This is a genomic window from Caulobacter sp. BK020 (genome assembly GCF_004342605.1).
Lineage (GTDB): Bacteria > Pseudomonadota > Alphaproteobacteria > Caulobacterales > Caulobacteraceae > Caulobacter.
Map to the genome: position 1 here is coordinate 1 of NZ_SLZL01000018.1, position 57,671 is coordinate 57,671.

The window sequence follows — 57,671 nt, forward strand, 5'->3', positions numbered from 1 at the left end:
GACCTGGAATGGTTCGCCATGCCCGCCATCCTGCTGGAGCAGTTTCGGATCTGGAACGGGCCAAACAGCCCTGCGGCCGTGGCCTTCTGGGCCTTCGTCTCCGACGAGACGCAGGCGCGGCTGGAGGCTGGCGCCCACAAGCTGCGGCCCGACGAATGGCGGGCCGGCCAGAACCTGTGGCTGATCGAACTGGTCGCCCCGTTCGGCGCCACCGACGAGATCCTCGTCGACCTGTCGGCCAGCGTCTTCGAAGGCGCGCCGTTCAAGTTCCACACCATCGGCCCCGACGGCCAGCGCCGGATCAGCGTCTATCCAACCCCCGCCAGCGAAGGGTGAAAACGCGCCCATGATCGTTGTCGATAGCCGGGCGAAGCGGCAAGCAGACCGGCCACGAGGCAAGCCGTGCGGGACCAGGGGATACGAGCGATGACCAAGGCCATACTGTCCAAGGCGGCGCACGCTGCAGCCATGCTGGGTCTCTGCGTTGGTCTCGCCGGCTGCCTCACCGCGCGCGCCACCGCCTCGACCGACCTGGAGCCCCTGGTCTCGGCGCTGACCGATCCGGTCGACGACCTGCGCGACCGCGCCGAGACCGGCCAGGCCGGCGCCCAATACGCCATGGCCGTGCTGCATGCCTACGGCGTGCGGGGCGTAACCCCTGATCCGGACCAGGCCGCCGTACTGCGTCGCCGGGCGCTGGCCGCCCGCGGCTATACGCCGATCACCACCTATATCGCCGGCCTGCGCGGCAAGCCGGGCCGCGTGGCGATCATCAACACGCCGCGTTACGAACTGAACGCCGTACAGGCTCTGCGGGCCGACCAGTGTGCGGCGGCCCTGGCGCGCGGCGACCAAAGCCCGGCCGCGGTCGAGGCTTGCGCGGGCCTTGCAGAGTTCGGGCGCCTGGAAGCGCTTTGGGCCGAGGCCAAGACCGGACGCTGACCGGCCGGCCCGCCTCCCATCGCAACGCCTGGCTTCGCCAGGATTGCCGACAGGTCCTGACCGACATCAAAACCGCGGTCCTCCCCTCGAAGGACATGCTTTTTCCGTAGACGACTTGCGATCGCGGGTCACGAATATCGCGCCCGGCGCCCGCTCTCTCTTTGACCTGGAGCCGGCGCAGGGCTGTAAGGACCGAAACCTCGTCCTTGACGGATACACAGACGAGGCGTTGCTGGAGCGTCTGCAGCGGCTGCGCCACGCGCAGGGTTACGTCTCCTACGAGCTGGTCTACGAACCGATCGGCGTCCGAAGCCCCGACCATCCCCGATCCCTGGAGAGCTCCGGACGAGCTCCAGGCGCGGCTTAGTTTTCGCATCGCTTTTGCGGAAAACCGGCGTCCACTTTTCCGCGCGATGCTCTAGAATTTCACGACCTTCGGCTTGCCGTCGTAGAGGATCTGGCGGTCCACCGGAGCGCTCTGCGTACCCGCTCCCTTGCCAGGCGCGACCAGGACGACGTTCAGTTGGCGCTGCCGGATCATGCCCGGAAACGACCCCTGCCGCGGACCGACCGTTAGCGTACGGGCCCGGTCATTCCATGTCAGCTCATAGGTGGCGCGCTCGCCCTTCTCGTAGGCGTAGGTCTCGTTGTCGTCCTCGTAGATCGTGAACCGGGCGTCGGCGCCGGGATAGATGCGGATTTCATAGGGCGCCTCGGGGCGTTCGGTGGCGTACTGCACCGCCGGGCCCATCGGCACGATGGAGCCGGCCCGGACATAGAGCGGCAAGATCTCCAGCGGCGCTTCGCGCGACACGGTCTTGCCGCCGGCGTGACGCTCGTTGCTCCAGAAGTCGTACCAGTCCGCGCCCCTGGGCAGATAGGTGCTGACGGTGAGGTCCCGGGTCGCCTCGGCAAGCTTGGCGGCCGCCGCCACCTCGGCCGGACGACGCCAGGTCAGGCGCAGGCTTCGATCACCGCTGCCCTGGTAGTAATCGATGCGCACCTTCAAGCGGTCTCCCCGCTTCAGCTTGCGCTTGACGCCGTGGTGGCGCTCCGCCGACGTCGTCCAGTCATCGACCACCTTTTCGCCGTCGAGGAACAGGCGCATGCCGTCGTCGGCGGCCACGCCGATCTCATATTCGCCGTCCTCGGGCGCGAGGATCACCCCTTCCCAGCGGGCGGAGAAATCCTCGAGCTTGGTAAGTCCGCCGGGGATTTCGGCCAGCGGCGGACCGGGCCAGGTGTGGTCGATCTTCTCATCGACCAGCTTGCCTTTCGGGACCTCGAAGTTCACGCCCTCGAAATACTGCACCGCCAGGCCGGTCTTCCCGTCGGGCGTGCGCAGATACTGGCTGGGGATGGTCGCGGCCGGCGGCGGGCTGACATTGTACATCGCCCGGGTGACGGGATGGACCAGGAACGACGGCCCGAACATGAAGCTGTCATCGACCTTGTCGGTCGCCCGGTCGTCCGGGAAGTCCATCATCAGCGGCCGCATCAGCGTGTAGTGGTCCGACGTGACCTTCCAGCTCAGCCCATAGGTATAGGGCAGCAGGCGATAGCGCAGGCGCACGCTGTCGGACAACGAGGCGTACACCGCCGGATCCAGCGTCTTGAACAGGTAGGGCTCGCGCTCGACGCTGGTGCCGTGGATGCGCATGATCGGGTTGAACGCGGCGAACTGCATCCAGCGGGCATAGAGTTCGCGCCATTCGGCGTTCTGCTCACCGCCGACGAATTCCGTCACGAAGAAGCCGCCGGTGTCCTGGGTCCAATAGGGATTGCCGGTGACCGTGACGTCGACGCCGCCGGCGATCTGCTGCTTGAAGGTCTTCCAGCTGGCGAAGATGTCGCCGCTCCACGAGGCCGCCGCCGTGCGCTGCGCCCCGGCCCAGGCCGAACGGGTCAGCGTGAAGACCCGCTTGTCGCTGGTCGCCCGCTGGCCGTCATAGGTCCCCTGGGTGGTGACCAGCGAATAAGGATTGAGATAGCGCGTGAAGTCGCCCAGGGCGTTCGAGCCGAGCGCCTTGGTGTCGCGGATATTGTCGGCGGCGTTCCACATGGCGCTGCTCACCTCGATCTCGGTGCCGTCCATCCAGAGCGCGTCCACGCCCTTGTCCAGCAGGCCGGACTTGATGTGCTTGAAATAGATCTGCCGGCCGATCGGGCTGTAGGCGTCGTAGACGCGCGCGTGTTTCGAAATCCAGTGCAGCGGCTTGAAGCGCAAGCCTTGGGCGTCGAGCTCGTGGGCGAGCGCGGTGTCGTCGCCAATGGACGGCCAGATCGACACCATCAGCTTGAGATTCATGTCGTGAAGCTGACGCGCCATGCCCGCCGGATCGGGGTAGCGGACCGGGTCCCAGGTCATCCCGCTCCAGCTGCCGTCCTTGTCCGAGCCCCAGTACTGCCAATCCTGGACGATGTAATCGAGCGGGAACTTGTCCTCGCGGAACCTGCGCGCGACCTCCAGCAGCTGGTCCTGGGTCTTGTAGCGCTCCTTGCTCATGAACAGGCCGAACGCCTGCTTGGGATACATGGGCGCATCGCCGGTAAGGGCGCGGTAGGCGCCGACCACCGCGTCGGGCGTGTCGCCGGCCATGAAATAGTAGTCGACGCCGCCCGGGGCGCTCTCGGCCCAGAGAGAGGCGTCGCCCGCCTCGTCCTTGAAGCGCATCTGCGAGTAGGTGTCCCACAGCACGCCGTAGCGCCGCGAGGACATCATCACCGGAATGATGATGCCCACATTGGTCTGGACCAGCAGCAGATCCTTGCCGCGCCGATTGCTGGCGTCGTCGCCCGTGAAGCCGAAGCCGTAGACCGCCTCGTCGGGTCGGAGCACGAAACTGTTGACCGCCTCATAGCTCGGCGCCCCGGAGATGGTCACCGGCTTGAGGCTTTGCGGGTTCTCGGCCTTCTCTTCGGTGTAGAGCTTGCCCTTGGGATCCAGGAAGCGAAGCGCGCCGGTCGCCTTGCTGATCTCGACGCGCAGCTTCGCGCTCTTCAGGACCAGCGTTGTCGCCGTGTCCTCCACCGCGAAGGTCACCGGGCCCGGCGCGGTCGGCACGACCAGGCTGGGCGCGGTCCAGTAGTTTCGGCCGAGATTGGCGTTCACCCGCAGCGTGTCCGGCGCGTAAAATACGACGTTCTTCGTCACGCCGTTGAGCTGGATCTGAACGCCGTTGCGCAGCCTGGCGTAAGTGAAGCCGGGAGCCTGGGCGACCGGCACAGCCTGGAGATGACCGTTCGCATCAAGCCCAACGGGCGCGGACGTATCCGCCGGCGCCTGAGCGTGGGCGGCGGAAACCAGAATGCAGGCCGCAGCCAGCCCGCCCATGACCAGACGTCGCGACGCGAACCCCGCCACCAACCTCGTCCTTCCGGCTCGCCCCATGGCCGCACTCCAATCCTATCGCCGACGCCTCAACGCTCACGCCATCCTTTACTCCTACAAATTACCGCGACTACCGTCCAGCTACACCACGTCCAGGGACACGATCCCCATGGGTCGCGACTTCCTGACTGGCGTGAAAGGCTCTGATCGTCCGAACTCCGTGCCGCACGCGCACCAGGCGCTCGCCTTTGAGCGGATCGCAACCAAGCCCGGCGGGGCCTCAACCACAAATTGGAACAGCGCTGTCATTTCCAATTGTCTAATTAATGCGTTTTGTCCTATTGATCCGAAAGACCGAAAGATCGGCTTTGCAGGGGAGAGACGAATGAGGAACCGCCAGAGATCGCGCGTCCACGCCCTGGCTTGTGGCGCGTCACTATTAGCGCTCTGGTCGGCGGCGCCGGTCCTGGCGCAAACCACCGGGCCGGTCGCCATCGACGACAACACGCTCGACGCGGTGGTCGTCACCGCCCGGCGCCGCGCGCTGGAGAACGCCACCGAGATCAAGCGCAACGCCGATACCGTCGTCGACTCGATCGTGGCGGACGAGGCCGGCAAGCTGCCGGACACCTCGATCACCGAAATCCTCCAGCGCATCCCCGGCGTGACCATGTCGCGCTTCGCCAGCCTGGGCAGCCCCGACCAGTTTTCCTGGGAAGGAACCGGGGTCCAGATCCGCGGGTTGTCGGGCGTCACCGGCCTCCTGAACGGCCGCGAGATCTTCTCCGCCAATGGCGGCGGCGGGCTCAATTGGGGCGATGTCACGCCCGAGCTGATGGCGGCGGTGAACGTCTACAAGGCCACCACCTCGGATTTTATCGAGGGCGGGACCGGCGGCGCGATCGACCTGCGCACGCACATGCCGTTCGATTACAACAAGCCGCAGATGGACGTTTCCCTGAGCGCGAGCTACGGCGACTTCATCAAGAAATGGTCGCCGGCCGGATCGATCCTGCTGACCAAGCGATGGGACACCAATATCGGCGAATTCGGCGCCTTGGTGGATCTGGCGTCGACCCGCTATCGGTCGGCCGACAGCTTCATCCGCGCCGAGCCCTATTACCAGACGACCTACAACGGCAAGACCGTCTACGCCCCAGGCGGTTTCGACTACGGGAACGATGACTTCGACCGCAAGCGCAAGGGACTGTACGCCGCGTTCCAATGGCGGCCGGTCCAGGAACTGACGCTCTGGCAAACCGACTTCGTCTCCAAATACAAGACCAATGTCGGCGGCGGCGGCGTGTTCATGGTGTCCGGCGGCAGCCAGGACGTGAGCAGCGGCGAGTTCGATGACGCCGGCGTGTTCCAGCGGGGCGTGCTGCGCGGCGCGAACGCGGGCGGTTACTCCCCCGGCAACTCGAACAACCAGAATCCGGGGGAAAGCTGGACCGCCGACTACAGCGGCGGCTTCATCCTGGACGCCAGCAACCGTCTTCGCGTCAACGGCGCGATCCAGGTGGTCAACTCCAAGACCAAGAACCGCAGCTATGGCCTGGGCGTCGGTGCGGCCGGCATTCCGGAAATCGGCTTCGACACCGGCGGCGATATTCCGACGCCGACCCTGAGCACCACCGCGCCGCTGCTCGACGCCAGCCAGGCCAACATCAACAACCTGATCTTCAACCAGACCCATAACAGCGGCCGGATGACGGCCGCCAACCTTGACCTCGAGTACGATCTTGGCGAGGGCTTCTTCAAGTCGCTGAAGGTCGGCGCGCGGATCGCCGATCGTTCGGAGAACGACAGCTTCACGGGCACCTATTGGTCGCCGACCGGACGGGGCTGGAACGGGGTCCCGCAATCCACCGTGGCCAGCTCGCCAGCCGACGACTTCTACGTCTACGAGTTCCCCGACTTCTTCAAGGGCGAGCGCGAGGTTCCAGGGCCCTACATCTTCGCCAGCCCCGGGGCGGCCACGCCCGAAAACCTCCTCAACTACACCGCCTGCGGCCCCCAATACGCCATCCGCTGCAGCACCGACCCGGCCAGCGCCGACTACAACGCCACGCGCACCCTCTACGGTGATCCGGTGAACCTGAACTTCGGGAACCCGCCCAACGAGGTCCGAACAAAGGTCGAGACGACCAATTTCTATGGCTTGCTTCGCTTCGGCAGCGATGGCTTGGGGTGGGCGCCAGCCTTCTCGGGCAATATCGGCGTGCGCGTCGTGCGCAACAAGATCGACAGCACGGGCACCTTCACCTTCTCGGGCGGAACGGAATTCTATCGTTCGCTGGCCGACGCCCAGGCGTCCCTGGCCCAGGTCGGCGGCCTGGACAATGTCAACGCCTATCGCCTGCAGAACGGGACCTTGCCCCTGAGCTATCTCACGCTGCCGAGCACTGCGACGCGCACCGAGACCAATGCCTATACGCGCGTCCTGCCCTCGCTGAACCTGGCGTTCAAGCCCAACGACACCTGGGTGGTGCGCGTCGCCCTCAACAAGACCTTGAGCCCACCCAGCTACAAGGACATCCAGGCGACCGGCTCCGGCGGCGTCGCCACCACCCCCAACCCGCTGAACGGCACGACCTCAGGCGGCGAGAACATCTCCCTGCCGGCGATCTTCAGCGGCTACACCTACACGGCCGGCAACACGAAGTTGAAGCCAGCCGTGTCCACCAACGCCGATCTCAGCGTCGAATGGTATCCCAGGTCGGGAACGACCGCCCACATCGACGTCTTCGCCAAGAACATCAAAGACCTGATCATCTACAACGACGTCAACACGCCCGCCTCGATCCTGTTCGGCTCTTCACAGCCTCTCATCGTCGCGAACGGCGCCTTGACCACCGTCCCCGGGGCCGTCAGCGGCCAAGCCAACTTCAACGCCACGGAGACTTCGAAAATCCGAGGCGTCGAGATCGGCGGCCGAAGCTATTTCGACGCTCTGCCGGGCGCCCTGCGCGGTTTGGGCCTGGAGGCCAATTTCACCTATATCGACAGCGAGTCGCCCAGCACCCGTTCGCGGGACATGAACGGCGCCGCGATCGGCGGCCTGCCGATCGTCGGCCTCTCCAAGTACAACTACAACGTCAACCTGCTTTATGACTATGGTCGCTGGAGCGCGCGTCTGGCCTACAACTGGCGCAGTCAGTACCTGGCGACCACGACAGGCAACGGCACCACCGGAACCTACACCAACCAGGCCGGGACGAGCATCTCCTACGCCCTGCCGGTCTATGTCGCCGACATGGGCCAGCTGGATGGGAGCGTCAGCTACAAGCTGAACGACCACACCCAGCTGGCGGTGGACTTCACCAACCTGCTCGATGCGATCTCGCGCACGGAGATGGAGATCCTGCCGGGCCAGATCGTCACCCGCAGTTGGTTCATCAACGATCGCCGGATGTCGGCGAGCGTGCGCTTCACCTTCTAGATCGAAGGCCGGCGTTGGGGGCGCGAGGTTCACGGAGCTTTGCGCCTTCCAACATCCAAGCACGGATCGACTCCGGCGCCGGGCCGGCTGTGCGACCACGGGCAAAAACCATTCGGGTCTTCGCGGCATGACCAAGCATATCGTGATCGTGGGCGGCGGAACCGCCGGCTGGATGACCGCCTGCTATCTGGCGCGCATGCTGGCCGGTCCCGACGCCCAGGCCGTCAAGATCACGTTGGTCGAATCCGAGGACATCGGCATCATCGGGGTCGGGGAAGGGACCTTTCCCAGCATCCGAAAGACCCTCAAGCGTATCGGCCTGGACGAAGCCGCGCTCGTCCGCGAGGCCAACGCCACGTTCAAGCAGGGCATTCGGTTCGCCAACTGGCGCCATGCGCCGAGCGTCGATCCCAGCGACCACTACTATCATCCGTTCCAGATCGCCGAACAGCACACCGACCTGGACCTGCTGCCCTACTGGCTGCTGGGCGAGGCTGGCGAGGCTCCGTGGGCGCGGGCCAGCACCGTCCAGCAGGCGGTCATCGAGGCCAGGCGCGCGCCCAAGCTCATCGATCATCCCGACTATGCGGGGCCCCTGTCCTACGCCTACCATTTCGACGCGGTCGCCTTCGGCCAGGTGCTGCGCCGACATGCGATCGGCCAGGGCGTCGTGCGGATCGCCGACACCATCGGCGAGGTCCGCCTGGCGCAGGACGGAGCGATCGCCGCACTGGTCGGAGCCGCCAGCGGCGAGCTGCGCGCCGATCTCTATATCGACTGCACCGGGTTTCGGGCCCAACTGATCGGCCAGGCCCTGAAATCGGAGTTCACCTCCTATCGCGACCAGCTGTTCTGCGACCGGGCCCTGGCCGTCCAGCTGCCGTACGAGCAGCCGGACGCGCCGATCGCCAGCTGCACGATCTCGACCGCCCAGGAGAACGGATGGACCTGGGACATCGGACTGCAGGAGCGACGAGGCGTCGGCTATGTCTATTCGTCCCAGCATACCGACGACGAACGCGCCGCCCAGGTGCTGAGCGCCTATGCGGGCCTCGCCCCGGACAGGCTGGAGCCCAGGCTCCTGAAGTTCGAGGCGGGATTTCGCAAGACGCAGTGGCGCAAGAACTGCGTGGCGATCGGCCTCTCGGCGGGGTTCATCGAACCGCTGGAAGCCACCGGCATCGGCTTTTCCGAGATCGCCGCCCTGATCCTGGCCAATCTCTTTCCCTGGTCGGGGGAATATGAGCAGGCCGCCAGGCAGTTCAACGCCCAGATGCAGCGGCGCTACGCGCATGTGATCGACTTCATCAAGCTGCACTATTGTCTGAGCCAGCGTGAGGACACCGCGTTCTGGCGCGACAATCGGGCCGCCTCGTCGATATCCGAAACCCTGAAGGAGAAGCTCCAGATCTGGCGGCACAGGCCGCCCTCCTTCCTCGACGTGGATCTCAACCACGACATCTTCGTCGAGCAGAACTGGCAGTACATCCTCTATGGTATGGGCTTTGCGACGGATCTCACCGGCCGGGCGCCGGCCCTGCGCTTCTCCGCCGCCGCGCGGGAAGAGTTCGCCAGCATCGCCGAGCAGGCGCGGTTCGCCCTGACCGTGATGCCAGACCATCGCGCCCTGATCGACGAGGTGCGCAGGAGCGGCTTCCAGCGCCCTGCGCCCGCCCGAAGGGCAAGCCGATGAGCGCTTCGGCGAGCGAAAGGGCGAACCTGCGAGGGCAGCCCATCCGGCGGGTGGTAATCGTCGGCGGCGGGACCTCCGGCTGGATGGCGGCGGCGGCGCTGGCCCGCATGGCCCCGCCCGACCTTTCGATCACCCTGGTTGAATCCGACGAGATCGGCACCATCGGGGTCGGCGAGGCCACGATCCCGACCTTGGCCGACTTCAACGCCTTTCTCGGCGTCGACGAGGACGATTTCGTTCGGCAGACCCAGGCGACCTTCAAGCTGGGGATCGAGTTCGTCGACTGGGGTCGGATGGGCGAGCGCTACCTGCACCCTTTCGGCGTGCACGGCCACCCGACCCCGGAATTCAAGTTCCACCAGCTTTGGCTCAGGCTCGTCCATTGGGCGGGAGACGATCCTGAACGCCGCGCGTTGGTTGGCGATCTTGGCGACTACAACGTCGGGACCGTGGCCGCGCGCCTTGGTCGGTTCTCGCGCCCGCAGGCCGGAGTGCACAACGTCCTGAGCACGATTCGCCACGCGTTTCACTTCGACGCCGGCCTCTATGCCCGTTACCTGCGCGCCTATGCCGAGGCGCGAGGCGTCGTGCGGCTGGAAGGCATGGTCGTCGGCGCTCAGCAACGGCCGCAGGACGGCTTCTTCGAAGCCGTGCGACTACGTGACGGCCGTGTCATCGAGGGCGACCTGTTCATCGACTGCAGCGGCTTTCGGGGCCTGCTGATCAATGGCGTCCTGGGCGCGGGCTTTATCGACTGGAGCCGCTATCTGCCTTGCGACAGGGCGGTCGCCGTCCCCTATGAAAGAACCGCGCCGCCCGATCCGTTCACCCGCGCCACGGCCGATCTGGCTGGATGGCGATGGCGCATACCCCTTCAGCACCGCATGGGTTCGGGGTACGTCTATTGCAGCGATCACCTCAGCGACCAGGCCGCGACCGATCGCCTGGTCAGTCAGGCCGAGGGCAGGCTTCTGGCCGACGTGCGGCCGTTGCGATTCACCGCTGGCCTTCGCGAGCGGTTCTGGGTCAAAAATTGCGTGGCGATCGGCTTGGCGGGCGGGTTCCTTGAGCCGCTGGAATCCACCAGCATCCATCTGGCCCAGATGGGCGTGGCCAGGCTGATCCTTCTATGGCCCGACCTCGCCTTCGGCCAAGCCGAGATCGACGAGTACAACACCGCCGCCCGCCTTGAGTACGAGCAGATCAGAAACTTCATCATCCTGCACTACAAGGCCACCCGGCGCGTCGATACCGAGTTCTGGCGACGTTGCGGCGCGATGCAGATTCCCGACGGCCTGGCGCACAAGATCGAGCTCTTCGCCTCCAGCGGCCGGGTTTTCCGGTTCCAGGACGATCTGTTCACCGAGGACAGCTGGCTGGCTGTGATGCTGGGGCAAGGGGTGCGCCCGCAGGGCTACGACCGGCTGGTGGACCGCATCGCGCATGACGAGCTGTTGACCAACATGGGCCGTCTCAAGGACGTCGTTCTGAAGTCCGCCCTTTCCCTGCCCGCCCACCAGACCTTCATCAACACCCACTGCCGCGGCGCGACGGGGATCGCCCCGGCATGAACCGCACGCCGCCGACACTCAGCGGTCAGCGACCGCTATAGAAATCCGAGGGAGAACACCGATGCGAATTTTACGGAAGCGCCATGGCGGCGTCGTGGTCGCCAGCGTCCTGGCGCTCGCCTTGAGCGGGGCTCCGGCCGCCTGGGCCGCCGACCAGGACCCGCCGCCGCGGGTCGCCAACGGCTTGGCCAAGACGCCGCCGATGGGCTGGAACAGCTGGAACAAGTTCGCCTGCACCATCGACGAGCAGACCGTCCGCCGCATGGCCGACGCGATGGCCTCGAACGGCATGAAGGACGCCGGTTACCAATATGTGGTGATCGACGACTGCTGGCACGGCCCGCGCGACGCCGGCGGCTTCATCACCTATGACGCCAAGCGCTTTCCCAGCGGCATCAAGGCCCTTTCGGACTATGTGCACGCCAAGGGCCTGAAGTTCGGCATCTATTCGGACGCCGGGCGCCTGACCTGCGGCGGCCGGCCGGGAAGCCAGGGGCACGAGTTCCAGGACGCCAAGACCTATGCCGACTGGGGCGTGGACTATCTGAAGTACGATTGGTGCTCGACCGGCACGCGCAACGCCGAGGAGGCCTACACCCTGATGGCCGACGCCCTGCGCGAGACCGGCCGCGACATCGTCTTTTCGATGTGCGAGTGGGGCACGGCCAAGCCCTGGCTGTGGGCCGACAAGGTCGGCAACCTGTGGCGCACGACCGGCGACATCACCGACAAGTGGGACGGCAAGCACGGCTACTCGCTGGGGGTCCTGCCCATCCTCGACGCCAACGAGCCGCTCCATCCGTTCGCCGGCCCGGGCCACTGGAACGATCCGGACATGCTGGAGGTCGGCAACGGCGGCCTGACCGACACCGAGTACCGCGCGCACTTCAGCCTCTGGGCGCTGATGGCCGCGCCGCTGATCGCCGGCAACGACATCGCCAACATGGACGAGGCGACGCGCGCCATCCTGCTGAACACCGACGTCATCGCCGTGAACCAGGACCCGCTGGGCGTCCAGGGCCGCCGCGTCCGCGACGACGGCGACCTGGAGGTCTGGTCCAAGCCGCTGGCCGACGGCGGCCGGGCGGTGATCCTGTTCAATCGCGGCGCGGCGCCCCAGACCATCGCGGTGAACTGGACCGAGCTGGGCTACCCGGCCAGCCTTAAGGCCGAGGTCCGCGACCTGTGGGCCAGGACGTCGCTGGGCAAGATGAAGGAGCGGTTCGCCGCGCCGGTCGCCTCGCACGGCGTGGTGATGGTCACGGTGAAACCCTGAACGACGGCGCTGACCACGCCTTGCCAACCCGGGTCGCGGCGCGCGCCGCGACCCACGACGCTTCCTCCATCAATGGACCTGCAGCCGTGATGCGATCTCTGTTCCTTGCCGTGGCGGCCGTGATCGTCTTCGGACTGGCCACGCCCTCGACCGCGGATGCCCAGGCCTCGGCGCCCTCGGCGACGGCGGCCACGAGAACCCGCGTCAACATCGACGCCGATTGGCGCTTTGCGTTGGGCCACGCCACGGACGCCAGCCAGGATTACGGTCACGGAACCGCCCCCTTCTTCTTCGCGAAGGCGGGATATGGCGATGGGCCGACCAGCCCGAAGTTCGACGACCGGGCCTGGCGAAAGCTGGACCTTCCCCACGACTGGGCCGTCGAAGCGCCGTTCGACGGCAGGGCTTCGGGCAATCACGGCTCCAAGGCCGTGGGTCCGGGATTTCCCGAGCGCAGCATCGGCTGGTACAGAAAGTCCCTCCAGATCGGCCCGTCCGACCTGGGCAAGCGCATCGTCGTGGAGTTCGACGGCGTGTATAGAAACGCCGCCGTCTGGTTCAACGGCCACTACATCGGACGCGAGCCGAGCGGCTATTCCAGCTTCGCCTACGACCTGACCGACTATGTCGACTATGACGGGCCCAACATCCTGGCGCTGCGTGTCGACGCCTCGATGGAGGAGGGCTGGTTCTATGAAGGGGCCGGCATCTATCGTCACGTCTGGCTGACCAAGACCGCGCCCCTTCACGTCGCGCGATGGGGGACATTCGTCAGCAGCACGCTGCGCGACGGCGTGGCCACGCTGTCGGTCCAGACCAGGCTGGAAAACCAGGGCGTGGATCCTGGCTCGGTCAGCATCGATCATCAGGTCGTCGACAGCGACGGTTCGGTCGTGCTCTCCAGCACGGGTCAGGCGCGACAGCTCGAGGCCGGCGCCTCGCTGCGTGACGACCAGCCCCTGCGGCTGCCCCGGCCCCGGCTCTGGTCGATGAGCGATCCTCACCTCTATCGCCTGGTCACGACGGTCCGCGACGGCGCGGCGGTGATCGACCGGTACGAAACCCCGTTCGGCGTGCGGGACGTGCGCTGGGATCCCGACAGCGGCTTCTGGCTCAACGGCGAGAACGTCAAGCTGAAGGGCGTCAATATTCACCAGGACCATGCCGGGGTCGGCGTGGCGCTGCCCGATCAATTGCAGACCTGGCGGCTGCGCCAGCTCAAGGCCATGGGGGTCAACGCCATTCGCACCTCGCACGGGCCGCCCTCCCCCGAATTGCTGGACGCCGCCGACAGGCTTGGGCTGGTGGTCATCGACGAACATCGCATGATGGGGACCTCGCCCGAGATCACCGACCAGCTGACCCGGTTGATCGAACGCGACCGAAACCATCCTTCCGTCGTGCTCTGGTCGGTCGGCAACGAGGAATGGGCGCTTGAGGGCAACGCGCTTGGCGCCCGCCTGACCAAGCTGATGCAGGCCAAGGTCAAGGCCCTGGACCCGACACGCGCCACGACCGTCGCCATTTCCGGCGGCGCGCCGCGCGGCAGTTCGTCGACCACCGAGGTGGCCGGCTTCAACTACCGCTCGCAACACGACGTCGACGCCTATCATCGCCTCTTTCCGCGCGTGCCGGCGGTGATGACGGAGGAGGGCTCGACCTTCGCGACGCGCGGCGTCTACATCTCCGACCCCGCCAGGCAGCATATCGCCGCCTATGATCGGCCGCAGCGACCGCAAGGCTCCAGCAGCATCGAGCAGGGCTGGACGGCGGTGGTGGAACGGCCCTGGATGGCGGGCATGTTCGTCTGGACCGGCCTGGACTACCGCGGCGAGACGACGCCCTTCGGCTGGCCGGCGATCAGCTCTCAGTTCGGCATGCTCGACACCACGGGGGCGTTCAAGGACAGCGCCTACTATCTGCAAAGCTGGTGGACCGACAAACCGATGGTTCACATCGTGGGCCATTGGACGTGGCCTGATCGGCCGGGAGCCGAGATCCCCATCTGGATCTATTCCAACGCCGAGCAGGTCGAGTTGCTGTTGAACGGCAAGAGCCTGGGCCGCAAGACCATGCCACGCCAAAGTCATCTGGAATGGGCGATCGCCTACGCGCCCGGGAGGTTGGTCGCGCGCGGCTTCCGAGGCTCGACCCTGGTCGCCGAAGACAAGGTCGTCACCACCACGGCGCCACGGACCCTGCGCCTGACGCCGCCGTCCGACCGCCTGGAAGCTGGCGGCGGAGGCGCGGCCGCGATCGGCGTCAGCGTGCTCGACGCCGCCGGCTCGCACGTGCCGACCGCATCCAACAAGGTCACGTTCGAAATCGAACGGGGCGGCCGGATCATCGGCGTTGGCAACGGCGATCCGTCCAGCCACGAACCAGATCAGTTCGTCGACCAGTACGCCGCGCTCGCCACGTCCGATTGGCGGGTCGCGGATCTGTCGGCGGCGCCGGGCGCCGGTCTTCCCGACCTCGGCGCATTGACCTGGCGCAATCCGTTCACATGGTATCCGCCCGGCAGCGAACCGGCCGTGCCCGCCGCGTTCATTCTGAGGGGCGCGGCGACGGCCCCGCCGGTCGATGGCGGCCGATCGACGCTCTTCGTCCCCCTGCTGAGCGCCACGCAGCGACTGTTCGTCAACGGGCAGGAGCTGACGTCCCGCGCGGTCGCCGACGCCGGGGGCTGGAGCGCGCCTTTCACGCCGGCGGCCGACGGGCGGGTGGAGATCGCCATCGTCGTGCCCTCCGACGCCGGAGCGGCGCTCAAGACCTTGCAGGACAAGGGGCTGAACGGCTCCAACGTGGCCTTCATCAGGGTCATCCGACCAGCCGCCCCCTGGGCGCGAAGCCTCTTCAACGGCCACGCCCAGGTCCTTGTTCAGGCCGATCCCGACGCCCCCGAGGTCGTGTTGACCGCCACGACTCCTGGCCTTCCCCCCGCGCGGCTGGTGCTCAAGTCAGCGGCGAATTGAACGCCAGGGCGCGCGGACAGCGGTGGTGACGACCATGGCCGCGAAGAGGTGGCGGAAACCCGCCACCTCGCGCGATGTCAGAAGCTGTAGGCGACCGTCGCCTGGAAGCTCCTTGGCTTTTCCGGCAACACGATCGTGCTCCCGAACAACTCCGTGAAGTTGGCCCGGAAGTAGGTCGCGTCGGTCGCGTTCTTCACAACCGCGCGGAACAGCCACTGGTCCTTCTTATAGGACGCGCTCAGGTCGACCAGCGTATAGGCCGGCAGGCGCACCACCTGGGACTGGCCCGACCATACCGACTCTACGTGCGAAGCGCTGGCGGCGAAGGCCAGGCCGTTGTCGAAGGCGTAGGTGGCCGTTCCCGAGATGACATTTTCAGGAATGCCCGCGCGGCGCGAGGCCTCCCGGGTGAAAATCGGAACCAGGCCCAGCGGCTGCCCCCCCAGATAAAGGGCGGGATTGGTGACATTCTTCAGATCCTCGATGCCGAAGAAGCTAAAGGCTGTGCCGGCGTCCAAATAGGAAAGGTTATAGACCCTGGTGTTGGTGTAGGCGCCGGTGAGCAGCAGGTGCTCGTTGACGGACCAGCGGAACTCCGCCTCCAGGCCTTTGGTCTCGACCGACTGATTGGTCACGGACGACTGAACATTGTGGTCGGTTCGGTTCTGCTTGTAGACAGACACCGCGCCATAGAGCTTGCCATCCAGCCAGGATCCCTTGACGCCGCCCTCGTAGAGATTGGACGCGGCAATGAACGAATTGCCCGCCACGTCGGCCACTAAGACTTCAGCGCCCTCGCCCACGACCATCGTGGATTGTTTTGAAGCGGTCACGTACGGGATCAGACCCAGCGGCAGCTTGTAGTTCGCACTGGCGGTCCACGACCAGGCGCCCTTGCTGTTCGAGGCCGACAGAAGGGTTCCCGCGGCGACCGGCTGCCGGCTTGGGTCGATTGTCGAAACGACGTCCGTCTTGTCGTATCGCGCGCCCAGAGTGACATCGAGGCCGAAATCGAACGCCATATCGGCAAGGCCGGCAAGGCCATAGTCCGTATAGTGCCCGGTCAAATAGTCAGAATAGGAGCAATCGCACTGGGTCGACAGGAGACGAGTGGAGAGCGGGGTATAGCCTTCCGTCAGATCGACACGATGGAAATACTCGTAGGTGAAATCGTCGCCGAAATGGAAATTTGTATAACGAATTGACGGCGAAATTTGGTAGGCGAATTTCCCCATCGCATTGGTAAACGTCTGGGAAGCGACGATCTTGTCTTCTATTACGTAAGAATCGACAAACTGGGAAAACCCGTAGGCATTTTCATTCAGATTTTTTGTCTTGTCGTAGAAAAGTTGATTTTTGATCTCAAAATCATTCGCTCCAGTATAGATGAGATCGAAATAGCCGGTCGTCTGCTTATTCTGCAGAAGATCGTCGACGCCGGTCAGCGTGTCCTTGCGGCTGAGCTTCGCCGTACCTGAACTCGTCAGGGCCATGTTTCCGCCGGCGGGGAAGCAGCCATTCGTGATCGAAGCCGCAAAAACGTTGCCGCCGCACGCGAAGCCGCCAAAGGGGCCAAGCCCGCCGATCGCCGCGAGTTCGGCATAGGAAATCTTGCCGTCGGGCGCGCCGATGTCGGGCACCGCCTTGGCCGTCCCGGTGATGTAGGTCCCGTTGTCCACCAGGGCCTGCGTCAGGCGGTTCCAGCCGCCGTTCTGCTGGCCGTCGTACTTGTGGTACATGCCTCCAAATTCCGCCCGCAGATTGTCGGTGATGTTGCTGTCGAACGACGCCTGCAGGATCGTCTGCTTGGTGGACATGTTGCGGTAGTAGCTGCCCGAGTCCTCGACTTCGGCATAAAGGCTGTAGCCAAACTCCTTTTCCCCAATCGCGCCGGGGCCGCGCACTTGCGCCGTCAGGACGCCCTTGTCCCAGCTGCCCGTGGTGTAGCTGATCTCTCCCTGCGGCGACGACATCAGCGCGCCGTTGACCCGGGCCGACTTCGGAACAAAATTCATGTAGCCGCCGGTCTTCGACGGGCCGTAGATCGGCGAGGCCGGGCCCCGGACGATGTCGATCCGATCGGAGGCTCCGATGGGAGTCGGATAATTGCCCGCATTATCCAGGCGACGGATCCCGCGGAAATAGACTTCGCCGGGCGTGCCGCGGATATCAAGCGCGCCACCGACGCCGAAGAAGGAATTGGTAAACGTACCGGGCGCCTGTGCGACAAGGTCATAGATCTCTGTCACGCCAAAACGTTCGATCTGTTCCTGGCTGATGGTCGACGCCGAACGCGGGGTTTCCAAAATCGTCTTGTCAAAACCGAAAATCGACCCGACGTTCTTGAGGGGCAGGGCTCCAAGCGACCCCGTAACGACAACCTCGTCAACGGCGGTGGGAGACTCGCCCGCCGACGCAGGCGCCGGCTTGACTTGCGCCCATCCCGCCGACGTCATGGCCGTGCTGGCAAGCAGACCCGCGGCGACTGTCATCAGAGATCTGCATACTCGGTGAGATTTCCGAGCAACATTCATGACATCGCCTACAGATTGCATATTCTTCATTTAGCCTCGCCCCTTACATTTCAAGTTTGCGGATTTCATCGCTTTTCGCGCCGGTGGCGACTGAGAAATGACCGCTTAAGTAGTGGACCTGGCGCATGCTGCGCCGCACCCCCAGGAATAGGCGCGTCCTGGAGCGATCAAATGCTATGACCTTGGCCGGCTATTGCGAAAATTAGAGCGGATATGCTGGCCTTTTCACGCTTCCATCGTGATTTCTTTGAATCGGCGCCGGAAATTCGAACAGTTGGCCAAGCTGAGTTCGCCCCGTTTGCAGGACAGACTTTACGGCTGGAAAGCGGCGCCGGCTGAGAAGACGCCACCGTCCACTCGCCGTCCGGCCGGGGGCTCCGCGACATTGGGGACCAAGCCTTGCCAAGGTCCACTCAAACAAAAATGTCGGGCCAACTTAACGGGGGCCGCTAAAGTGTTGAAATCCTCCAAGAAGGCGCTTTTGCCAACTTTGCGCTCCCCACTTAAGACTGGCCGCAGAACGCCCGATCCAACTTAAGACCGTCCGCGACTTTCCACCCGAGCGGCCTAGCGCGCCTGAAAATGTAATAATACTTTGACTTGACGCCTAAACGACGCCATCACAGCGAGGTTTAAGCTCCCAGCTTGTTCTACCACCAGCCTGACCCACCGGATGAGGCGACATCGCGCCTCGTCGTGTCGCGCACCCCCAAGGCAACATTACCCCTCTTGCTGTGATCGCCGGCGCCCCTTTGGAGTTTGCCACCAGCCCACCGACTGTTGAAAAACGCCTAGCAATAGTCGTGGATGCCCTGGCCCAGTTGAACTCGGATCACTGATGCTCCGCCGCCTGCGCCCTAAGCCACCTGGCCAAGCCCGACACAGTGGCTCTTGTCTCACCGCGATGCGACAGCAGATGCACGCCTTTCGGACTGACCATCCGGCGTTCGAAAGGCGTGACCAGCGCACCTTAGGCCAACAACGACGCGAACAAGATTGGCGATAGCAGGGCCACACCGGCCCCACCCAATGCGGCCGATGCATCCAGTTCGTGCGTGGGAAAGTCTGTTCCGAGGAAATGGCAACCCATCTGTTCACCATGGTCGAGGCCACGCGTCAGGCCACTGGACCGGTCGTCTGTCGCGGAAAGGCCATCGGCGCTGGTCAAGCAGTAGAGCTTGAACCTGTCATTCCAGGCCAGCGCCACGCGTTCCGGCATGGCTGAGGGGAATGGGCCGACGCGCTTTTATCCCACCGTCACGCTGACGGCGTCGGCCTTCAGCCCCAGCGCGGACGCCGTCACCCGCAGTTCGCCGGCTTGGCCGCGCCGCGTGCGGACGATCGCCTGGGCTAGGCCGTTAAAGGTCGTGCGCTGGCTGGCCACGTCGGGTTCGTGGCTGGTCGGATCGCCGTTGCCCACGCCGATCACGTCGGCCGCGCCCGAAACCGCGAAGCGCACCAGGGTCGCGGCGCGCGGAACCGGACGCCCCTTGGTGTCCAGCACCTCGACCTTGAGGATCGCCACATCCTGCCCGTCGGCCTTCAGCTTCGACCGGTCGGCCGTCAGACGCAGGGCGGCCGGCGCGCCGGCCGTCTCGCGGCGCTCGCGCAGGATGACCTTGCCGTTCTTGTAGCCGTGGGCCTCGATCACCCCGGCGGCGTAGGGCACGGACCATTCGACATGGTGGTTGGGCTGAACCGCGCGCACGCCCTGGCTCCTGCCGTTCAGGAAGAGCTCGACCTTGTCGCAGTTGCTATGCGCCCAGACCGCGATCGGCTGGCCCTCGCGGCCTTCCCAGTTCCAGTGCGGCAAGAGGTGCAGCAGCGGCTCGGACCGCCACCAGGCGCGGTAGTAGAAGTAGTTGTCCTTCGGGAAGCCGCAGGTATCCAGCACCCCGAAGTGCGAGCTGATGCTGGGCCAGCGGTTGAACGGCGTCGGCTCGCCGCGATAGTCGAAGCCGGTCCAGATGAAGCCCCCCGCCATCCACGGCCGCTCGGCGGCATGGCTCCACCACGTCTCGGCGGTTGTCGCCCACCAGGGGTGATCGGTGTCGTAGGCGGGGACGTAGCTTTTGGCCTCGTCGCGGACGTACTCGCCACGCGTGGTCACCACACTGGCGCTCTCGGTGCCGATGATCGGCAGGGTCGGGAAGCGCTCGTGGAAGGCGTCCATCTTCTCGTGGCGATAGTTGAAGCCCTGGACGTCAATCACCGCGCTGATGCCCTCGCCGAAACCATTGTCCATGGCGGCTGTCACGAGGCGGGTCGGGTCGAGACGGTTGACCAGACGCTTCATCGTGGTGGCGACCCTGGCGCCGCGGGCCGTGCCCTGCTGCGGCTCCTCGTTGCCGATGGACCACAGGATCACCGAGGGGTGGTTGCGGTCCCGGCGGACCAGGCGCTCCAGCTCGTCCATCGAGGTGGGATCGCTGGACATGCGGCGGGTCTCGTCGATGACCAGGATCCCCAAGCGGTCGCAAGCATCCAGCAGCTCCGGCGTCGGCGGGTTGTGCGAGGCGCGATAGGCGTTGCTGCCCATCGACTTCAGCTGCTCCAGCCGCCAGACCTGCAGGGCGTCGGGGATCGCCGCGCCGACGCCAGCGTGGTCCTGGTGATTGCAGCTGCCCTTCAGCTTCACCGGCTTGTCGTTGAGGAAAAAGCCGTTGGCCGGGTCGAAGCGGATCGAGCGGACGCCGAAGCGGGTGATGAAGCGATCGACCACCGTACCGCCCGCCTTGGTCTCGGTGACCAGGGTGTAGAGGTGCGGGGTCTCCAGCGACCACAGCACCGGATTGGCCAGGGTCACGGTCTGCGACAGGCTCTGGCGCTCCCAGGCCGGGATGCGCCCCGCGGCCGGGGCGACGGCCAAGACGGGTTTGCCGGCGGCGTCCAGCACCGCGTGCGAGACCTCGAAGGCCTGCCCCTGGTCGCTCTCGTTGGTCAGGTCGGTGTCGATGCGCAGCGTGCCGTCAACCTTGGCGCGGACGAAGACGCCCCATTGCGGCACGTGCACCGGCGCGGTCTTAACCAGCCAGACGTGGCGATAGAGGCCCGCGCCCTCGTAGAACCAGCCCTCGCCCAGGCTGGCGTCGACGCGCACGATCATCCAGTTGTCGCCGCCGACATTGGCGATGTCGGTGATGTCGACGCGAAACGGCGAATAACCGCTGTCCTCGCGTTCCAGGATGTAGCCGTTGACGATGACCAGGGCGTCGCGGAAGGCGCCGTCGAACTCGATCGACAGGCGCTTGCCGGCGTCGCCGGCCGGCAGGGCGAAGCTCTTGCGGTACCAGCCTACGCTGTTCTCCGGGAACTCGCGGCCCAGCGCCTTGTAGCCGTGGGCGGCGCGCAGGTCCTCGTCGTCCGGCTTGCCCGAGGGCTTGTAGTCGGGGTTGTTGGCGAACGGCAGCTCGACGGCCCAGTCGTGCGGCAGGGTCACCGGCTTCCAGGCGCTGTCGTCGAAGTCCTTCTGGGCGGCGGCGGCCACCCACCACGACGGAGCGCTGGCGCCTTGCTTGGCATAGGTGCGCTGGTTGGCGCCGAAGCCGAAGTCCTTGGCCGGGTCCGAGGCGTGGCCTAGGGCGAAGCGCCAGTCGAAGTCCAGCGAGATCCGCTCGCGCGGTCCCAGGTCCACGGCCGCGACCGGAGCGACCTGGGCGTTCGCCGCCGCCGTCCGGGCCAGCAGCGCCGCGCCCGCCGTTGCCGCCAGCGCCTGGCGTCGGTTGATCTGGACCATGGGTGTCCCCTCACGAAAAAGAGGGAGGAAGCGCGTCGGCTTCCTCCCAGCGCAGAGTCTTGAAGGTTAGACGGACTAGAACTTCAGCGTCACGTCGACGAGGTAACGGCGGCCGTAGCTGTCGTAGCGGCCGATCCGGTTGGGATCGTTGTCGCGGTACATGCGCAGCGCCTCGTTCGTCAGGTTGTTGACCTGGAAGCGGACGCCGATCTTGTCGTTGATCTGGTAGGACGAACTGAAGTCGAGGGTCTTCTCCGTCTCCAGGGTCTGCAGGTCCGCGCCGTTCCAGCCGTAGATGACGGTCATCGGCGAGTGGTACTTCCAGCCCAGGCGCGCTTCGAATCCGTTGTTGGAATACCAGAGGTCGACCGTGGCGGTGTTCTTGGCCAGGCCCGTCATCCGCAGCGGATTATTGGCCGGCGAGAACTCCTTCAGGTTCGAGTCCACATAGGCGTAGTTCGAGTAGATGCCGAACTTGCTGAGCGGCCCCGGCAGGAAGAAGAACGGCGTCTGGAACGTCAGCTCGACGCCCTGGATGTGGCCGCTGCCGCCGTTGGCCGGGCTGGCGACCGTGTAGGTCTGGCCGCCGAACGTGGCCGGGGTCTGCTTCCAGCCGATATAGCTGTCGACGTCCTTGTAGTAGTAGGACAGCGCCACCAGGGCTTCCGGGCGGAAGTAGTACTCGGCCGAGGCGTCGAACTGGATGGCCTCGAACGGCTTCAGCTTCGGGTTACCCGCGCTGCCGGTCCACGGGGCCCAGTTGGCCAGGGTGCGGCTGGCGCGCAGCTCGTCCAGCGGCGGACGGGCGATGACCTTGGCCAGACCCAGGCGGATCAGCTTGCCGTCGCCGAAGTCCAGCTTGGCGTTCGCCGAGGGCAGGAAGTCGGTATAGTCATTGTCCACCGTCACGGCCTTGAAAGCGCTGGCGGTGTCCTGCTGCTGGCCGTCGCTGCTGGTCTCGGTGTGGACCAGACGCGCGCCGATGTTGCCGGTGACCCACGAGCCGCCGACGCCGTCGCCGGCGAAGTTCAGCTTGGCGAAGCCTTCATAGACCTTTTCGTTGACGGCCCAGCGCGAGGCCAGGTCCTCGGTCGCATTGGACAGGGCGAAGGCATTGGCGCCGTAGGCGACGGCCGCCACCTTGTCGATGTCGGCGGTCAGCAGGGCCGGGACATTGGCGCCGTCGCTGAGCTTGTAGGCGGTCAGCAGACTGGTCGGGATGGTCGCGCCGGTGGCCGACGGGGCGAAGGTGAAGCGGGTGTGGTCCTTGGTGCGGTCCGAGGCGCGGACGCCGAACTGAACGCCCTTGAAGACGCTGTCGCCGCCGAAGTCGCGGGCGAAGTCCAGGGCCGCGGCCTTCAGTTCGTCGTTCAGGCGCTCGGGACCGTCGTGCGAGCCCGCTAGGTCGGCCGTCTGGCTGAGCTTGATGCTCTCCTCGCTGGTCGTGATGGTCGGCGTCACGCCGGCGCGCCAGTCGAAGGTCGTCCAGGCCGGCCAGGCCTCGAAGCGCACGGCCTTCCAGGTGTTCTTGCGCTTGGCCTTCGAATACGAGACGTCGCCAGTGACGGTCCATTGGTCGCCAGTCCACTTGCCGTTCAGACCGCCGGCGAACAGGTCCTTGTCCTCGGTGTACTTCGCCAGAACGGTCTGCACCGAACTGAACGGCAGGCGGGCGGCGACGACAGCGTTGTTGATCAGGGTGTAGGATGCGCCCGGCGCGTTGTAGACGCCGTCATTCCAGCCGATGTTCGACGCCGCGCCGGTGTTCCAGTTGCCCCAGTTGTTGGCGCCCCAGACGGTCTGGTCCTGGACCTCGGTGATCTTGATCTTCGAATAGAGAGCGTCGGCCTTCAGCTCGAAATTCTGGCTGGGCTTGTACTGCAGGCCCCCGGAAATCCCGGTGCGCTTCTGGTCGATGCGGCTGGCCGACATCTGCGCGCCCCAGGGCGTGTAGTCGACCTTGCCGTCGTGATTGACGTCGCTGCTGTAGTCGCTGGCCCCGGCCGGCGGACGGGCGTTGCTGTCGTTATAGCCCCAGCCCGTGAACGAGCCATAGCCGTTCTTCTGGCGTTGGGCGGTGACGCCCAGGACGACGGCCAGGTCGTCGTTCAGCTTGCGCACCCACGAGCCCGAGCCGCGGTAGCCGGTCGTGCTATAGTTCGGAATGTCCTTGCCGCCGTCATAGAACACCGGGCCGGCGCGCAGCACGAACTCGGGGCCGCGATAGTCCAGCGGATCTATGGTCGAGATGTTGATGGTCGCGGCCACGCCGCCGGCGATCAGGTCGGCCGACTGCGACTTGTAGACCTGGACGCCCGAGACGACTTCCGACGGATAGATCTCCCAGCGGACGTTACGGTCGGGCTCGGACGAGGCGACCTCGCGGCCGTTGATCGTGCCCAGCACCAGGCGGGCGCCCAGGCCGCGCACGACGGCCTGGCTGTCGTTGCCGCGGTCGCGGGTGGCGTTGACGCCGGGCAGGCGGGCGATCGACTCGGCGATGGTGACATCGGGCAGCACGCCGATGTCCTTGGCCGAGATCGCCTCGACCACCTTGTCGGAGCCGCGCTTGACGTCCAGCGCCTCGCGCAGGCTCTTGCGCACGCCGGTGACGACGACTTCATCGAGGGCGGCGCTCTCCTGCGCCGGGGTCGACGCCGGCGCCTCGGCGGCCGACCCGGCCATGGACGACGCCGGTGGGGCGCCTTCGCGGATCAGGACCACGTTGGAGGCGGTGCGCTGGTAGTTGAGGTCCGACCCCTTGAGCAGCAGGTCCAGGGCCTGGGCGCTGGTATAGCGGCCGCGCAGGGCCGGGCTCTTGCGTCCCTGGACCACGGCCTTGGTGAACAGCACCTGGGTGTTGGACCGGTCGCCGAACGCCTTCAGCGCCTGGTCCAGGTCCTTGACCGGAATGTTGAATTCATAGGTCTGGGCGACGGCGGCCTGGGCCTGGGCCGGCGCGGCGGTCGCAAGGGCGGCCAGCAGAATGGCGCTCGCGGCGCCGGCGCAAAGGCCGTGGCGGTGTCCACGCGGACGATAGACGGTCATGGTTTTCCCTCCCGGTCCGCGGTTCGCTCTGGTGGCCGTCTTGGCTCTCGAACCCGCGGATATGGGTTACGACGCGGTTCCTCGCGGAGCCCTCAATAAAAACTTCACAATGGCCGGCGGGCGGGGCGGGCTCAGCTGCGCGAACGGATCTCGACGGTGGACTCGCCGGTTGAGACGTCGACGGGAAAATAGCTCTGCACGGCCTCGACGAAGGCGGGGGTGTCGCCGGCGTTGAAGATGCCGCTGATCTTCAGGGCCCGGGCGGGGGCGTCCTCGACGACGATCTTCACCCGCGAATAGTTGTTCACCCGGGCGACGGCGTCGGCCAGGCTTTCGTCGTCGAACACCAGCTTGCCTTCGCGCCAGGCCATGGCCCGCTCGACATCGACGGCTTCGTGCATGAGCGGCGGCGCGGCGTCGGCGGCGAACACCAGTTGTTGCTGCGGCGCCAGTTCCTTCGGCGGCGGCGCTGCGCCTCGGGGCGGTGCGGCCTCGGTCACGGCCACGCGGCCCTCGACCAGGGTGACGACGACGCGCTGGCCCTCGTGCTCGACCGTGAAGGCGGTGCCCAGGGCGGTCACGGTGCGCGTGCCGGCCCGCACCTTCATGGGGCGAGCCTTGTCCTTGGCCACCTCGAAATGGGCCCGGCCCTCGACCACCTCGGCCAGCCGCAGGGCGGGCGAATAGGCGATCTTGACCAGGGTGTTGGCGTCCAGCGAAACGCGGCTGCCGTCCGCGAGGGTGACCGTGCGCTGCTCGCCGACCGCCGTCCGCAGGGTCTGGCGGCCGTCGGGACGCAGCCGGCGCCAGCCGTAGACCGCCAGGGGGCCGGCGGCGAGGGCGGCCAGGCCCGCGGCGACGCCGCGGCGGTCGAGCGCGAATCCGCGTCGCCGCCCGATCCCGCCGGCCCGGTCCAGGGCGTCGCGGCGCAGGACCAGCAGTTCGGGCGCGGCCGCCTGGTCGCCGAACAGCGCCCAGCTTTCCTGGACGTCCTCGAACGCCTGGCGGTGTTCGGGGGCGGCGTCGCGCCAATCCTCGAAGGCCTCGAAGATCGCGGGGTCGTCCGGCGCCTCGGCCAGGCGCACGAGCCAGCGCGCGGCCTCTTCGTGAACGATGCTGTCGGACAAGGATCGGGCCACGGACCTGCTCTAGACCGCGCGGGCGCGCCTTGCCAGGTGCGCCAGCGCCTTGATCATGTACTTCTCGATCGAACTCGCCGAGACGCCAAACAGCGTCGCGATCTCGGCGTGTTTCAACCCTTCCAGTCGATGCAGGATGAACACGTCGCGCGTGCGGGCGTCCAGTTCCTCCAGGGCGGTCAGCGCGGATCGCAAGGACTGCCTGCCTTGTAAGACGCGCTCGGGCGAGCGCACCTCAATAGTTTCGTCGCGATGGGCCGCCTCGGCCAGGTGTTCGGCGAAGGTCTTGGCCCGGCGGGCCCGGTCGCGCAGCAGGTTCACCGCGGTGCGGAACAGGAAGGCCTCGGGATTGTCGATCCGCTCGCCGCCGTCGCGATTGGCCCGTTGCAGGCTGCGGACCATGCGCAGGAACACCTCCTGGGTCAGGTCCTCGGCCTCGTCGCGACGGTGGACGCGACGCAGGAAATAGCTGGTCAGCGGGCCACGATACCGCGCGCTGAGGCGATCGATCCGCCCGTCGTCGGGCGTCTCCACCTGTTGCTGCGCCGGGTTTTCCCGCGGCATCGCGACCTCCTCGACCGGCGCGCCCCCGCGCCCGACGTTCCCCTGGTCCGACAGCCATATCGCCGTTTCCGGGGAATCTCCATTCATATTATTAAACAGACAATCGAGGATCGAGCCGGACAGGTCAAGGTTGCTCCGGCAGGGGAATGGCGGTCGCGCGCCCGCCGACGGTCGCGGTCACCGCCGGCGCGTCGGCCACCGAAGCGGCGGTCGCCGCCGTGGCGACCGTCACCGAGGTTCCCGGCGCCAGCCGCGTGCGGTAGACGAAGGCGTCGCCCTCGCGGACCATCGGCCGTGGGCCGACGCCGCCCAGGAAATCGCCGTCGATGAAGGCCGCGCCGGCCGTCGCCCTGGCCTTGAACGTCACTTCAACCGGCAGCACGTAGGCGTGTTTCAGCCAGCCCTCGGCGCTCTCCAGGGCGTTCCCCTTGTAATCGAACACCGCCGCGTTCTCCCAGTTGGAGCCCTTGCCCCAGCGAGTGCCGCAGGCCTTGGTCGAAACCCAGGCCGGCTCCCAGTAGAAGACGCCCGTGCCGCCGCTGGACAGCACCAGTTGGGTCAGGTCGACCAGGTAGCGCTTCTGGCCGTCCGGCGTGGCCGGATAGCCGGCGATCAGCGAGTCCTCGCCCAGCAGGTTGGGCGAGCTGTCGGCGTTCTGCGTGGTGAACGGATAGGCCGTCTCGACCACCAGCACCTCGGCGGCGTAGGTGTGGCGCAAGCGGTTGATCGTCTGGCCCAGCTGGGCCATGGAGCGCTTGGACCACTTGCTGTAGTAGCTGAGCCCGATGATGTCGTAGTCGGTGACGCCGGCCCTGGTCGCCGCCGCGAACCACGGTTCGGCGTTCTCGGGCTGGGCGATGTGCAGCATGATCCGCGGTTTGGTCCCGGTCTCGCGGCCGGCGTCGCGCACAGCCCTGATGCCGGCGTTGAACAGCAGGGCGTTGCGGTCCCAGTGGATGGGCTCCTTGGCCTTGGCCAGGCTGGAGACGATCTCGCCATTGGTCTCGTTGCCGACCTGGACGAGGTCGGGCATCAGGCCCTCGCGGTTCAGAGCAATCAGGGTGTCGTGGGTGTAGGCGTACAGCGCCTTGGCCTGGTCTGGCGTCGACAGCCCGGCCCAGGCCTTGGGGGCGACCTGCTTATCCCCATCGGCCCAGTCGTCGGAATAGTGGAAGTCCAGCAGCACCCGCAAGCCGGCCGCCTTGGCGCGGCGAAGGCTGCGCTTGACGTCCGCCAGGTTGGAATACTTCGTCCAGTCCGGGTCGTTCCAGATGCGGATCCGCACGGTGTCGGCGCCCGCCGACTTGAAGAACCGGTACGGGTCGACCGCCTTGCCGCCGGCCCTGTAGACCGCGCCACAATCGTCCATCTCGTTGGCGTAGGAGATGTCGACGCCCAGATAGATCGGGGGCTCGGCGGCGCGTGCTGCAGTGAGGCTGATCAGACTGGCGGCCACGGCCAGGGTGACGCGGTGTTTGCCCCGCATGACGTTTCCTTCCGACGTTACTTGGCCTGGCGGCGGAAGGTGTCTGCAATTATACTATAAATCAAGCGCGGAGTTCTGCAGAGCCTCCCCCGAGTGGACATGCATGAGCCAGCGAGCGCCACGTCTGGCGTTCGCAAGATCGATGTTGCCAGCGCGTCCGTCACGGCCAGGAAGCAGAGAGGACACATCGATGCAAATCCAGGCGATCTACGCCGCGCTGATGACTTCGGACATGGTCCGTGCGGAGGGTTCTATGCTCGGCTTTTCGACAGGGAGCCCGATGATCGCCCCATGGACGGTTTGATCCAATGGCGCGACGTGGCGGGCGCGAATATCCAGATCTTCCAAGATCGGGAGAAGGCGGGGACAGGCAGGTTGACGATCGTCGTCCCCAAGATGGATGAAGCTCGACGATCGCTCGAAGACATGGGCGTGGCGCTGAGTGCTGAAACCGAAGGCGACTACGGCCGGATCGCCCAGCTCTCAGACCCCGACGGGAACCGCATCACACTCGCCGAGCCGTCCTCAAGACCATCCGACGGCTAGATCAGGTCTGGAGGCGAGGCGCCCTCTTCTGATCCGCGGGCACAGCGGCGGCGACTGTCATGCTGTACGCGCGCCAGGCACGAGCGGTCCGTTTGCGCCAGTTGCTGACGTTGATGTGCGCCCAGGAAGGCGACATTCAGACCACCTAGGCGCGTGTCGGAGCCAGCGCGGGATAGTCCGTATAACCCACCGCATCATCCTCACCAGGCTCGTAGAAGGTTGGACGGTCGGGCGTGTTGAGCGGTGCGCCGCGGCGGAAGCGCTCGGGCAAGTCGGGATTGGCGAGGAAAGGCTCGCCGTAGGCGATGAGGTCCGCTTCGCCCAGTTGGATCGCGGCTTCACCAAGCTCAGCGTCATAGCCGCCGTTCAGCACGAAGCATCGCGAGAAGACCCTGCGCAGATGCGGGGCAATGCGCTCCACGCCGGGCGGCGGCGCGTCGGGTCCAGCGACGCCTTCCGTCACGTGCAGGTAGGCCAAGCCCATCCCGTCGAGTTCCGAAGCGAGGTAAGTGAAGGTCTCGACCGGGGTCGAGTCGCTCATCCCGTGCAGCGTCATGCTGGGGCCGACGCGATAGCCGACCCGACCGGCGCCCAGGACGTCTGAGACAGCCGTCGCGACCTCAAGCGGGAAGCGAGCACGGTTGGCGATCGAGCCACCATATTGGTCGTCGCGCTTGTTTGAACCGTCGCGCAGGAACTGGTCGAGCAGGTAGCCTGAACTGCCGTGGATCTCGACGCCGTCGAAGCCTGCGGCGTCGGCGTTTCGCGCCGCCTGGCGAAACTGCTCGACCACGCTGGCGATCTCTTCCGTGGCCAAGGCGCGCGGTGTCGGTGTCGATGCGCGCCCCGTCGAAATGAAGACCTCGGCGTCGCCGCTCAACGCCGATGGCGCAACCGGTAGGGCGCCGGCGTGAAACTCGGGGTGGGAAATGCGGCCGACATGCCACAGCTGGGCGAAGATGACGCCGCCGGCGTCATGCACGGCGTCCGTTACGCGCCGCCATGCGGCGACCTGCTCGGGCGAGTGAATGCCTGGCGTTCGGATGTAGCCAACACCCTGCGGGCTGACCTGGGTCGCTTCTGAGATGATGAGCCCCGCGCTCGCGCGCTGAGCATAGTAGGTCGGCGCAAGACGATTGGCGACATTGCCCACGCCGGCGCGGCTTCGCGTCATCGGCGCCATGACCATCCGGTTCTTCAGCGTGATGGCGCCAAGGCGATACGGTCCGAGCAGGGCTTTGGGCGGGGTGTGCATGGTGCTGCTCTCGGTAATGGGACAAAGTGGTATTCTTCAGTAACCAAGGCTAGATTGCGTACCGCTCGCTCCTCCGCAAGAAGGCACATCCATGACACCGGGGTCCGACCGCCAGGCGCCGAACTGTTCGGCCTATACCCGCGACCTGCTCAGCCGGGTCGGCGACAAGTGGAGCATCCTGATCGTCGCGCACCTGGCGGAAGGCCCGATGCGGTTCAATGCGCTAAAGCGCACGATCGGCCAGATCTCGCAGCGCATGCTGACGTTGACGCTCAAGAGCCTGGAAAAGGATGGGTTGGTGTCACGCACGATGTTCCCCACCATCCCTCCGCGGGTCGACTATGCGCTGACGCCGCTGGGTGAAACGCTGATGGGCCCGGTCATGACGCTGATCCACTGGTCGCTCGACCATCAGGATCACGTCGAGATCGCCCGCCGCGCCTATGAAGCCCGTGGCGAGGCGTCTTGAAGACCAACGGGCCCTGAAGGTCATCACCCGGCCGCCTAGCGCTCGGCCGAATTGTCATACTAAATGCGGCCGTCTTTGGAGGCCGCCTTTTGCTAGATCGCCGTCAGTTTCTTGCGAGCGCCTGCTGCGCTGCCTGCGCCACGCCCGCCATGGCTCTTGGCCAATCCAAACCTGGGCTGGAAACGCTCGCCTATGATCAAGTCCAACTGGGCCCCGGCAAACTGCGGGAACAGTTGATGACCCAACACAAGCTCTTCATGGGACTGGAGGATGACCGGCTGCTGAAACCCTTCCGTCAGCGCGCCGGCTTGCCCGCCCCCGGCGCGGACATGGGCGGCTGGTATGACGACTCCGCCGACTTCCATTTCGATCCCAAGGACTTGAGCACGGTCAACTGGCACGGCTACATCCCCGGCCACAGCTTTGGCCAGTACGTCTCGGGCCTGTCGCGCTACGTGGCCGCCACCGGCGATGAAGAAACCCGCGCCAAGGTCCGAGACCTCGTCGTCCAGTATGCCGAGACCATCTCCCCGCGCTTCTTCGCCGGCTACCTGCTGCCCGCCTACACCTACGACAAGATCGTCATTGGCCTGATCGATGCCTATCGCTATGCCGGGGTCGAAGAGGCGCGTGACGCTCTGGACAAGGTCACCGACGCGGTCCTGCCGTCGCTGCCCGACAAGCCCCTCACCCGCCAGGAACGTCGCCAGCGGCCCTATTCCAGCGAGGCGGAGATCTGGGACGAGCCCTACACCCTGCCCGAGAACCTGTTCCTGGCCTGGCGCCTTGGCCTGGGCGAGCGCTATCGGACTCTAGCCGTGCGCTACCTGCAGGATGAGGCCCTGTTCGATCCGCTGGCCCGGGGCGAAAGCCCGCTGGCTGGCCGGCACGCCTACAGCCACGTCAACGCCCTCAACTCGGCGATCCAAGCCTGGTATGCCACCGGGGACGAGAAGTACCTGCGCGCGGCCCGCAACGGCTTCGACTTCGTGCTCCAGCAATCCTTCGCGACCGGCGGCTGGGGCCCCAATGAGCAGCTGATTGGACCCGACGATCACGAGACCTTGCTCAAGACCCTGACGTCAACCCACAACTCGTTCGAGACGCCGTGCGGCGCCTACGGTCACTTCAAGATCGCGCGTTCGCTTCTGCAGATCACCAAGGATCCCCGCTACGGCGACAGCATGGAGCGGGTGCTCTACAACACCATCCTGGGCGCCAAGGACACTACGCCGGACGGCAAGACCTTCTACTACTCCGACTACAGCGACACCGCCTCGAAGTTCTATCGCGACGAGCTGTGGCCGTGCTGCTCGGGGACCTTCCTTCAACTGGCCGCCGACTACGGGATCAGCGCCTATCTGCGCGAGGGCCGGCGGATCTATGTGAACCTCTACATCCCCTCGACCTTGTCGACCGACATCGAGGGCGCGACGGTGCAAATCCGGCAAGAGACCCGCTACCCGCTGGACGCGCAGGTCAACTTCTTGGTGACCCCGGGCCAGGCTGGGCAGTTCTCGTTGATGCTGCGCATCCCCGCCTGGGCTGGCCCCGCCAGTCGTATCCTGGTCAATGACAGGCCGGCGGGCGTCGCTGCGCGCCCAGGCGCCTTTGCCGAGCTGGACCGCATCTGGCGAGCGGGCGACCGCGTCACCCTGAGGCTGGACATAACCCCCCGCCTCGAACCGCTCAACGCCGCTCATCCCGAGGTCGTGGCGTTGCTGACCGGGCCGCTGGTTCTGTTCCCGATTGGTCATAGCGAGATCCAGATGACCAGGGCGCAATGGCTGTCGGTGCGGCGACGCGGCGACGGCCATTGGGCGGCGAGTTCGCCAACCGGTGAACGTGTCTTGAAGCCCTTCGCCTTCATCGACGACGAGCCCTACCGGCTCTATGGCCGGTTGGCGGAGTCCTGAAGCCGTCGCATCCGTGGAGCGAGGGGCTAACCAACCCGCAGGATCGGCTCGCCGCTGCCTGCTAGGGCCCGGCGAGATTCCAGCCGATCGGGGACTTCGGTGACCAGGGCGTCGATGGCCAGGCGCGTGCGCAGGGGCATGTGGGGCGTTGCCGGCCAGACCGCGTAGCAGTCCATCACGGCGCTGGGCCGGTCGGGCCAGACCTCGACGAGATCGCCGGCGGCGATCCGCGGCGCCACCAGCCATTCAGGGACAAAGGCCAGCCCCATGCCTTCGGCCACGGCGTCGACGATCACCTCCAGGTCGTCGAAACGCAGGCGTGACATGACCGGCACGTCCACCAAAACCCCATTGGCGTCTGGCAGGCGCCAGTCCATCGCGCGGCCGTTGCGCCAATAGCCGAGGAGGTCGTGGGCTGCCAGGTCTTCAAGACCCTCGGGCCGCCCCCTGGCGGCAAGGTAGCCGGCTGAGGCGCACAGCACCTTGCGCTGGCTCACCAGTTTGCGCGCACGAAGGGCCAGGCCCTGTCCAAGCTCGCCGTTGCGGACGGCCAGGTCAAAGCCATCGGCGACGAGGTCGACCTGGCGATCGCTGAAGCTCAACTCCAATTCCAGCTTGGGGTGCTGGCGAGCGAACGCCCGCAGGATCGGGGCGACGCAATGGCGGCCGAACAACAGCGGAAGCGACACCCGCAGGCGGCCAACGACGTCGCGCCGGCCGGACTCCAGCATCGCTTCTCCGCCCTGCAGTTCCTCGATCGCGCGTAGGCAGCGCTCGTAGTACTGAAGACCGTCCTCGGTCAGGCACAGGGCCCGGGTCGTGCGGTTGAAGAGCTGCACCCCTAACCGGTCCTCCAGGCGCGCGATCGCCTTGCCAACCGCCGAGCGCGTCAGCGAAAGCCGGTCCGCGGCCTTGGCGAAGCCGCCAGCTTCGACGACATCGACGAAGATCTGCACCCCGTCAAAGCGATCACGCACAGGCGCCTCCTCCGCAAACCGATAGCACCGGGTAGAAGCTCAGGAACCAATGGTGGGAAAAAACATCGCCACCGGCGAACGTGGCTCTACCCTATAACGGCCGCCAACGACAGGCCGCGCTGACGGAGCGGGCCGCAAACGCGAGCAGCCGCGATGGTTCGAGCCGTTTCCTACACCAACAGAGGCGTGCCGATCGCCGCTCACCTGCACCTGCCGAGCGACTTCGACGAGACCGGGCTCTATCCGGCGCTTGTCGGCGTCCATCCGGCAGGCGGGGTGAAGGAGCAGACGATCGGACTCTACGCCAGCAAGCTGGCGGCGCACGGCTTCGTGGTGCTGGTCTATGACTCCTCCTACCAGGGCGAAAGCGGCGGCGAGCCACGCCTTCTCGAGGACCCGGCGACCCGCGTCGAGGACGCCCGCTGCGCGGCGGATTTTCTTGCGACCCTGCCCTATGTCGATGTCGAACGCCTGGGCGTCTATGGCGTCTGCGCGGGAGGCGGCTACGCCCTGGCCGTCGCCCAGACCGAACGGCGCTTCAAGGCCGTCGCGGGCGTCAGCGCGACGCCGATGGGCGAAGCGGCCAGGAGCGTGCTCGGCGTCCCGATCCCCGATGCGGACCTGATCGCTTCGCTGGAGGCGACCGCCGCGCAGCGGACGGCCGAGGCCAGAGGCGCCGCGCCCGTCTATGTCCCCTTCGTGCCGGAGCGGGCCGAGGACATCGACGCGACGACCTCGACCTTCCTGCGCGAGAGCTACGACTATTATCGCACGCCGCGTGGACAACACCCCAATTCCAAGGGCCGCTTCCTGATGACCAGCCTCGACAAGATGCTGGCGTTCACGACCTTCCCTCTGATCCCCAGCCTGCTGACCCAGCCGCTGCTGCTGATCGCGGGCGCGCAGGCCGACACGAAGATCTACAGCGAGCAGGCCTACGCGCTGGCCAAGGGTCCAAAGGACCTCTTCGTCATCGAGGGCGCGACCCACATCGCCCTCTACGACACGCCCGCCTACGTCGACCAGGCGATCGCCCGGATGGTCCCGTTCTTCCAGTCGCTCTAGGCGCTCGCGCCCCTCCGCCCCTTCCAAGGAGCCTGACGATGAAACTGCTGTGCCTTGACATCCCCCAACCCGGCGCGAGCCTGGAGAAATACCAGCCGCACATGACGGACGAGGCCCGCCACGCCTGGCAGGCCTACAAGGGCGGGTTCGTTCGCGACATCTACTTCCGGCAGGATCGCCCCGGCGTGGCCATCATCGCCGAAGCCGAGTCCGTCGAGGCCGCCAAGCAGGCGCTCGCCCAGTTCCCGCTGGCCAAGGCCGGCCTGATCGACTGGGAGGTGATCCCGCTCGGCCCATTCCTGAACTGGGAGTCGCTGTTCGCTCCCGGCCAGGCCTGATCTTGGCGGAAAGGAACCGCGCCATGAAAGCGACAGGCTTCGCCGCGCGCACGGCCGACGGACCGCTCGCGCCATTCGAGTTCGAGCGCCGCGCGCCCCGGCAAAACGATGTCGTTATCGATATCGAGTATTGCGGTGTCTGCCACACCGACCTGCATCTGGCGCGCAATCACTTCGGCTTCACGACCTATCCCATAGTGCCGGGTCACGAGATCATCGGCCGGGTGCGAGAGGTCGGGAGCGGGGTTGCCCGCTTCAAGGCCGGCGACTGGGTCGGCGTCGGCTGCATGGTCGACTCCTGCCGCCATTGCCAGCCTTGCCATAGGGGCTGGGAGCAGGACTGCGTCGAGGGCCCCACCTTCTCCTATGCCAGCACCGATCGACAGGACGGCAGCGTTACCTACGGCGGCTACTCCGACTCCATCGTCGTTCGGGAAGAGTTCGTCCTGGCCGTACCCGATGGGCTCGATCCGGCCGGCGCGGCGCCGCTGCTCTGCGCCGGCGTGACCACCTGGTCGCCGCTTCATCGCTGGAAGGTCGGCAAGGACAGCAAGGTGGCGGTCGTGGGCCTGGGCGGACTGGGCCACATGGCCCTCAAGCTCGCCAAGGCGCTGGGCGCGGATGTGACCCTGTTCACGCGCTCGGCCGGCAAGGAGGTCGACGCCTATCGGCTGGGCGCCGACCATGTCGTGCTTTCGACAGACCAGGCTCAGATGAAAGCGGTCGGGGGCCAGTTCGATGTCATCATCGACACCGTTCCCTACGACCATGACGTCAATCCCTACATGCCGACTCTGACGCTCCAAGGGGTGCTGGTGCTGGTCGGCTACATGGGCCCGTTGGGAACGCCCGTGAACGCCGGCGGGGTGGTGCACGGCCGCCGAGCCATCTCAGGGTCGTTCATCGGCGGCATCCCGGAGACCCAGGAGATGCTCGATTTCTGCGGACGGCACGGCGTCGTCTCCGACGTCGAGATCATCCCCATCCAAGAGATCAACCAAGCCTACGAGCGCCTGGCGAAGGGTGACGTCAAATATCGCTTCGTCATCGACATGGTCACGCTGAAGGCCTGAGGACCCAAGACATGACCGCTCCCATCAAGCCCATCCTCTGCGTCGTGACCAGCCACCCGATCCGCGGCGACAGCGGCGAGCCGACCGGCTTCGCCATGGTCGAGCTGACCCATCCCCTGGCGGTGTTCGAGGAGGCCGGCATACCGGTCGAGATCGCCTCGATCCGCGGCGGCCACCCGCCGATCGACTTCTTCGACCTCTCCGACCCCGTCAACGACCGGTTCTGGAAGGATCGCACCTTCCGTGATCAGTTGGCCAATTCCCTGATCCTCGCCGAACTCAATCCGTCCCGCTATTCGGCCGTGTTCTTCGCCGGCGGTCACGGCACGATGTGGGATTTCGCCGACAGCGCCGCTGTCCAGCGGGTCATTTGCGACATCTGGGAAGCCGGCGGCGTCGTTTCGGCCGTCTGCCACGGTCCCGCCGCCCTGGTGAACGCGACCCTCTCCGATGGCGGCTTCCTGGTCGCGGGCAAGAAGGTGGCGGCCTTCACCGACGAGGAGGAAACCGAGGTCGGCTACACCAAGGTGGTGCCTTACCTGCTAGCCAGCACGCTCAAATCGCGTGGCGCGCTGCATCAGCCCGCGCCGAACTGGACGGAGAAGGTCGTGGTCGATGGCCGGCTCGTCACCGGACAGAATCCCGCCTCGGCCCACGGCGTTGGCGTCGCGATCGTTGAGCTGCTCAAGGCCCAGGCCTGACGCGACGACTGGATCAGCCTTGGGAAAGGCCTTGGGCCATGAAGATCATCGGCATCGAAGAACATGTTCTCCCCGCCGAAGTCGGACGGGCCTGGACGACCATTCCTGGGGCTGACGACGGCACGTCGGCCCTCAACACGCCCGTCATCGAAGAGCGCCTGGCGGATCTCGGCGACAAGCGCCTGGCGCTGATGGATGAGACGGGCGTGGACGTTCAGGTCCTGTCGCTGACCACGTCAGGCCTCAACAATCTCGGCGCTCATGGCGTGGATCTCGCGCGGCGGGTCAACGACCTGCTGTCTCGCACCGTCGCCACCAACCCTGAGCGTTTCCAGGCGCTGGCGGTGCTCCCATCGGGCGCGCCGGACGCCGCCGCCCTGGAGCTACGGCGGGCCGTCGAGGATCTGGGCTGCAAGGGCGCGATCGTCTACGGGCGAGTCGGCGACAGGAACCTTGACGATCCGATCTTCGAGCCGACGTTCGCCTGCGCGGCCGAATTGGGCGTTCCGCTTCTGATCCATCCCCAAATTCCCCAGAAGAGCGTTCGGGACGCCTGCTATTCGGGCTTTGGCGAACCGATCGATCTTGCCTTGTCGACGTTCGGCCTGGGTTGGCACTACGAGGCCGGGCTGCAATTCGTCCGCATCGTGCTTGGGGGCGTCTTTGACCGCTACCCCGGGCTCCAAGTGATCCTGGGCCACTGGGGCGAAGTGGTGATCTTCTATCTGGAGCGACTGGCCATGCTCGACCGGGTGTCGGGCCTGAAGCGGCCGTTCATCGACTACGTACGCCGCAACCTCTACCTGACCGCCAGCGGCATGTTCAGCGCGGCCTACCTGCAACGCGCGATCGACGCCGTCGGGGTCGAGCGCATCCTGTTCTCGACCGACTTTCCCTACCAGTACCGAACGGGCGGCGACGCCCGGCGTTTTGTCGACGGCCTGGCGCTCGACGACGCCGACAAGGCCCTGTTCGCGCATGGCAACTGGCAACGGCTCACCGCCCAGGTCCAATCCCCATGAAATCCTTTATCGCCCTCATCGCCGGAGTCGCCGCCATGGCCGCCTCGACCGCCCAAGCCCCGCAGCCCAATGTCGCCGGCCGCCGCGTGTCGCCCGAGCAGGTTCGATCTGTCGCCCCGGCGCTCGAACAGCACACCCAAGAGCGGCTCTATGGCCAGGTGTGGACACGCTCGGGTCTGGGCCGCCGTGATCGCAGCCTGATCACCATCGCCGCGCTGATCGCTCGTGGAGAAGCGCCAGCGCTGGGCTACTATGCGGACCAGGCGCTCGAAAACGGCGTCAGGCCGCGTGAGATCTCCGAGACGATCACCCACCTGGCCTACTACGCGAGCTGGGGCAAGGCGATGGCGGCGGTCCCTCCCGTCGGCGAGGTGTTCGCCAAGCGCGGCGTCGATGCGGGCCAGTTGCCGGCCGCCTCGCCCGCCCTTCTACCGCTGGACCAAGCCGCGGAGGCCCAACGCGCCAAGACCGTCGGCGACCAATTCGGCGCCGTAGCGCCCGGGCTAGTCGATTACACGACGGACTATCTGTTCAAGGACCTGTGGCTTCGCCCGGACCTTGCGCCGCGAGACCGCAGCCTGATCACCGTGGCGGCCCTGATCGCCTCCGGTCAGGTCGCCCAGATCACCTTCCACCTGAACCGTGCGATGGACAACGGCCTCACCCAGGAGCAGGCGGCCGAGGTCATCACACATCTGGCCTTCTACGCCGGATGGCCCAACGCCATGTCCGCCCTGCCCGTAGCCAAGGAGGTCTTCGCCAAGCGCGCCGAGGCCGCGGCGCGCGATTGATCGGAAGGGAACCGGAAGCATGACCAAGAAGTCTCTGATGCTCTTTGGCGCGGGCGTGCTGACCGCAACGCTTCTGGCCGGCTTGGCCCCGCGAGCCGACGCCGCGCCAAGCGCGGGCAAGCCGATGGTGCGCATCGCCGAGCTGGAGATCGATCCGGCGCAACTGGACGCCTACAAGGCCATACTTGCGGAGGAACAGGAGGCCTCAGTCCGGCTCGAGCCGGGCGTGCTGATGCTGCACTCGGTGCAGATCGCCGAAGACCCCGCACAGATCAGGCTGCTGGAAGTCTATGCCGATCATGCGGCCTACGAGGCGCACATTCGCTCGCCACATTTTCTGAAGTACAAGACCTCGACTGAGAAGATGGTCAGGTCGCTGAAGCTGGTCGAAACCACGCCGATCCTGCTGTGCGCCAAGTCCAAGGGACGCGCGGGCGGGCCCGTGACCTGCCTGTGAACCATCGGCGCAAAGCATGGCGCCAGAAACTGTCCCCATGCTGATCCATAGCTGAACCTCTTCCGCGAAGAGAAGAAAGCCGGTTTGGCTCAGATCGAAGGCGAGCACCCCTAAGATGCAGCGAATTCAGTATCACCGCTACGGCGGTCCCGATGTCATGCGCCTGGAACCGTTCGAACTTACGACGCCGGCGGCGGGCGAGGTCGCCGTCAAGGTGCGGTTCGCGGCCGTCAATCCGATCGATTGGAAGTTGCGCAGCGGCCAGATGAAGATCGTTACCGGCAACGCCTTCCCGCGCGCCATGGGCATGGATTTCGCGGGGACCGTGATTGCTGTCGGCGAGGGCGTGACGCGCTTTGCGCCAGGTGATCCTGTGTTCGGCTTGGCGCCGTTCAAACAGACCGGCGCCTTGTCAGAAGGCGTGATCGCCAAGGCCTCGGCCTTGGCCAGGAAGCCCGACGAGGTCTCGTTCGAGCAGGCCGCCTGCCTCGGCACGGCCGGTGTGACGGCCTGGAACGGGCTGGTCGACAAGGCTGGCGTGACGGCTGGCCAGCATGTGTTCATCAACGGTTGCGCCGGCGCGGTTGGCGAGGCGGCTGTCCAGATCGCCCGGATGCGCGGCGCCACGGTGTTGGGCAGCTGCAGCGCGCGAGATATCGATCGCGTCCGCCAGCTTGGAGTGGAGACCGTCTTCGACTACCGGGCGACCAGCCCGGCCGATATCGCAGCACGGTTCGACATCGTCTACGACACAGCTGCGTCCATGTCTGTCGCCGAGGGTCTTGGCCTGTTGCGCAAGGGCGGCGTCTTCATCGACCTCAACCCCTCTCCCGGCAAATTTCTGGCGGCGGCCTTCAATCGGCGCCTTAAGCTGGTGATCTGCACGCCGCGCCCCGATGTTCTCGACGCGCTAGCTCGCGCAGCGGTGGCGGCGAACTTCCGCCTGCCGATTGGCGAGATCGCGCCGCTCGGCGAAGCGATCAACCTGATCACCGCGCTGGAGACCGGTCGGAAACTGGGCGGCAAGGCCGTGATCCGTATGGACTGACCATGTCCCGAAGCCATCGATTGTTCGATCTGCTGCAAGTGCTGCGCCGACACAGAGGAACGGTGTCCGGGGGCGCGCTGGCGCGCGAGATGGGCGTGTCGCTGCGCACGATCCGCCGCGACATCGCCACGTTGCAGGCGATAGGCGCGGAGATCGATGGCGAACCGGGCGTGGGCTACATCCTGCGTCCAGGCTTCATGTTGCCGCCCCTGGCGTTCACTGAAGAAGAGCTTCTGGCGCTCGCGGCCGGGGCGCAGTGGGTCAGCAACCAAACCGACCAGGCCTGGCGCGCGCGGTGCAGAACGCGATGGCCAAGATCCACGGTGTCCTGCCGCTGAGCCTTCGGCGGTCGCTGGACGATGCCACCTTCTACATCGGTCGTGACGCCTACGCCGAAACCGGCGTTGATCTGGCGCGCGTACGGCTGGCGCTGCGCGAGCAACGCAAGATGCGGCTGCCGGCCTAAGCCTTACGAACCACGTCGCGCCCCCGCGTTCTTTCGAGCTTGGCGAGCAGCCGATTGTAGGTCGACTGCCGTATCGGCCGTCCATCACGCAGGGACCGCCAGGTCGTCTCGCTTACGCCCAAGACCTCCTGCAGCCAGACCTTGGTCACAGCAGGCAAAGCCCTGCGAAGGACCAGGACCTTCTCTTGATCAACGAGCACCATGGTCATGTGTCAGCCTCCAAGATGCGCGGTTAGGCGGGCCAGCGCCGCAAAGAGGCCTGACCAATTGGCGCTGAATGTCGCGCGCGGCATGGATCTCTCCGGTTTCCATTGGCTTCCACGATGCGAGCCTCGCGATTTACCGCTTCCGCCGCGGCGATAGAGCGGTCTTAGTTCTGTACGAAAACGTTTTCTATAGCAATCAAAATTGGTCAGGCCTCTTTCTCGCAGACCGATGCCTGGACGCTTGCGAAACGGGGGATTCAGCGCGAGGGCGGCGCGGCCGACTGACGGGGAACCAAGCGATAGTCGAGCTTGCGGTCATGGACCCGCGCGCGGAACCTCTTATCGCCAAAGCCGGCGATGAGCATGTCCACCGCAGCCTCGGCCATCTCCGCGATGGGCTGGTGAACCGTCGTCAGCGGCGGCCAGGATGTTTGCGCCGCCAAGGAATTGTCGAAGCCGACGACCGAGATGTCTTCCGGCACGCCAACCCCGTGCTTGGCCAAGGCGGCGAGCGCGCCGATCGCCATCTCATCATTGCCGGCGAAGATGGCCGTCGGCAGCGCATCCAGGGCCAGAAGCGTTTCGACCGCGCGAAAGCCCGACGCTCCGAAGAAGTCGCCGCGAACGATCCAATCGTCCGGAACCGTGGCGCCGCATTCGCACATGGCGGCCAGGTAGCCCTCGCGTCGACGCACGGCGGCGCGGTGGTCGGTGGGGCCGCCGATGAAGGCGATACGGCGGTGGCCCATGTCCCACAGTCGCAGGGTCTGCTCCCGAGCGGCCTCCTGGTCGTCGATCCAGACATAGGGCGAACGCTCCAGCTCGCTGTTGGGTGCCAGGCGGACATAAGGGACGCCCGCGTCCTCGACGGCGGCCAGCAGGCGAGGATCGTCGCAGAGCGGCGGGGTCAGGACCAGACCGTCGAAGGCGGCGTCCCGCAGGATCTCCCCCAAGGCTTCGGGCGTGATGACGCCTTGAGGCGTCTCGATCTGCTCGACGACGAGATGGTAGCCGGCGCGGCGACAGGCGTTCATGGCGCCAAGCTGGACCTCTCCCACATAGTGGTAGCCGCCGAGGCGTAGAAATATGACGCCGATCAGGTAGCTGCGCCGTCCCGACAGCGCGCGCGCCGAAACGTTCGGCCGATAGCCGAGGCGGTCGACGATCTCCAGGACCCGGGTCCGGACTTCGGGTCCCGCCCCCTCCCCCCGATTGAGGACACGGGAGACCGTCGCGATCGACACGCCCGCCTCGCGCGCGATGTCGATGATCGTGACGCCCTTGTCCTTGCTCTTCCCCATCGCCCAACCTCTAGCAGGAATTGCCGCCCGGACGAGTCCCCTTGCCGGGCCGCCCGCGCCAACAAAAAGGCGGCGCGCCAGCCAAGCGCGCCGCCGGTCGCCGAGGCGACGAGGGTTCCCGGGGACAAAGGGGGCAAGTCCCGGGAGGGCGCGGCCCGATCGGCCGCGCTGAGCGTGTCGGGCTAGAAGCCCATCCGTGCGCGCAGGCCGAAATAGCGCTTGGAGTTTCGCGGGAGCAGCTGGGCGACCGCCCCGGCGTTGGACGAGCCGGTATAGCCGAGCGAGGAGGCGTAGTGCTGGTCGAACAGGTTGTTGACGAACAGGGCCACGCGGTAGTTGCCCTCGTCGCGGCCCGCCACGCCGATGCTGGCGTTGACCACGCCGTAGGCCTTCTGGCGCGAGATTGGCGTGCCCAGGAGGTCGAGCATGACGGCGCTCTGGTGGGTGTACTCCGCGGTCACGAAGCCATCGAAGGGCAGGCCCGGCAGCGCGACGTCATAGACGCCCGCCAGCGAGTATTTGAACTTCGGCGAGTTGGCCAAGGGCTTGCCCGACAGGTCCTGGAAGTTCGAACCGCCCACCGGGCGGCAGCCCTGCGCGAGCGTCTGGTTGGTATAGCAGGGCGCGTTGGTGAACTCTCGGATGGTCGCGTCGGTATAGGCGGCCGAGGCGTCGATGCGCAGGGCGCGCAACGGCTTGGCCGAAACCTCGACCTCGACGCCTTTGCTACGTAGCGAACCGACATTGCTCAGCTGCGGCACGATGGTGCCGTCCGGCTGGGTGACGCCGCCCTGGGCCTGGAAGTCGGTGAAGTCGGTCAGGAAGCCCGTGACATTGAGCTGGACGCGATTTTCCAGGATCCGGCTCTTGAGGCCCAGTTCGTAGGCCTTGCTGGTCTCGGGACGCACAGGCTTGGCCGCGCGCCCGGGATTGAAACCCGTGCTGATGTCGAAGCCCTGGCCCTTGTAGCCCGTCGACAACGAAACATAGGCCATGACGTGCTCGGCCAGGTCCTGGCGCAGCGCCACCTTGTAGGTGACGTGATCGTCCTTGGCCTTGCCCGAGCAGGTCGACAGGCACGAGGCGTTGTTGGCCGGCGGGGTGGCGGTCGGCGTGCGATTGAGGAAGGTCGCCTCGATGACCTCGTGATTGAAGCGCAGGCCGCCATCGACGTGGGTCTTCTCGCCGACGTGGTACGTCATCTGGGTGAAGGCGGCCATGGTCTTGGTGCCCGCCGTCGCCGCCCAGCTGGTCGCCGCGTTGGGGCCGCGCGAGAACGAGCGGTCGGAATCGCCGTCGGCGTAGAACAGGGCGAACAGGTAGTCGAGCTTGCGCGCGCCGCTGGAGACCAGCCGCAGTTCCTGAGTGAAGTTCGTCGAGTGGAACGGGCCGCCGGCCGTGGAGCCGTTGGGCAAGATGCTCGTCGGGTCGGCCGTGTTCAGCAGCGTCGGCGAACCCAGCGTGTCCAGGTCCTCCAGGAAGCGGAAGCGCCAGTCCTGGTAGCTGGTGATCGACACCAGGTTGGCGCCGCCCAGGTCCAGACTGGCGCGGCCGTTCAACATGGTCTGCTTGCTGGTGTTCTTAGGCTCGGTGTCCAGCCGGATCTTGTAGTTGTCGTCGCCCGGCGTGATCCCGACGGCGGAGAGGGCCAGCGGCGCGCCGAAGGCGCTGGCCCCCGGATTGATGCTGCGGAAAGTGCGCACCTGGCCGTCGGTCTTGGTGTTGGTGTGCGAGGCGGTCAGGCTGATGTTGAGCGCGTCGGTCGGATCCAGCTCGAGCCGCCCGCGAACGCCATAGGAGCGGTCGCCGTTCAGCTTGTGGCCAGTGTTGAGGTTTCGGATATAGCCGTCGCGATCGCCGTAGAAAGCGTTGAGGCGAAAGCCCCCCTTGTCGGAGATCGGCCCCGACACCATGCCTTCGACGCGCTTTTCGCCATCGCTGGTCAGGGTTCCCCCGGCCGAGCCCGTCAGGGTCTTGGTCGGCTTCTGAGTGACGATGTTGATGACGCCGGCCGCGGCGTTCTTACCAAACAGCGTGCCTTGCGGACCGCGCAGGACCTCCAGGCGGGCGATGTCGTTCAGGCCGGAGAAGGCCTGGGCCTGCTGTAGCAGCGCCACGTCGTCGACCACGACCGCCACGCTGGGCTCGATGCCGATGCTGAACGAGAAGGTACCGATCCCACGCAAATTGATGCTTCCGCCGGTGGCGTTGGTGTTTTCGGTGACCGTCAGGCTGGGCGAGACGCGAACCACGTCCGTGACCTGAGCGATGTTGCGCGCTTCCAACTGCTCGCTGCTGACGGCGCTGACGGCGGCTGGGACGTCTTGCAGGTTCTGTTCGCGCTTTTGCGCGGTGACGACGATCTCGTCGAGCGCCACGGCCTGGCCGTCCGGCTGCGGCGCGGTCTGGGCCCAAGCCTGGCCGGAAGCCGCGATCATGGCGGCGCTCGCCAGCCAAAGAAGACGCCTGTTCATTTCCCCTCCCAATTTTTTTCACGAACGGTCTGTCCGGTCGCGCTTAATCTGTCTGACCAATTTTTGGGTTCGGGGATGGGGCGTCAACCTCTTTTTGCCTGACAACTCCCGCGATCCGGACCACAATCGAACAGCGCGTCGCCGGGCGCCAGCTTGGCGCGCGCACACAACGCCGACGATGATCGTGGAGACTGGGAATGACGGCTCGCGCAAAGGGGATCGCGGAAAAGACGCGCCCTGCCGAAGACGGCGCCGCGAGCGGAGAGCGCATCTACCAGAGGCTGGCTCAGCATGTTTTCGACGACCTGATCGCGGGGCGCTACGAGATCGGCAGCCGCCTGCCCGCTGAGCGCGAGCTCTGCGCCGAATACGGCGCCAGCCGCCCCGCGGTGCGCGAGGCGCTGATCGCGCTTGAGGTCCAGGGCTACATCGACATCCGCGTGGGCTCGGGCGCCTATGTCCGGCGGCTGCCGGGCCGCGAAGACCACCCCGGATTCGCCATCACCGCCTTCGAGCTGACCGAGACGCGCCTGGCGTTCGAGGGCGAAGCCGCGGCCTTGGCCGCCAATCACATCACCGACGAAGAGATCGCCCGGCTAGAAGGGCTGCTGGACGATATGACGGCCGAGAACCTGCGCCCGAAGGTCACCGAAGACGCCGACCGGGCGTTCCATATGACCATCGCCCAGGCCACGCGCAACGCCGGGATCGTGCTGATGATCGAGGAGCTGTGGCGCCTGCGCTCGACCTCGCCGGCCTGCGCCCTGCTTCACAACAAGGCCCGCAGCGCCAAGATCCGCCCCGTCGTGGCCGAGCACCGCCGCATCGTCGAAGCGCTCAAGGCCCGCGACTCACAGGCCGCGAGGGCCGCCATGCGCGCCCACCTCGCCGCCGTGATGGACCACTTGCTCTTCACGACCGAAGAGCTGGCGCTGGAGGAAGCGCGCCGCGTGGCCGCCGACGTGCGAGCCCGCTTTTCTGCCGCACAGAAAGCTGACTGACCAATTTTTCCAAATTGATCTGGCAGATTTGATTTGAGGCGCTAAGCTCGCCCCAACGCCTCAGCAGGGGGCGATCGGGAGGGCATGGCGATGAGACGACTGCTTCTGGCCACGGCGATGACGGTCCTCATCGCCACCCTCACCACACCGGGAGCCGCCCGGGCCGAGTCGGCGGCCCCACCGACGCGCGCCGAGATGTCCCTGGCCGACAACTGGCGCTTTCGCCAGGATGACGCGCTCAGCGGCGCGGAAAGCCCCAGCTTCAACGACCGCGACTGGCAGCTCGTCGCGGCGCCCCACACCTGGAACCGCGTGGGTCTCTACTTGGCCGGGCCCGAGCACACGCACAAAGCCGAGACCATCAACAAGACCCAGGGCGTGGGCTGGTATCGGCTGGCGTTCGCCGCGCCCAAGCTGGAAGGCCGTCGCGCCTACCTGCAGTTCGACGCAGCCAGCCGCGCCGCCAAGGTTTGGCTGAATGGCGTCTATCTGGGCGAACACCAGGGCGGCTTCTCGCGCTTCCGCCTGGATGCGACCGACGCTCTGCGGGGCGGCCAGAACCTGCTGGCGGTGCGCACCGACAACAGCAAGCCCGCGCCGGGCGCCGCCACGGCCGACATCCTGCCCCTGACCGGCGACTTCTTCGTGCACGGCGGCCTCTACCGCCCCGTCAGCCTCGTCCTCACCAATTCCGCCCACTTTGACATGCTCGATTTCGGCGGCGCCGGCGTCTATGCCCGCACCACCACGCTTTCGCCCGCCAAGGCCGAGATTCAGGTTCGCGCCAAGCTGCGCAATGACCGGGCCGGCGCGCTGAATGCCCGTGTGGTGGTCAAGCTCTATGACGCCGCGGGCCGTCTGGCCGCTCAGGCCGACACGGCCTCGGCCATCCCCGCCAAGGGCGCCCACGAGGCGTTGCTCGCCCTCTCGCTCGCCGACCCGCACCTGTGGAACGGCGTCGCCGACCCTTACCTCTACCGCCTGGAGACGGATCTGGTTTCGGCCGACGGCAAGGTGCTGGACCGGATGACGACGCCCTTCGGCGTGCGCCAGATGGGGTTCGATTCCGACCGGGGCTTTCTGCTGAACGGCAAGCCTTACCGCCTGCGCGGCGTCGGCTATCATCAGGACCGCGAGGGGAAGGGTTGGGCGATCAGCCCCGCCGACGTCGAGGACGACATGGCCACCCTGCGCGAGATGGGCGCCAACACCATCCGGCTGACGCACTACCAGCACGGCCAGGCCATCCATGATCTGGCCGACAAGTACGGCTTCGTGCTCTGGGACGAAATCCCGCTGGTCTCGGCCTGGACGCTTGGCGGCGCGATGGAGCCGACGCCGGCGTTGATCGAGAACGCGCGCCAGCAGCTCAAGGAACTGATCCGGCAGAACTACAATCACGCCTCGGTCGCCAGCTGGGGCATCGCCAACGAAGTCGATTTCGGCAACTCCTTCCCCGCCTTCCTGACTGGCTACAAGGATGGCAAGGCGCCGGACCCGATGCCGCTGCTGAAGTCGCTGAACGCTCTGGCCCATCAGGAAGACCCCGGGCGTCCCACGGCGTTGGCGACATGCTGCGAAGGCCGGGTCTTCGCCGCCGGCGTCGATGTGCCGACCACCGCCGAGGCCGCCGACCTGGGCGGCGCCAACCGCTATTTCGGCTGGTATTTCGGTGCGCCCGACGACCTGGGCCCGCATCTTGACGCCCTGCGCGCCAAGCGGCCGCGCCAGCCGCTGTCGGTGACGGAATATGGCGCCGGCGGCGGGGTGACCATTCACACCGACGACGTTCTGGGCGGACCGATCGACTCGCGGGGCCGCACCCAGCCGGAGGAGTACGAGAGCTACATCCACGAAACCGCCTGGGCGGCCCTGTCGCAGCGCCCCTATCTCTGGGGGACGTGGCTGTGGAACGCTTTCGACTTCGCCACCACGATCCGGCACGAGGGCGACGCCGACGACATCAACACCAAGGGGCTGGTCACCTATGACCGCAAGATCCGCAAGGACGCCTGGTACTTCTACAAGGCCAACTGGGCGACGACGCCCACGGTCCACATCAATGGCCGGCGCTATGTCGATCGCGCCTATCCGGTTACCGACGTGCGGGTTTATTCGAACGGCGCGACGACCGAGCTGACGCTGAACGGACGTTCGCTGGGCTCGCGCGTCGACTGTCCGCAGCGGATCTGCGTGTGGCCGGCCGTGCGCCTGGCGCCCGGCGAAAACGTCCTGGTCGCCCGCGCCGACTTCGGCGGCCGGCCCGTCGAGGACCGCATCACCTGGAGGCGCCCGGCCGATCCGGCCGCGCCGTTGCGCATCGACGCCGGCGCGATCGTCGGCGCGGGCAAGACCACGACGTTCGGTTCGGACGCCTTCTTCAAGGGCGGCGAGGCTCAGTCGGCCAATACGCCGGCCGACTACGGACGTCCCGCCGCGCGGGCCCAGATCAGCGGGACCGACGAGATCGACGTGGCCGCCAGCTATCGCCAGGGCCGCTTCGCCTACGCGGCGCCGGTCGCGCCGGGCCGCTATAGCGTGAGCCTGACCTTCGTCGAACCCAAGCTGGCCAGTGGCGAGCGGCGCTTCGACGTCGTCGCCAACGGGGCGCACGTGCTGGCCGACCTGGATGTTTCAGCCGAGGCCGGCGGTCCGCTCAAGGCGTTGAAAAAGACGTTCGAGGCCTGCGTCGGCGACCAGGGCCTGATGCTGGAATTCGCCCCGACCAAGGGCGAGGCGATCGTCTCGGCGATCGAGATCTCTTCCCTGCTCGCCTCCAAGCCATAGACCTGCACGAAATCCCCAACGGCTCGGCGTGCCCCCCGCCTTGATCGCCGAGCATTGCGCCCTGATCCAGGTCACTGCTGAACCGTACTGCGACAACCTCGGTCAGGAGGCGCGCTGACCCGCGCCGCCAGCCCGCTCTGCGCGAAGCGCTGGAGGTTTCCCCCTCTCTGTTGGGGCGGCGCCGACGCGCCATTTCCGGACATTGGCCCGTCTCCAGAAATCGGACAGTCGGCGTTCAACTGAGCCTCCTGGAAGGCGCTACGAACAGGTCACGCCCGCACTTCCCGATAAAGCTGTATATGCTCCGACGCCCCCGACCGCCACCTTCCTGTGCAACATCAGTAATATAGACTGGTGAAGCTTGACCTTGAGCCAACCTGACGCTCACATGAACATCTAGGGGTTGATCAGGTTGCATCATGCGAAAACGTCGTCTCCGGGTCCTCAAGCCCGGTGGAAAACAGATCCGTGCCGAGGTGCATCTCTATTTCTTCGACGCAGGCGGCCAGACGCTTCACCAGGAGGCCATGCCCGTCGGCCAAGGCTGGTTCGAGTACGAAGACGATCCTGCCCTGGACGCATGCTGGGCCTTCGCCATCCCCAAGGAGCCGGGGTACTGGACCAGCTGTGTCCAGTCGTTCCGGGCCCTGCCCGAGGTGTGGTGCGCGCCGATCAAAGTCTCGGGTCACAGCTGGTGGCATCAAATGCTCGGCACCGACCATCTGGCCAATCCCAATCGCGGTGCCGGGCTGCGGATAGGCGTCATCGACGCGGGTTTCACGCCAGATGAGTCGCTCAGGCACGTCAAAAGAATCGACGACGACGGCGGCGTGGTCGATGAGGATCCCGACTTCTGGATCCACGGTGAGGCCGTCTGCAGGATCTTGTCGGACAGGATGGCGCCTATTTCCTGCGCCCCCATGGCGCCGGGGGCGGAACTTCTGTTCGCCAGCGCGACTTATTCTGATGAGGACCTTCTGAACGAGGATTTCATCTTCCCGCTCTCAGACAACCTTCCCCAGAGTCATCTGGATCCAGTCCTGATCAACAACGCGATCTTCGACATGGCCGTTTCCAACCAGGTGGACATCATCAACCTCAGCGCCGGCGCGGTCGAGATGAACGAGGCCGACGAAAGTGCGATTCAGGCGACCATCGCTCTAGCGCGCAAGCACGGGGTAACGATCGTCTGCGCCGCCGGCAACGAACCGGCCGATCGCGCCGACTTCCCAGCCCGGCTGGACGACTGCATCGGCGTAGGCGCGTTCGGGCTGGTGGACTGGGGCGCGCGGGGCAGCATGCCGCGGGACTATTCATACGGCGAAGAGAACCCAACGGGAACATGGCAGGGCAAAAAGGTTTTCCATTGGGGCGAAAGCGCCTATGGTGAAGGCGTGGATACGATCGGACCAGGCGTCGGCATTCTCATCGCTCGATCGGGGAAGCCGACTTACGACCTGACGGGAACGTCGTTTTCGGCGCCGATCGTCTGCGGGGCCCTGGCCGTTGAATTGGCCGCCGACCCAACCTACTTGGGGATGCCCCGTGACCACTCACGAACCCTCTACGCCGTGGAACGACTAAAGGCCCTTTGCAAGCCTTCCGGAATGCCGGAGGCTCTCGAAGGTGCCGGAATCGTCGCTCCGAACATAAAATCTTAGCTTTGCTGACGTACGAACGGCAAAGGACGGATTGATGACCCAACTCATCATCACCATGCGCGAAGACCTCGCCGAACGGTTCGCCAAAGACCGTAAGGGGTTCGACTTCGCTTCGATTTTCGCTCCGTTCCAGAGCCTGAAGCTGATCGGCCGGCCGGGCTACAGCACCCGCGTGTGCCTCGATGAAGCCGAGGTTCCGAAGATCAAGGCCGCTCTGGCGCGTCAGTTCATCGTCGAGGACGACTTCGTTATGCAGGTGCTGGGGACCCGCGCATCGGCCCGGCCCGCGCCTAGAGTTGTAAGAAAACAAGCTCGCTAGCCACGTCCGCGACGACCGGCTTGGCCTGTCCGCCCGCGCGTTGGCTCAAGGGGCGCAGCCCCTCGTTCCCGAACGGGAACCGCGGCTTGAACCCGCACAATCCAAAGAACGGCGTGAAGCCTTTTTCGGCGTCCACGAGATAGCCGATGGCTGACTGCTTCTTGGCGCCGATCTCGATCGATGCATCGGCGAGATCGATAGCGTCCACCGCACCGAGCGCCTCGAAGGTGATATTGGCCTTCTCGGCGGAAGAAATGGCCATGATCGACCGCTTGGCGGGGATGAGATCGGTCACCACCACCCAATTGGACTGGAAGTTGCCCAGCGCTTCGAGCGCCTGGCCGAGTGCGCGCTTATCCTCAATGGCCTGATAAGTGCAGCCGGCAGCGTCCAGGAAGACGGTGTTGGCGCTGCCGAATGCAACCTCCAGCTTGGCCTTGCCCCCCGGCCCCTTGCCCTTAGCCTTAAGGACGGCCGACACCGAATTGGACGAGGTGAACTTCTTATGGCTCTCGTTGTCGTTGGTTTGCGCGACCCAGGTCACGCCCAGGCTGGTCAGAGAGCCGATGCGCTCGAAGTGCTGCCCCCTCAGCAGGCCATAGTCGCCCAGCGCCAAGGGACGCGACGGCTCCCAGTTGGCGTAGTAGCCCAGCTTCTTACGCGCCGCCCGCGTGTAGATGGTCTGAATCGCGTCCATCGCCCCTTCCCTCGATCACCGCACGTCCGGCGCGAATGCCAGAGCTCGCCTTCAGCGAGAAGCCCGACAAGCGATCGTGCGCGCTCGCCGCAGCGTATCGTTGTTCCTCGCCTGGGTCGTTGAAGATCACGATCTTGATCTCGCCCCGCTGCGCGATCTTGATGGCGAGCTAGATTGCGCGTCAAGACGACCAATCACATTGGCCAGACGGCACGGCTTTCGGCCGAAGAACTTTGACGATCGGCGAGTTCGCCTAGACGGGATTGGCGAGATCTGCTGACGTCTGTCACCGAGTGCCCTCAATTCGCTCCGCAGCGCTTGGCCTATATGCTCAGCGTTGAGCAGCAACATCGCGTCGAGCAGGCTCGCGGCAGCCGGCTGATCGGCGTCCTTGAACTGTCTGATCCAAGACTTGCCGGTTGGTGTCTCGGAAAGCATCTGCAGGCGTCGGCGCATTTCGGCATCGTAGAAGCCGCGCCCCGCTATGCCTACTGCCTAACAGCTTTGCGGCGCGGATACGGATGCTGCGGAGAACTATGAGTGCCGCTGGCAATTTCGCGGACCAAACGACCGACCGCAAAGGGTGACCTATGACGCCGCACGCGACACCAGCCCTGCGCGCCCTTGCGGCGCCGTTAAGTTATCAGCACCGCCAAGCCTTACCCCGCCGCTGAGCGGCAGTTCTTGTCGATGAACTGCTGATGACCGGGGAGGCCATTCACTCGATCCTGGATGCTGGTGCGAACCTTGGCCAACCGCAGCTTCAGCTCGTCCTCCGACAGCAGGTCCGCCACCGGGTGGTGATCGACGGGCGTCAGGCCCTGGCCCATCAGCACCGCGAACCAGCTTTGTTCCTTGAACAGTTCATGGTGCACGACCATCGCCTCCCCGCGCGTGCGGAAAATCTCCAGCCGCGTCGCCAAGCTGTCGGGGATGCTCATCGATTTGCAGTAGCGCCAGAAGGGCGTGTCCTCGCGCTCGGTGATCTTGTAGTGGGCGATCAGGAAGTCACGGATATTGACGTAGTCCGCCTCCATCTCCGCATTGTAGCGATCGGTGATCAGCGGATTGAAGCCCCCCTTGGGAAACATCGCCAGCAGCTTGGAGATGCCCACCTGCACCAGGTGGATGCTGGTGCTTTCCAGGGGTTCCATGAAGCCGCTCGCTAGGCCCAGGGCGACGCAATTGCCGATCCAGGACTTGCGGCGGCGGCCCGTGACGAAACGCAGGATGCGCGGTTCGGCCAGGGGCGCGCCGTCCAGCCGGGTCATCAGCAGCCGGGCGGCCTCGTCCTCGCTGATGAACTGATCGCAGAACACGTAGCCGTTGCCGGTGCGGTGCTGCAGCGGGATGCGCCACTGCCAGCCCGCTTCGCGGGCGGTGGCGCGGGTGTAGGGGACGGGATCCTCGACCTTGGCGCAGGGCACGGCGGCGGCGCGGTTGACCGGCAGCCAGTGGCTCCAGTCCTCGTAGCCAGCCTGCAGCGTTTCCTCGATCAGCAAGCCCCGGAAGCCCGAGCAGTCGATGAACAGGTCGCCGCGGATCGCCTGGCCATCCTTCAGGAGCAGGCTCTCGATCAGGCCGCTCTGGCCGTTCCGCTCGACCTTGACGACCTGCCCTTCGGTCCGGCGAGCTCCGCGCTTCTCGGCGTAGCGGCGCAGATAGGCGGCATAGAGGCTGGCGTCGAACTGGAAGGCGTAGTTGATGTTGGGCAGGCCAGGGGAGCGACCGTCGCCGGTGCGCCCGAACTTTCCCTGGCGGGCGGCCTCGGTCTCGGCGTTGAAGCGGCCATGGTCGGTTCCACCGCCCGCCTGCATCCAGCGCAGCCAGTAGTGGTTGAAGTTGATCCCGTCCATGTCCACGCCGAACTGGCCGAACGGGTGGAAGTAGCTGTGGCCCTCGCGGCGCCAGCCGGCGAACTCGATGCCCAGCTTGAAGGTGGCGTTGGTCTCGCGGACGAATTCGTTCTCGTCGATGCCGAGCACGCTGTTGAACATCGTGATCATCGGGATCGTGGCCTCGCCGACCCCCACCGTCCCGATCAGCTCGGATTCGACTAGGGTGATCGTATAGGCCTGGGTTCCCATCACCTTGGACAGGGCGGCCGCGGCCATCCAGCCCGCCGTGCCGCCGCCGACGACGACGATGTCTCGAATCCGTGCGGGTGGCGTCGGGAGAGCGGGCATCGGGCGACCTTCAGAACGAGGCGGATGAGGGCGGGGGCGCGAACAGTTCCAACTGGGCCTCGATGGACGGCATCTCGCGCACCTCCGCGGCGATGAAGCCCAGCATGCGCTGGAAGCTCTGGATCTGCTCCTCCCTCGGCATGGCGTCGGCCTGGGGGTCGTGGCCTCGGGGGATCAGGCCGTGGCCGATCAGGATCGAGATCCAGTTCTCCTCCTGGAACGTCTCGTCCTCGTAGAGCGCCACCGCGCCCCGGGCGGCGAACAGGTCCAGCTTGTAGGCTAGGCCAGGCGGCGGCTCGGCGGCCCGCGCCCCGTCCCAGAACGATTCGTCGAGGCGCTCGTTGAGCCGGTAGTGGGCGATCTGGAAGTCGCGGAGGTTCCGGGCGTGGGACAGCACGGCCTCGTTGTAGGGGTGGGCCTCGAGCAGGTTGTCGGCGTCCACCGGGAAAAGAGTGATCAGGTGCGAGATCCCCAGGTGGATCATGTGCAGCGGCGCGGCGTCCAGCGGCTCCAGGCAAGCGGCGGCCTCTCCGATGGCGACGCAGTTGCCGGTCCAGGGCGCGGCCCGGCAGCCGGCGGCGAACGGGCTGACCACCGCATCGCCCAGCGCCATGCCGGCCAGCACCGAGGCGGTCCGCGCCATCTCCTCGTCGGAGATGCGCCGCGAGTCGTAGGCCGCGACAACCGGCGTGCGGTCCTGCAGCGGGAACATCCCCATCCAGCCCGCGCCGAAGGCCGAGATCCGGCTCATCGCCGGCAGCGGCTTCAGGCGCGGGCCCGAGGCGGCCAGGATCCGGTCGCAGGGAAACCAGGAGGACCAGGATTCAAATGGGACCTCCAGCGCCCGGCCGGCCAGCACCGCGTCGGGGCCCGAGGCGTCGACGAACAGGTCCGCAGCGACGCTCGTCCCGCCGTTCAGGGTGACCGAGGCGACGCCGACGGGGGTGCGCGCCACGCGATCCAGCGTTCCGGCCACGCGCTGCGCCCCGGCCGCCATCGCCTTGTGGCGTAGCAGCCGGACGTAGGACTGCGCGTCCAGGTGATAGCCGTTGCGCGCCTTGGAGAAGCTGTCGGTGGCGTCGTTGTGGACGATGAACCGGCCGTGCTTGGCTGCCGCTGCGCCCAGCGAGAAGTCCTCCAGCGCCACGTTCAACCCTTCGGCGCGGGCCTTCAGCCAGTAGTGAAGGAAAGGGATCTGGCGCAGGGCCGCGCCCTGGCTGTCATAGGCGTGGACGAACGGCGGGCGCGAACGCGACCAGTTGGCGAATTGCTGACCCAGGGCGTAGACGCCCGAACAGGCGGCCAGCACCTCGGACTCGTCGAGACCCAGGAGCCGGTGGAGCCCCTCCAGGGCCGGCAGGGCGATCACCGCGTCGACGGCCCGTAGGGCGGAAGGCAGTTCGACGACCGTGACGCTGACGCCTTGGCGGCCGAAAGCGCGCTGCAGGGCCAGGGCGGTCAACCAGGCCGAGACGTCACGGCCGACCACGGCGACGCTGCGGATCGGCCGGCTCACGACGCGACGCCTTCCCGCAGACGGACCGCGGCGGGCGAGGCGCAATAGTCGTCAACGAAGGCGGCATGATCGCTCATGCTCCGGGCGGCCAGCGCGACGCTGTCGCGCAGCGCGTCCATCTCGGCGACGATCCGCTCATAGGGCAGGTTGTCGACCAGCGGGTCGTAGTGGGCCGGGCGCAAGCCCTGGCCGACAAACACCGACAGCCAGCTGGGCGGGGCGAACAGCCCCTGGCCGTACTTGTGGATGTGGCCCCGGTGCTGGAACAAGCTCATCCGTCGGCGCAGCGATTCCGGTACGTCCATCTCGCGGCAATAGGTCCAGAGGGGCGCGTCGTCGCGGGTATTGGCGTGGTAGTGCAGGATCAGGAAATCGCGCACCCGCTCGTACTCCACGTCGACCAGCCGGTTGAACTCCTCGACCAGCGCCGGGTCTATGGTCCTGGCGGGCATCAGCTTGAGCAGATTGGTGATGGCGACCTGGATCAGATAGATGCTGGTGCTCTCCAGCGGTTCCAGGAAGCCGCTGGCCAAGCCCACGGCGACGCAGTTGCGATGCCAGGACTTCTCCCGCCGGCCGGCCTGGAAGCGCAGCGGCCGTGGATCGTCCAGCGCCGCCCCGTCCAGGTTGGCGAGCAGGGTCGCCGCCGCCTCGTCGTCGCTGATGAAACGGCTGGAATAGACGTAGCCGTTGCCGGTGCGATGCTGCAACGGGATGCGCCATTGCCAGCCGGCCTCGCGGGCGGTGGAGCGGGTGTAGGGCGTCAGCGGGCCGGTGCGCTCGCAAGGCACGGCCAGGGCCCGGTCGCAGGGCAGCCACGGCGTCCAGTCCTCGTAGCCCACCTCCAGCGCCTTGCCCATCAGCAGCGACCGGAAGCCCGAACAGTCGATGAACAGGTCGCCCTCGATCACCTCGCCCGAGTTCAGGGTGATCGCGGCGATATGGCCGTCCTGGGCGCGCAAGGTGACGTCGATGACCTTGCCCTCGGTGCGGCGCAGGCCTCGGGCTTCCGAGAACTCTCGCAGGAAGCCCGCATAGAGGTTGGCGTCGAAATGATAGGCGTAGGCGAAGGTCGAGTTAATCCCGCCTTCGTCGGTAGTGGGGAAGTCGAAGCGGTTGAGGCGGCTTGCGACGATCGGCAGGCAGAAGTCCTCGATATCGTCGGTGCGGCCGCCTTGGCGGGCCTTGGTCCAGTACTGATAGAACGGCACGCCGCCCATCGGCTTGCCGTGCACGCCGAAGGGATGGATGTAGGACGAGCCCTTGAAGCCCCAGTCCACGAACTCGATGCCGAGCTTGAACGTGGCGTTGGTCTTGCGCATGAAGTCGGCTTCGATGACGCCGATATATTCGTTGAATTCCTTGATCTGCGGCAGGGTGGCTTCGCCCACGCCGACGATGCCGATCTCGTCGGACTCCACCAGCCGGACCTCGCAGACGCCAGGGCGAACCGCGCCGACCAGGGCCGCCGCGCACATCCAGCCGGCCGTCCCGCCACCGACGATCACCACCCTCAGAGGTGCTGGCATCAAGAAAACTCCGATCCTCGGCGCCGCCGCTCAGACGCCCGAGGATTCTGATCCTAGAATCCGCCGACCGACGCGGGCGGATGATCGAGCGCGCGATCGGCATTGTCAAAAAATCGGGGCGTCGGTTCCGACGCCCCGAGGGGAGGGAATGCGCCGTGATCGCTCGCGGCGCACCCAGTGCCAAGGCTAGTATTTCAGGCGCACGCCCATCTGGATGCGGCGGTCGTTCTTGAACCAGGCGTTGGGCGTGAGCTTCCCGCCCTTGTCGTAGTCGGTGACCTGCTGACGAAGCACCGTCTCGGTGGCCAGCAGGTTGCTGCCCTGGAGGCTGATCTCGGCGTTGTCGTTTACCTTGTAGCGGATCGAGGCGTCCAGGAAGCCGGCCGCGTCCTGCCAGACCGGGAAGGCCACGCAGCAGTCCACGGCGGTCACCAGGTACTTAGAGCGCCAGTTGTAGGCGGCGCGCGCCGCCCACGGACCCTTCTCGTACATCAGGACCACGTTGTAGGCGTGCTCCGACAGGCCTTCCAGCGAGTCGACCTTGATGCTGTCGGCGACCGCCTGCAGGCCCCCGCCACCAGTTCCGCCGCCGCCGTCGTTGGAGACGGGGGTGATGTTGGTGTTCACGATGCCCTTGTTCTTCACGTAGGTGTAGTTGGCCTGAACCCCCAGGCCGTTGAACGGCGCGGGCAGGAAGTCGAAATAGCGCTGGTAGGCCAGTTCGACGCCCTGGATCTTGGCGCCCTTGCCGTTGACCGGTTCATTCACCTCGACGGTGCGGGTCACGCCGTTGCTGGTGAAGGTCTCGTTGAACGACCCGAATTGAATGTAGTCGTGGAACTGTTTGTGGAAAACGGCGACCGACAACGAGCCGACATCGGCGAAGTAGTGCTCCAGCGACAGATCATACTGGTCGGCCGTGATCGGTTTCAGGCGCGGATTCTGCGAGCTGGCCGTGTAGCGCGGCGCAACCCCGGTGATGACTCCGGCCGAATTGCGCTGCCAACGCGGATCGCTGGGATTGTCGACGCTGGGCAGGTTGATGCTGATCGACCGATAGTTCTTCAGGTTGCCCATGTCGGGGCGGGCCATCGAACGCGACGCGGCGAAGCGCAGCAGCCATTTGTCGTTGATGTCGAACTTGAAGTTGAAGCTCGGCAACCAGTTTTCGTGCTTGGTCGAGATCGTGCTCGGGGTCGTGGCGCCCGAGTTGAACGCCCGATCCTCGGCCGAAATATAGCAGCCGATGGTCTGGGTGATCTCGGGGGTCGGCTGTCCGGGCTGGGGCGCGCCCCGCGGTTCGCAGACCAGCTGGCTGGCGTTCAGGGTCACGGGAAAGGCCGTCGATCCCTTGCTTTCCACCGTCGTCTCGACATAGCGGACGCCGAGGTTGCCCGAATAGGTGTGGCCAAACAGCGTGCCGGCGTGGCCGCCGAACTTCAGCATGGCGTAGGCGGCCTTGCTCTCCTCGGAAACGTTGAGGATTTCGGACGGCAGGAAGCAGTTGGTCTCCGCCGAGCGGCGGCCCTTGCCCGAGCACAGCGCGTTCCAATCGCCCACACCGGTCGAGGCCGAACCCAGCGCCTGCTGCATGCCGGCGTGGTCTTTCAGCTTGTCCATGTTGAAGAACACGAACTCCTGCGGCGTCAGCAGGCCGCCGCCGAAGAAGTCGTTGCTGAACCGGCGGGTGTCGCTGAGGCCGCGCTGATAGCCGGTGAAGGTGCCGCCCGCGCCGTTCGGCGCCGGAGCATAGCTGTCGATGTTGTACCAGGCGGCGTTGTTGCTCCAGGTGTTGGCGATGTTGCCCCAGTTGTAGCTGCCCCAGCGCACGGTCTGGTCGCGGTCGGCGTAGCGCACGCCCACCTTGATCGAATCCAGCCAGTCCGACTCGAACAGGTACTGGGCGTCCAGCCGCGTCGCGAACTCGTCGCCCTCGGACTTCTCGATATGGTCCTGAACGTAGTTGTAGCGGTAGGCGTTCGGGTTCAGCAGCCCGCCGGGCGCCAGGTTGATGTTGGTGCCGGGCAGCAGGGTCAGCTTGGGGTGGTCGCCGGTGGCGTCCAGGCCGATGTTGGCGAACGATTGCTGGCCCACGCCGATGTCGTAGTTGTCGACGGTGGCTTCGACCTTCTG

General features: G+C 66.1%; 41 protein-coding genes (1 of these 41 running past the window's edge). 24 read left to right on the plus strand and 17 right to left on the minus strand.

Annotation, left to right across the window (positions count from 1 at the left end):
- Positions 1-336 (plus strand): toxin-activating lysine-acyltransferase (locus EV278_RS18895; protein WP_132094936.1); only part of this gene is annotated, 336 nt, incomplete at its 5' end.
- 90 nt (positions 337-426) lie between these two features.
- On the plus strand, positions 427-942 hold the full coding sequence (locus EV278_RS18900; protein ID WP_132094938.1) for a hypothetical protein: 516 nt from the start codon (positions 427-429) through the stop codon (positions 940-942).
- Positions 943-1,360: 418 nt separating this feature from the next.
- On the opposite strand, the gene EV278_RS18905 is transcribed toward EV278_RS18900, so the two are convergent.
- Positions 1,361-4,306 carry a TIM-barrel domain-containing protein gene (locus EV278_RS18905; protein ID WP_347812832.1) on the minus strand — a complete coding sequence of 982 codons (2,946 nt, stop codon included), beginning with the start codon at positions 4,304-4,306 and terminating at the stop codon, positions 1,361-1,363.
- Positions 4,307-4,658: 352 nt separating this feature from the next.
- Between EV278_RS18905 and EV278_RS18910 the strand changes: the two genes are divergently transcribed.
- The 5 genes from EV278_RS18910 (at position 4,659) to galA (EV278_RS18930) (ending at position 15,230) form a co-directional block, all read left to right on the plus strand.
- The gene (locus tag EV278_RS18910) at positions 4,659-7,715 is read left to right on the plus strand and encodes a TonB-dependent receptor (RefSeq protein ID WP_165916705.1); all 3,057 of its coding nucleotides are present in this window, start codon (positions 4,659-4,661) and stop codon (positions 7,713-7,715) included.
- A 127-nt stretch (positions 7,716-7,842) separates the two neighbouring features.
- On the plus strand, positions 7,843-9,408 hold the full coding sequence (locus tag EV278_RS18915) for a tryptophan halogenase family protein (protein ID WP_132094944.1): 1,566 nt from the start codon (positions 7,843-7,845) through the stop codon (positions 9,406-9,408).
- Positions 9,405-10,979 (plus strand): tryptophan halogenase family protein, encoded by a 1,575-nt coding sequence (locus EV278_RS18920; RefSeq protein WP_132094946.1) that lies wholly within the window; start codon positions 9,405-9,407, stop codon positions 10,977-10,979. The genes EV278_RS18915 and EV278_RS18920 overlap by 4 nt, the downstream gene beginning before the upstream one ends.
- A gap of 61 nt (positions 10,980-11,040) precedes the next feature.
- A complete protein-coding gene (locus EV278_RS18925; RefSeq protein WP_132094948.1) occupies positions 11,041-12,255 on the plus strand; it encodes a glycoside hydrolase family 27 protein in 1,215 nt (404 codons plus the stop codon).
- A gap of 89 nt (positions 12,256-12,344) precedes the next feature.
- Entirely contained in the window at positions 12,345-15,230 is a 2,886-nt protein-coding gene (galA, locus tag EV278_RS18930; RefSeq protein WP_132094950.1) for a beta-galactosidase GalA, read from the plus strand.
- A gap of 77 nt (positions 15,231-15,307) precedes the next feature.
- Here the strand turns inward: galA (EV278_RS18930) and EV278_RS18935 are convergent, their stop codons facing one another.
- From EV278_RS18935 to EV278_RS18965, 6 genes are all read right to left on the minus strand, one after another.
- Positions 15,308-17,722, minus strand: coding sequence for a TonB-dependent receptor plug domain-containing protein (locus EV278_RS18935; protein WP_132094952.1), 2,415 nt, complete (start codon positions 17,720-17,722; stop codon positions 15,308-15,310).
- Between the two features lie 1,288 nt (positions 17,723-19,010).
- Positions 19,011-21,500: a beta-galactosidase GalA gene (gene galA, locus EV278_RS18945; protein WP_132094956.1), complete on the minus strand. Its 2,490-nt coding sequence runs from the start codon at positions 21,498-21,500 to the stop codon at positions 19,011-19,013.
- 75 nt (positions 21,501-21,575) lie between these two features.
- Complete coding sequence (locus EV278_RS18950; protein ID WP_132094958.1) at positions 21,576-24,548, minus strand: TonB-dependent receptor; 2,973 nt, start codon at positions 24,546-24,548, stop codon at positions 21,576-21,578.
- A 131-nt stretch (positions 24,549-24,679) separates the two neighbouring features.
- Positions 24,680-25,687: a FecR domain-containing protein gene (locus tag EV278_RS18955; RefSeq protein ID WP_132094960.1), complete on the minus strand. Its 1,008-nt coding sequence runs from the start codon at positions 25,685-25,687 to the stop codon at positions 24,680-24,682.
- A gap of 9 nt (positions 25,688-25,696) precedes the next feature.
- Positions 25,697-26,251, minus strand: a complete 555-nt coding sequence (locus tag EV278_RS18960) for a sigma-70 family RNA polymerase sigma factor (RefSeq protein WP_165916706.1) — start codon at positions 26,249-26,251, stop codon at positions 25,697-25,699.
- Positions 26,252-26,375: 124 nt separating this feature from the next.
- On the minus strand, positions 26,376-27,737 hold the full coding sequence (locus tag EV278_RS18965) for an arabinogalactan endo-1,4-beta-galactosidase (protein WP_132094964.1): 1,362 nt from the start codon (positions 27,735-27,737) through the stop codon (positions 26,376-26,378).
- A gap of 291 nt (positions 27,738-28,028) precedes the next feature.
- On the opposite strand from EV278_RS18965, the gene EV278_RS18970 reads away from it, so the two are divergent.
- Positions 28,029-28,283, plus strand: a complete 255-nt coding sequence (locus tag EV278_RS18970; protein ID WP_207905528.1) for a hypothetical protein — start codon at positions 28,029-28,031, stop codon at positions 28,281-28,283.
- 145 nt (positions 28,284-28,428) lie between these two features.
- On the opposite strand, the gene EV278_RS18975 is transcribed toward EV278_RS18970, so the two are convergent.
- Positions 28,429-29,538, minus strand: a complete 1,110-nt coding sequence (locus EV278_RS18975; protein ID WP_132094966.1) for an alkene reductase — start codon at positions 29,536-29,538, stop codon at positions 28,429-28,431.
- A 91-nt stretch (positions 29,539-29,629) separates the two neighbouring features.
- Between EV278_RS18975 and EV278_RS18980 the strand changes: the two genes are divergently transcribed.
- Together EV278_RS18980 and EV278_RS18985 are read left to right on the plus strand one after the other, a co-directional pair.
- Positions 29,630-30,007, plus strand: a complete 378-nt coding sequence (locus EV278_RS18980; RefSeq protein ID WP_132094968.1) for a helix-turn-helix domain-containing protein — start codon at positions 29,630-29,632, stop codon at positions 30,005-30,007.
- A 149-nt stretch (positions 30,008-30,156) separates the two neighbouring features.
- A complete protein-coding gene (locus EV278_RS18985; RefSeq protein ID WP_132094970.1) occupies positions 30,157-31,923 on the plus strand; it encodes a beta-L-arabinofuranosidase domain-containing protein in 1,767 nt (588 codons plus the stop codon).
- Positions 31,924-31,949: 26 nt separating this feature from the next.
- Here EV278_RS18985 and EV278_RS18990 read toward each other — a convergent pair whose 3' ends face one another.
- On the minus strand, positions 31,950-32,900 hold the full coding sequence (locus EV278_RS18990) for a LysR family transcriptional regulator (RefSeq protein ID WP_132094972.1): 951 nt from the start codon (positions 32,898-32,900) through the stop codon (positions 31,950-31,952).
- A gap of 153 nt (positions 32,901-33,053) precedes the next feature.
- Here EV278_RS18990 and EV278_RS18995 point away from each other — a divergent pair, with 153 nt between their 5' ends.
- The 10 genes from EV278_RS18995 (at position 33,054) to EV278_RS24495 (ending at position 39,861) form a co-directional block, all read left to right on the plus strand.
- Entirely contained in the window at positions 33,054-33,965 is a 912-nt protein-coding gene (locus EV278_RS18995) for an alpha/beta hydrolase (RefSeq protein ID WP_132094974.1), read from the plus strand.
- 38 nt (positions 33,966-34,003) lie between these two features.
- Positions 34,004-34,303 carry a superoxide dismutase gene (locus EV278_RS19000; RefSeq protein ID WP_132094976.1) on the plus strand — a complete coding sequence of 100 codons (300 nt, stop codon included), beginning with the start codon at positions 34,004-34,006 and terminating at the stop codon, positions 34,301-34,303.
- A gap of 23 nt (positions 34,304-34,326) precedes the next feature.
- Positions 34,327-35,376, plus strand: coding sequence for an NAD(P)-dependent alcohol dehydrogenase (locus EV278_RS19005; RefSeq protein WP_132094978.1), 1,050 nt, complete (start codon positions 34,327-34,329; stop codon positions 35,374-35,376).
- 11 nt (positions 35,377-35,387) lie between these two features.
- Positions 35,388-36,077, plus strand: a complete 690-nt coding sequence (locus EV278_RS19010; RefSeq protein ID WP_132094980.1) for a type 1 glutamine amidotransferase domain-containing protein — start codon at positions 35,388-35,390, stop codon at positions 36,075-36,077.
- 38 nt (positions 36,078-36,115) lie between these two features.
- Positions 36,116-37,099 carry an amidohydrolase family protein gene (locus EV278_RS19015; RefSeq protein WP_132094982.1) on the plus strand — a complete coding sequence of 328 codons (984 nt, stop codon included), beginning with the start codon at positions 36,116-36,118 and terminating at the stop codon, positions 37,097-37,099.
- Positions 37,096-37,890, plus strand: a complete 795-nt coding sequence (locus tag EV278_RS19020) for a carboxymuconolactone decarboxylase family protein (RefSeq protein WP_132094984.1) — start codon at positions 37,096-37,098, stop codon at positions 37,888-37,890. The genes EV278_RS19015 and EV278_RS19020 overlap by 4 nt, the downstream gene beginning before the upstream one ends.
- A 19-nt stretch (positions 37,891-37,909) precedes the next feature.
- Complete coding sequence (locus EV278_RS19025; protein WP_132094986.1) at positions 37,910-38,347, plus strand: putative quinol monooxygenase; 438 nt, start codon at positions 37,910-37,912, stop codon at positions 38,345-38,347.
- A 115-nt stretch (positions 38,348-38,462) separates the two neighbouring features.
- Entirely contained in the window at positions 38,463-39,395 is a 933-nt protein-coding gene (locus tag EV278_RS19030; protein WP_132094988.1) for an NAD(P)-dependent alcohol dehydrogenase, read from the plus strand.
- A gap of 20 nt (positions 39,396-39,415) precedes the next feature.
- The gene (locus EV278_RS19035; RefSeq protein WP_243692264.1) at positions 39,416-39,733 is read left to right on the plus strand and encodes an HTH domain-containing protein; all 318 of its coding nucleotides are present in this window, start codon (positions 39,416-39,418) and stop codon (positions 39,731-39,733) included.
- On the plus strand, positions 39,703-39,861 hold the full coding sequence (locus EV278_RS24495) for a hypothetical protein (protein WP_243692265.1): 159 nt from the start codon (positions 39,703-39,705) through the stop codon (positions 39,859-39,861). The genes EV278_RS19035 and EV278_RS24495 overlap by 31 nt, the downstream gene beginning before the upstream one ends.
- Here EV278_RS24495 and EV278_RS19040 read toward each other — a convergent pair.
- The 3 genes from EV278_RS19040 to EV278_RS19050 form a co-directional block, all read right to left on the minus strand.
- Complete coding sequence (locus EV278_RS19040; protein ID WP_132094990.1) at positions 39,858-40,070, minus strand: hypothetical protein; 213 nt, start codon at positions 40,068-40,070, stop codon at positions 39,858-39,860. The two genes, EV278_RS24495 and EV278_RS19040, sit on opposite strands and share 4 nt — an antisense overlap.
- Positions 40,071-40,324: 254 nt before the next feature.
- Positions 40,325-41,368: a LacI family DNA-binding transcriptional regulator gene (locus EV278_RS19045; RefSeq protein WP_132094992.1), complete on the minus strand. Its 1,044-nt coding sequence runs from the start codon at positions 41,366-41,368 to the stop codon at positions 40,325-40,327.
- Positions 41,369-41,550: 182 nt separating this feature from the next.
- The gene (locus tag EV278_RS19050; protein WP_132094994.1) at positions 41,551-43,842 is read right to left on the minus strand and encodes a TonB-dependent receptor; all 2,292 of its coding nucleotides are present in this window, start codon (positions 43,840-43,842) and stop codon (positions 41,551-41,553) included.
- 197 nt (positions 43,843-44,039) lie between these two features.
- On the opposite strand from EV278_RS19050, the gene EV278_RS19055 reads away from it, so the two are divergent.
- From EV278_RS19055 to EV278_RS19070, 4 genes are all read left to right on the plus strand, one after another.
- Entirely contained in the window at positions 44,040-44,843 is an 804-nt protein-coding gene (locus EV278_RS19055) for a FadR/GntR family transcriptional regulator (protein WP_132094996.1), read from the plus strand.
- A gap of 90 nt (positions 44,844-44,933) precedes the next feature.
- Entirely contained in the window at positions 44,934-47,630 is a 2,697-nt protein-coding gene (locus tag EV278_RS19060) for a glycoside hydrolase family 2 TIM barrel-domain containing protein (RefSeq protein WP_132094998.1), read from the plus strand.
- Positions 47,631-48,049: 419 nt separating this feature from the next.
- Complete coding sequence (locus tag EV278_RS19065; RefSeq protein ID WP_132095000.1) at positions 48,050-49,291, plus strand: S8/S53 family peptidase; 1,242 nt, start codon at positions 48,050-48,052, stop codon at positions 49,289-49,291.
- 34 nt (positions 49,292-49,325) lie between these two features.
- A complete protein-coding gene (locus EV278_RS19070) occupies positions 49,326-49,610 on the plus strand; it encodes a hypothetical protein (RefSeq protein ID WP_132095002.1) in 285 nt (94 codons plus the stop codon).
- Here EV278_RS19070 and EV278_RS19075 read toward each other — a convergent pair.
- From EV278_RS19075 to EV278_RS19095, 5 genes are all read right to left on the minus strand, one after another.
- Complete coding sequence (locus EV278_RS19075) at positions 49,582-50,307, minus strand: hypothetical protein (RefSeq protein WP_132095004.1); 726 nt, start codon at positions 50,305-50,307, stop codon at positions 49,582-49,584. The two genes, EV278_RS19070 and EV278_RS19075, sit on opposite strands and share 29 nt — an antisense overlap.
- Before the next feature lie 659 nt (positions 50,308-50,966).
- Positions 50,967-52,493, minus strand: a complete 1,527-nt coding sequence (locus EV278_RS19080) for a tryptophan halogenase family protein (protein WP_132095006.1) — start codon at positions 52,491-52,493, stop codon at positions 50,967-50,969.
- Positions 52,494-52,503: 10 nt separating this feature from the next.
- Positions 52,504-54,009, minus strand: coding sequence for a tryptophan halogenase family protein (locus tag EV278_RS19085; RefSeq protein WP_165916707.1), 1,506 nt, complete (start codon positions 54,007-54,009; stop codon positions 52,504-52,506).
- Positions 54,006-55,538 carry a tryptophan halogenase family protein gene (locus tag EV278_RS19090; RefSeq protein ID WP_132095010.1) on the minus strand — a complete coding sequence of 511 codons (1,533 nt, stop codon included), beginning with the start codon at positions 55,536-55,538 and terminating at the stop codon, positions 54,006-54,008. Before EV278_RS19090 ends, EV278_RS19085 begins: the two co-directional genes overlap by 4 nt.
- A gap of 186 nt (positions 55,539-55,724) precedes the next feature.
- A protein-coding gene (locus tag EV278_RS19095; protein ID WP_243692266.1) for a TonB-dependent receptor crosses the window boundary here: on the minus strand, positions 55,725-57,671 show its 3' portion. Its footprint extends 1,356 nt past the window's final position; 1,947 of the gene's 3,303 nt are visible here — the last part of the coding sequence; its start codon lies off the right edge, out of view — the gene reads right to left on this strand; its stop codon occupies positions 55,725-55,727.

Excerpts from the sequence above, each read along its gene's own strand:
- EV278_RS18900 (WP_132094938.1), top strand. The coding sequence starts at position 427 with ATGACCAAGGCCATACTGTCCAAGGCGGCGCACGCTGCAGCCATGCTG.
- EV278_RS18910 (WP_165916705.1), top strand. The coding sequence starts at position 4,659 with ATGAGGAACCGCCAGAGATCGCGCGTCCACGCCCTGGCTTGTGGCGCG.
- EV278_RS18915 (WP_132094944.1), top strand. The coding sequence starts at position 7,843 with ATGACCAAGCATATCGTGATCGTGGGCGGCGGAACCGCCGGCTGGATG.
- EV278_RS18920 (WP_132094946.1), top strand. The coding sequence starts at position 9,405 with ATGAGCGCTTCGGCGAGCGAAAGGGCGAACCTGCGAGGGCAGCCCATC.
- EV278_RS18925 (WP_132094948.1), top strand. The coding sequence starts at position 11,041 with ATGCGAATTTTACGGAAGCGCCATGGCGGCGTCGTGGTCGCCAGCGTC.
- galA (WP_132094950.1), top strand. The coding sequence starts at position 12,345 with ATGCGATCTCTGTTCCTTGCCGTGGCGGCCGTGATCGTCTTCGGACTG.
- EV278_RS18935 (WP_132094952.1), bottom strand. The coding sequence starts at position 17,722 with ATGACAGTCGCCGCGGGTCTGCTTGCCAGCACGGCCATGACGTCGGCG.
- galA (WP_132094956.1), bottom strand. The coding sequence starts at position 21,500 with ATGGTCCAGATCAACCGACGCCAGGCGCTGGCGGCAACGGCGGGCGCG.
- EV278_RS18950 (WP_132094958.1), bottom strand. The coding sequence starts at position 24,548 with ATGACCGTCTATCGTCCGCGTGGACACCGCCACGGCCTTTGCGCCGGC.
- EV278_RS18960 (WP_165916706.1), bottom strand. The coding sequence starts at position 26,251 with ATGCCGCGGGAAAACCCGGCGCAGCAACAGGTGGAGACGCCCGACGAC.
- EV278_RS18965 (WP_132094964.1), bottom strand. The coding sequence starts at position 27,737 with ATGCGGGGCAAACACCGCGTCACCCTGGCCGTGGCCGCCAGTCTGATC.
- EV278_RS18970 (WP_207905528.1), top strand. The coding sequence starts at position 28,029 with ATGGACGGTTTGATCCAATGGCGCGACGTGGCGGGCGCGAATATCCAG.
- EV278_RS18975 (WP_132094966.1), bottom strand. The coding sequence starts at position 29,538 with ATGCACACCCCGCCCAAAGCCCTGCTCGGACCGTATCGCCTTGGCGCC.
- EV278_RS18980 (WP_132094968.1), top strand. The coding sequence starts at position 29,630 with ATGACACCGGGGTCCGACCGCCAGGCGCCGAACTGTTCGGCCTATACC.
- EV278_RS18985 (WP_132094970.1), top strand. The coding sequence starts at position 30,157 with ATGGCTCTTGGCCAATCCAAACCTGGGCTGGAAACGCTCGCCTATGAT.
- EV278_RS18995 (WP_132094974.1), top strand. The coding sequence starts at position 33,054 with ATGGTTCGAGCCGTTTCCTACACCAACAGAGGCGTGCCGATCGCCGCT.
- EV278_RS19000 (WP_132094976.1), top strand. The coding sequence starts at position 34,004 with ATGAAACTGCTGTGCCTTGACATCCCCCAACCCGGCGCGAGCCTGGAG.
- EV278_RS19005 (WP_132094978.1), top strand. The coding sequence starts at position 34,327 with ATGAAAGCGACAGGCTTCGCCGCGCGCACGGCCGACGGACCGCTCGCG.
- EV278_RS19010 (WP_132094980.1), top strand. The coding sequence starts at position 35,388 with ATGACCGCTCCCATCAAGCCCATCCTCTGCGTCGTGACCAGCCACCCG.
- EV278_RS19015 (WP_132094982.1), top strand. The coding sequence starts at position 36,116 with ATGAAGATCATCGGCATCGAAGAACATGTTCTCCCCGCCGAAGTCGGA.
- EV278_RS19020 (WP_132094984.1), top strand. The coding sequence starts at position 37,096 with ATGAAATCCTTTATCGCCCTCATCGCCGGAGTCGCCGCCATGGCCGCC.
- EV278_RS19025 (WP_132094986.1), top strand. The coding sequence starts at position 37,910 with ATGACCAAGAAGTCTCTGATGCTCTTTGGCGCGGGCGTGCTGACCGCA.
- EV278_RS19030 (WP_132094988.1), top strand. The coding sequence starts at position 38,463 with ATGCAGCGAATTCAGTATCACCGCTACGGCGGTCCCGATGTCATGCGC.
- EV278_RS24495 (WP_243692265.1), top strand. The coding sequence starts at position 39,703 with ATGGCCAAGATCCACGGTGTCCTGCCGCTGAGCCTTCGGCGGTCGCTG.
- EV278_RS19040 (WP_132094990.1), bottom strand. The coding sequence starts at position 40,070 with ATGACCATGGTGCTCGTTGATCAAGAGAAGGTCCTGGTCCTTCGCAGG.
- EV278_RS19045 (WP_132094992.1), bottom strand. The coding sequence starts at position 41,368 with ATGGGGAAGAGCAAGGACAAGGGCGTCACGATCATCGACATCGCGCGC.
- EV278_RS19050 (WP_132094994.1), bottom strand. The coding sequence starts at position 43,842 with ATGAACAGGCGTCTTCTTTGGCTGGCGAGCGCCGCCATGATCGCGGCT.
- EV278_RS19055 (WP_132094996.1), top strand. The coding sequence starts at position 44,040 with ATGACGGCTCGCGCAAAGGGGATCGCGGAAAAGACGCGCCCTGCCGAA.
- EV278_RS19060 (WP_132094998.1), top strand. The coding sequence starts at position 44,934 with ATGAGACGACTGCTTCTGGCCACGGCGATGACGGTCCTCATCGCCACC.
- EV278_RS19065 (WP_132095000.1), top strand. The coding sequence starts at position 48,050 with ATGCGAAAACGTCGTCTCCGGGTCCTCAAGCCCGGTGGAAAACAGATC.
- EV278_RS19070 (WP_132095002.1), top strand. The coding sequence starts at position 49,326 with ATGACCCAACTCATCATCACCATGCGCGAAGACCTCGCCGAACGGTTC.
- EV278_RS19075 (WP_132095004.1), bottom strand. The coding sequence starts at position 50,307 with ATGGACGCGATTCAGACCATCTACACGCGGGCGGCGCGTAAGAAGCTG.
- EV278_RS19080 (WP_132095006.1), bottom strand. The coding sequence starts at position 52,493 with ATGCCCGCTCTCCCGACGCCACCCGCACGGATTCGAGACATCGTCGTC.
- EV278_RS19090 (WP_132095010.1), bottom strand. The coding sequence starts at position 55,538 with ATGCCAGCACCTCTGAGGGTGGTGATCGTCGGTGGCGGGACGGCCGGC.